At 66.6% G+C, this 56,348-nt stretch carries 51 protein-coding genes and 1 pseudogene (1 of these 52 running past the window's edge); 22 read left to right on the top strand and 30 right to left on the bottom strand.

All coding sequences use genetic code 11. The features are described 5' to 3' along the window. The 10 genes in view from phnF to phnP are tightly spaced (at most 43 nt apart) and all read left to right on the top strand, a layout consistent with a single transcriptional unit that may run on beyond the window. Positions 1-555, top strand: the 3' portion of a protein-coding gene (gene phnF, locus Q0602_RS14610; RefSeq protein WP_298844815.1) for a phosphonate metabolism transcriptional regulator PhnF. Its footprint begins 258 nt before the window's first position; only the last 555 of its 813 coding nucleotides appear in the window; its start codon lies beyond the left edge, outside the window; its stop codon occupies positions 553-555. Next, complete coding sequence (gene phnG, locus Q0602_RS14605; RefSeq protein ID WP_295035157.1) at positions 552-1,004, top strand: phosphonate C-P lyase system protein PhnG; 453 nt, start codon at positions 552-554, stop codon at positions 1,002-1,004. Before phnF ends, phnG begins: the two co-directional genes overlap by 4 nt. Before the next feature lie 43 nt (positions 1,005-1,047). Beyond that, complete coding sequence (phnH, locus tag Q0602_RS14600) at positions 1,048-1,686, top strand: phosphonate C-P lyase system protein PhnH (RefSeq protein ID WP_295035159.1); 639 nt, start codon at positions 1,048-1,050, stop codon at positions 1,684-1,686. Continuing rightward, on the top strand, positions 1,686-2,810 hold the full coding sequence (locus Q0602_RS14595; protein ID WP_298844811.1) for a carbon-phosphorus lyase complex subunit PhnI: 1,125 nt from the start codon (positions 1,686-1,688) through the stop codon (positions 2,808-2,810). Before phnH ends, Q0602_RS14595 begins: the two co-directional genes overlap by 1 nt. Position 2,811: 1 nt before the next feature. Then, positions 2,812-3,645 carry an alpha-D-ribose 1-methylphosphonate 5-phosphate C-P-lyase PhnJ gene (locus tag Q0602_RS14590; protein WP_298844808.1) on the top strand — a complete coding sequence of 278 codons (834 nt, stop codon included), beginning with the start codon at positions 2,812-2,814 and terminating at the stop codon, positions 3,643-3,645. After that, on the top strand, positions 3,642-4,526 hold the full coding sequence (locus Q0602_RS14585) for a phosphonate C-P lyase system protein PhnK (RefSeq protein WP_298844803.1): 885 nt from the start codon (positions 3,642-3,644) through the stop codon (positions 4,524-4,526). The genes Q0602_RS14590 and Q0602_RS14585 overlap by 4 nt, the downstream gene beginning before the upstream one ends. A gap of 13 nt (positions 4,527-4,539) precedes the next feature. Beyond that, complete coding sequence (gene phnL / locus Q0602_RS14580; protein WP_298844801.1) at positions 4,540-5,292, top strand: phosphonate C-P lyase system protein PhnL; 753 nt, start codon at positions 4,540-4,542, stop codon at positions 5,290-5,292. Further along, positions 5,289-6,437 (top strand): alpha-D-ribose 1-methylphosphonate 5-triphosphate diphosphatase, encoded by a 1,149-nt coding sequence (locus Q0602_RS14575; RefSeq protein ID WP_298844799.1) that lies wholly within the window; start codon positions 5,289-5,291, stop codon positions 6,435-6,437. Before phnL ends, Q0602_RS14575 begins: the two co-directional genes overlap by 4 nt. Before the next feature lie 25 nt (positions 6,438-6,462). Then, positions 6,463-7,014: a ribose 1,5-bisphosphokinase gene (gene phnN, locus Q0602_RS14570; RefSeq protein WP_298844796.1), complete on the top strand. Its 552-nt coding sequence runs from the start codon at positions 6,463-6,465 to the stop codon at positions 7,012-7,014. Then, on the top strand, positions 7,011-7,790 hold the full coding sequence (gene phnP, locus Q0602_RS14565; RefSeq protein ID WP_298844793.1) for a phosphonate metabolism protein PhnP: 780 nt from the start codon (positions 7,011-7,013) through the stop codon (positions 7,788-7,790). The genes phnN and phnP overlap by 4 nt, the downstream gene beginning before the upstream one ends. 8 nt (positions 7,791-7,798) lie before the next feature. On the opposite strand, the gene thpR is transcribed toward phnP, so the two are convergent. The 3 genes from thpR to Q0602_RS14550 form a co-directional block, all read right to left on the bottom strand. Then, complete coding sequence (gene thpR / locus Q0602_RS14560) at positions 7,799-8,329, bottom strand: RNA 2',3'-cyclic phosphodiesterase (protein ID WP_298844790.1); 531 nt, start codon at positions 8,327-8,329, stop codon at positions 7,799-7,801. A 75-nt stretch (positions 8,330-8,404) separates the two neighbouring features. Next, positions 8,405-11,587 (bottom strand): efflux RND transporter permease subunit, encoded by a 3,183-nt coding sequence (locus tag Q0602_RS14555; RefSeq protein WP_298844786.1) that lies wholly within the window; start codon positions 11,585-11,587, stop codon positions 8,405-8,407. Positions 11,588-11,690: 103 nt separating this feature from the next. Then, positions 11,691-12,872, bottom strand: a complete 1,182-nt coding sequence (locus Q0602_RS14550; protein WP_298844783.1) for an efflux RND transporter periplasmic adaptor subunit — start codon at positions 12,870-12,872, stop codon at positions 11,691-11,693. 530 nt (positions 12,873-13,402) lie between these two features. Here Q0602_RS14550 and Q0602_RS14545 point away from each other — a divergent pair. Continuing rightward, positions 13,403-14,320 carry an AraC family transcriptional regulator gene (locus Q0602_RS14545; protein WP_298844781.1) on the top strand — a complete coding sequence of 306 codons (918 nt, stop codon included), beginning with the start codon at positions 13,403-13,405 and terminating at the stop codon, positions 14,318-14,320. A 36-nt stretch (positions 14,321-14,356) separates the two neighbouring features. Here the strand turns inward: Q0602_RS14545 and Q0602_RS14540 are convergent, their stop codons facing one another. The 4 genes from Q0602_RS14540 to gmk form a co-directional block, all read right to left on the bottom strand. Beyond that, on the bottom strand, positions 14,357-14,746 hold the full coding sequence (locus Q0602_RS14540) for a RidA family protein (RefSeq protein WP_295035179.1): 390 nt from the start codon (positions 14,744-14,746) through the stop codon (positions 14,357-14,359). 267 nt (positions 14,747-15,013) lie between these two features. After that, on the bottom strand, positions 15,014-17,176 hold the full coding sequence (locus Q0602_RS14535) for a RelA/SpoT family protein (RefSeq protein WP_295035181.1): 2,163 nt from the start codon (positions 17,174-17,176) through the stop codon (positions 15,014-15,016). Between the two features lie 113 nt (positions 17,177-17,289). Further along, positions 17,290-17,547, bottom strand: a complete 258-nt coding sequence (rpoZ, locus tag Q0602_RS14530) for a DNA-directed RNA polymerase subunit omega (RefSeq protein WP_075561565.1) — start codon at positions 17,545-17,547, stop codon at positions 17,290-17,292. 150 nt (positions 17,548-17,697) lie between these two features. Next, the gene (gmk, locus tag Q0602_RS14525; protein WP_298844775.1) at positions 17,698-18,360 is read right to left on the bottom strand and encodes a guanylate kinase; all 663 of its coding nucleotides are present in this window, start codon (positions 18,358-18,360) and stop codon (positions 17,698-17,700) included. A 196-nt stretch (positions 18,361-18,556) separates the two neighbouring features. On the opposite strand from gmk, the gene Q0602_RS14520 reads away from it, so the two are divergent. Then, positions 18,557-19,765, top strand: a complete 1,209-nt coding sequence (locus Q0602_RS14520; RefSeq protein ID WP_298844772.1) for an MFS transporter — start codon at positions 18,557-18,559, stop codon at positions 19,763-19,765. Between the two features lie 67 nt (positions 19,766-19,832). Continuing rightward, entirely contained in the window at positions 19,833-20,882 is a 1,050-nt protein-coding gene (gene pyrC / locus Q0602_RS14515; protein WP_298844769.1) for a dihydroorotase, read from the top strand. 87 nt (positions 20,883-20,969) lie between these two features. On the opposite strand, the gene iolE is transcribed toward pyrC, so the two are convergent. The 7 genes from iolE to Q0602_RS14480 all read right to left on the bottom strand — a co-directional run bounded on the left by iolE (position 20,970) and on the right by Q0602_RS14480 (position 30,002). Continuing rightward, on the bottom strand, positions 20,970-21,869 hold the full coding sequence (gene iolE, locus Q0602_RS14510) for a myo-inosose-2 dehydratase (protein WP_298844766.1): 900 nt from the start codon (positions 21,867-21,869) through the stop codon (positions 20,970-20,972). 65 nt (positions 21,870-21,934) lie between these two features. Continuing rightward, on the bottom strand, positions 21,935-23,788 hold the full coding sequence (gene iolD / locus Q0602_RS14505; protein WP_298844763.1) for a 3D-(3,5/4)-trihydroxycyclohexane-1,2-dione acylhydrolase (decyclizing): 1,854 nt from the start codon (positions 23,786-23,788) through the stop codon (positions 21,935-21,937). Continuing rightward, on the bottom strand, positions 23,785-25,734 hold the full coding sequence (iolC, locus tag Q0602_RS14500) for a 5-dehydro-2-deoxygluconokinase (protein WP_298844760.1): 1,950 nt from the start codon (positions 25,732-25,734) through the stop codon (positions 23,785-23,787). Before iolC ends, iolD begins: the two co-directional genes overlap by 4 nt. A gap of 69 nt (positions 25,735-25,803) precedes the next feature. Further along, positions 25,804-26,931 carry a Gfo/Idh/MocA family oxidoreductase gene (locus tag Q0602_RS14495; RefSeq protein ID WP_298844758.1) on the bottom strand — a complete coding sequence of 376 codons (1,128 nt, stop codon included), beginning with the start codon at positions 26,929-26,931 and terminating at the stop codon, positions 25,804-25,806. 139 nt (positions 26,932-27,070) lie between these two features. Continuing rightward, the gene (locus Q0602_RS14490; RefSeq protein ID WP_298844756.1) at positions 27,071-27,901 is read right to left on the bottom strand and encodes an ATP-binding cassette domain-containing protein; all 831 of its coding nucleotides are present in this window, start codon (positions 27,899-27,901) and stop codon (positions 27,071-27,073) included. Continuing rightward, positions 27,901-29,019, bottom strand: coding sequence for an ABC transporter permease (locus tag Q0602_RS14485; RefSeq protein ID WP_298844753.1), 1,119 nt, complete (start codon positions 29,017-29,019; stop codon positions 27,901-27,903). The genes Q0602_RS14490 and Q0602_RS14485 overlap by 1 nt, the downstream gene beginning before the upstream one ends. Positions 29,020-29,063: 44 nt before the next feature. After that, on the bottom strand, positions 29,064-30,002 hold the full coding sequence (locus Q0602_RS14480) for a sugar ABC transporter substrate-binding protein (RefSeq protein WP_149435260.1): 939 nt from the start codon (positions 30,000-30,002) through the stop codon (positions 29,064-29,066). A gap of 220 nt (positions 30,003-30,222) precedes the next feature. Between Q0602_RS14480 and Q0602_RS14475 the strand changes: the two genes are divergently transcribed. The 3 genes from Q0602_RS14475 to iolB are packed head-to-tail and all read left to right on the top strand — an operon-like array spanning position 30,223 to position 32,994. Beyond that, positions 30,223-31,128 (top strand): MurR/RpiR family transcriptional regulator, encoded by a 906-nt coding sequence (locus tag Q0602_RS14475; protein WP_298844749.1) that lies wholly within the window; start codon positions 30,223-30,225, stop codon positions 31,126-31,128. A gap of 12 nt (positions 31,129-31,140) precedes the next feature. Further along, entirely contained in the window at positions 31,141-32,136 is a 996-nt protein-coding gene (iolG, locus tag Q0602_RS14470) for an inositol 2-dehydrogenase (protein ID WP_298844747.1), read from the top strand. A 54-nt stretch (positions 32,137-32,190) separates the two neighbouring features. After that, positions 32,191-32,994, top strand: coding sequence for a 5-deoxy-glucuronate isomerase (gene iolB, locus Q0602_RS14465; RefSeq protein ID WP_298844744.1), 804 nt, complete (start codon positions 32,191-32,193; stop codon positions 32,992-32,994). 186 nt (positions 32,995-33,180) lie between these two features. Here iolB and Q0602_RS14460 read toward each other — a convergent pair whose 3' ends face one another. The 4 genes from Q0602_RS14460 to Q0602_RS14445 form a co-directional block, all read right to left on the bottom strand. Beyond that, positions 33,181-35,295 carry a TonB-dependent siderophore receptor gene (locus tag Q0602_RS14460; RefSeq protein WP_298844741.1) on the bottom strand — a complete coding sequence of 705 codons (2,115 nt, stop codon included), beginning with the start codon at positions 35,293-35,295 and terminating at the stop codon, positions 33,181-33,183. Between the two features lie 60 nt (positions 35,296-35,355). Further along, positions 35,356-36,546, bottom strand: coding sequence for an ABC transporter substrate-binding protein (locus Q0602_RS14455; protein WP_298844738.1), 1,191 nt, complete (start codon positions 36,544-36,546; stop codon positions 35,356-35,358). 289 nt (positions 36,547-36,835) lie between these two features. Beyond that, positions 36,836-37,402 (bottom strand): histidine phosphatase family protein, encoded by a 567-nt coding sequence (locus tag Q0602_RS14450; RefSeq protein ID WP_298844735.1) that lies wholly within the window; start codon positions 37,400-37,402, stop codon positions 36,836-36,838. A gap of 57 nt (positions 37,403-37,459) precedes the next feature. Continuing rightward, positions 37,460-38,902 (bottom strand): aminotransferase class V-fold PLP-dependent enzyme, encoded by a 1,443-nt coding sequence (locus Q0602_RS14445; protein WP_298844732.1) that lies wholly within the window; start codon positions 38,900-38,902, stop codon positions 37,460-37,462. Positions 38,903-39,060: 158 nt separating this feature from the next. Here Q0602_RS14445 and Q0602_RS14440 point away from each other — a divergent pair, with 158 nt between their 5' ends. After that, a complete protein-coding gene (locus tag Q0602_RS14440; RefSeq protein WP_298844729.1) occupies positions 39,061-39,525 on the top strand; it encodes an Lrp/AsnC family transcriptional regulator in 465 nt (154 codons plus the stop codon). Positions 39,526-39,557: 32 nt separating this feature from the next. Here Q0602_RS14440 and Q0602_RS14435 read toward each other — a convergent pair whose 3' ends face one another. Next, the gene (locus tag Q0602_RS14435; protein ID WP_298844727.1) at positions 39,558-40,955 is read right to left on the bottom strand and encodes a PLP-dependent aminotransferase family protein; all 1,398 of its coding nucleotides are present in this window, start codon (positions 40,953-40,955) and stop codon (positions 39,558-39,560) included. Between the two features lie 126 nt (positions 40,956-41,081). Between Q0602_RS14435 and Q0602_RS14430 the strand changes: the two genes are divergently transcribed. After that, positions 41,082-41,822, top strand: a complete 741-nt coding sequence (locus tag Q0602_RS14430; protein WP_298844724.1) for an alanyl-tRNA editing protein — start codon at positions 41,082-41,084, stop codon at positions 41,820-41,822. Next, a complete protein-coding gene (locus Q0602_RS14425; RefSeq protein ID WP_298844720.1) occupies positions 41,819-42,421 on the top strand; it encodes a LysE family translocator in 603 nt (200 codons plus the stop codon). The genes Q0602_RS14430 and Q0602_RS14425 overlap by 4 nt, the downstream gene beginning before the upstream one ends. Before the next feature lie 12 nt (positions 42,422-42,433). Here the strand turns inward: Q0602_RS14425 and Q0602_RS14420 are convergent, their stop codons facing one another. Together Q0602_RS14420 and Q0602_RS14415 are read right to left on the bottom strand one after the other, a co-directional pair. Beyond that, positions 42,434-42,982 (bottom strand): DUF924 family protein, encoded by a 549-nt coding sequence (locus tag Q0602_RS14420; RefSeq protein WP_298844717.1) that lies wholly within the window; start codon positions 42,980-42,982, stop codon positions 42,434-42,436. A 101-nt stretch (positions 42,983-43,083) separates the two neighbouring features. After that, positions 43,084-44,286: an MFS transporter gene (locus Q0602_RS14415; protein ID WP_295035208.1), complete on the bottom strand. Its 1,203-nt coding sequence runs from the start codon at positions 44,284-44,286 to the stop codon at positions 43,084-43,086. A 217-nt stretch (positions 44,287-44,503) separates the two neighbouring features. On the opposite strand from Q0602_RS14415, the gene Q0602_RS14410 reads away from it, so the two are divergent. Continuing rightward, a complete protein-coding gene (locus tag Q0602_RS14410; protein ID WP_298844712.1) occupies positions 44,504-44,884 on the top strand; it encodes an RcnB family protein in 381 nt (126 codons plus the stop codon). 146 nt (positions 44,885-45,030) lie between these two features. Then, positions 45,031-45,978 (top strand): LysR family transcriptional regulator, encoded by a 948-nt coding sequence (locus Q0602_RS14405; RefSeq protein WP_298844709.1) that lies wholly within the window; start codon positions 45,031-45,033, stop codon positions 45,976-45,978. A gap of 39 nt (positions 45,979-46,017) precedes the next feature. Here Q0602_RS14405 and Q0602_RS14400 read toward each other — a convergent pair whose 3' ends face one another. From Q0602_RS14400 to Q0602_RS14370, 7 genes are all read right to left on the bottom strand, one after another. Then, positions 46,018-47,346 (bottom strand): OprD family porin, encoded by a 1,329-nt coding sequence (locus Q0602_RS14400; protein WP_298844706.1) that lies wholly within the window; start codon positions 47,344-47,346, stop codon positions 46,018-46,020. A 182-nt stretch (positions 47,347-47,528) separates the two neighbouring features. Then, positions 47,529-48,506 (bottom strand): hypothetical protein, encoded by a 978-nt coding sequence (locus tag Q0602_RS14395; protein ID WP_298844703.1) that lies wholly within the window; start codon positions 48,504-48,506, stop codon positions 47,529-47,531. 96 nt (positions 48,507-48,602) lie between these two features. Beyond that, the gene (locus tag Q0602_RS14390; RefSeq protein ID WP_298844701.1) at positions 48,603-49,976 is read right to left on the bottom strand and encodes a lyase family protein; all 1,374 of its coding nucleotides are present in this window, start codon (positions 49,974-49,976) and stop codon (positions 48,603-48,605) included. 76 nt (positions 49,977-50,052) lie between these two features. Beyond that, positions 50,053-51,444: a C4-dicarboxylate transporter DcuC gene (gene dcuC, locus Q0602_RS14385; protein ID WP_295035219.1), complete on the bottom strand. Its 1,392-nt coding sequence runs from the start codon at positions 51,442-51,444 to the stop codon at positions 50,053-50,055. A gap of 245 nt (positions 51,445-51,689) precedes the next feature. Further along, positions 51,690-52,118 carry an organic hydroperoxide resistance protein gene (locus tag Q0602_RS14380; protein WP_298844699.1) on the bottom strand — a complete coding sequence of 143 codons (429 nt, stop codon included), beginning with the start codon at positions 52,116-52,118 and terminating at the stop codon, positions 51,690-51,692. A gap of 92 nt (positions 52,119-52,210) precedes the next feature. Next, the gene (locus Q0602_RS14375; protein WP_298844697.1) at positions 52,211-52,660 is read right to left on the bottom strand and encodes a MarR family winged helix-turn-helix transcriptional regulator; all 450 of its coding nucleotides are present in this window, start codon (positions 52,658-52,660) and stop codon (positions 52,211-52,213) included. Positions 52,661-52,702: 42 nt separating this feature from the next. After that, entirely contained in the window at positions 52,703-53,659 is a 957-nt protein-coding gene (locus Q0602_RS14370; RefSeq protein WP_298844829.1) for a LysR family transcriptional regulator, read from the bottom strand. A gap of 158 nt (positions 53,660-53,817) precedes the next feature. Here Q0602_RS14370 and Q0602_RS14365 point away from each other — a divergent pair, with 158 nt between their 5' ends. Further along, on the top strand, positions 53,818-54,876 hold the full coding sequence (locus Q0602_RS14365) for an SDR family oxidoreductase (RefSeq protein WP_298844695.1): 1,059 nt from the start codon (positions 53,818-53,820) through the stop codon (positions 54,874-54,876). Between the two features lie 286 nt (positions 54,877-55,162). Here the strand turns inward: Q0602_RS14365 and Q0602_RS14360 are convergent, their stop codons facing one another. Further along, entirely contained in the window at positions 55,163-56,002 is an 840-nt protein-coding gene (locus tag Q0602_RS14360) for an inositol monophosphatase family protein (protein WP_298844692.1), read from the bottom strand. A gap of 96 nt (positions 56,003-56,098) precedes the next feature. After that, positions 56,099-56,348: pseudogene (locus tag Q0602_RS14355) on the bottom strand (cyanate transporter); the annotation flags it as partial.

Here is a 56,348-nt window from a genome sequence, read left to right as displayed (position 1 = left end):
GTGACCCAGAATCTGGCCAGCCTCGGCCTGCCCTCGAACACCTGCTGTCTCGAACAGGGGCTGGTGACGCCCCCCGAGGCCATCGCCCAGCGCTTCGGGCGCTCCGCCAGCGAGCCGCTGCTGCGGGTCGACACCGTGCGCACCGTCGACGATGCCCCGCTGATGCGACTGCGCCACTGGTTCGATCCCGAGCGGGTACCGGGCTGGCTCGAGCGCTATCGCGGCGGTTCCACCCGCGCCCTGCTGGGCCAGCATTATGGCTTGCGCCTGCATCGCCGACGGGTACGCATCGATGCCGCCGGCGCCGATCGCGACGACACCCGCTGGCTGCAGTGCCCGCTCAACGCCCCGCTGCTGGTGATGACCAGCGACAACACCGACGCCGCCGGCGTGCTGGTGGAAGTCTCCGTGGGGCGGGCGCGTGCCGACCGGCTCTCCTATCACATCGATTTCGATGACGCCGTGGGCCGGGATTTCGACGAAGCCGCTGGCCGTCATCGCGACGCCGCCGGCGACCCTTCCGATCTTTTTCCATCCGACGAGGACGACGCATGACCCACACCCCTCGAGGAGCCCGTCAGCGCTTGCTGGCGCTCTCCTCCCGTCAGCACATCGAGGCCCGCTGGGGCGCACTGGGCGCGTGGCTCGGCGATTTCCCCACGCACCGCTGCGTCCGCGGTCCGGAGACCGGCATGGCGATGCTCAAGGGGCGTACCGGCGGTACCGGCAACGCCTTCCACCTGGGCGAGATGACCCTGACCCGGGCCAGCGTCGCCCTCGACGACGGCACCGTCGGCCACGGCTGGGTGCGCGGTCGCGATCATCGCCACGCCGAACTGATCGCGCTGGCCGATGCCGTCGCCCAGCACGCCGAATGGCAGGAAGCACTCGAGACGCAGCTGCTCGCGCCGCTGGCCGAGGAACTGGCCGAGCGCCAGCGCCGTGACGCCGCCACCGCCGCCGCCACCCGCGTCGACTTCTTCACCCTCGTACGCGGCGAGTGAGTACGGGCGAATGACGATGGAGAAAGTGACGATGGACAAAGAAATGACAGTCAAGACGGAAATGACGAGGGATCTCGTCTGGCCTGGTCTGGCCGACCCCGCCCACGACAGCCAGCGCCTGTTTCGCCAGATTCTCGGCGCCATGTCCGAACCGGGCACGCTGACGACGCTGGCCGTGCCGGCACCGCCCCAGGCGGCGCCGAGTGACGCCCTTGGCGCCGCGCTGTGGGGAGTGATACTGACACTCTGCGATCTCGAGACACGCGTCTGGATCGCCGCCGACCTCGACTCGCCGCCCCTGCGCGAGGCGCTGACCTTCCACACCGGGGCGCGCATCACCGACGACCCGGCGAACGCCGATTTCGCGCTGCTGACCCATGAATCCTTCGATCCACAGACGCCGTTTGCGCTGGGCAGCGACACCTATCCCGACCGCGGCACCACGCTGCTGGTCGCCGTGGAGCGACTGGACAACGCCGGGCCCTTGAGTCTCTCCGGGCCTGGCATCGAGACCACCCGCGCACTCGACATCGGCGATTCCCCCGGCTGCCGGGCGCTGATGGATCGGCTGGCCGCCAACCGCGCCAGTTTCCCGCGGGGTTTGGACATGATCTTCGGCTGCGGCGCGCAGCTGGCGGCAGTGCCCCGCAGCACGCGCGTCGATTCTCGGGAGGTGAACTGATGTACGTTGCCGTCAAGGGAGGCGAGCAGGCCATCGCCAACGCCCACCGCTGGCTGGCCGACCGCCGTCGCGGCGATCGCGATCGCCCGGAACTCGAGGTCGCCCAGATCGGCGATCAGCTGCGCCTGGCCGTCGACCGGGTGATGAGCGAAGCCTCGCTCTATGATCCTGAACTCGCCGCGCTGGCGTTCAAGCAGGCCAGCGGCGATCTCACCGAAGCGGTGTTCCTGCTGCGGGCCTATCGCACCACGCTACCGCGACTGGCGGTCAGCGAGCCGCTCGACACCGCCCGCATGCGCATCGAACGCCGCATCAGCGCCACCTACAAGGACATTCCCGGCGGCCAGATCCTGGGCCCGACCTACGACTACACCCACCGCCTGCTCGATTTCCTCCAGCTGGCCGGCGCCGAGGTACCGCCTGCCGAGACCCGGGACGACGTGACCGACGCCGAGCCATGCCCGCAGATTCTCGAACTGCTCAACGACGAGGGGCTGGTGGAGCAGGAGATCGACGACGGCCGCGAGCCCATGGATATCACCCGCGATCCGCCGGATTACCCGATGGACCGCGCCGCTCGGCTGCAGATGCTGGCCCGTGGCGACGAGGGCTACCTGCTGGCGCTGGGTTACTCCACCCAGCGCGGCTACGGCCGCAACCACCCGTTTGCCGGCGAGATTCGCCTGGGCCAGGTGGAGGTCGAGATCCACGTCGACGAGTGGGACGAGACCATCTGCGTCGGCGAGATCGCGCTGAGCGAGTGCCAGATGATCAACCAGTTCGGCGGCTCGCGCGAGGCCGCACCGCAGTTCACGCGAGGTTACGGCCTCGCCTTCGGCCACAACGAGCGCAAGACCATGGCCATGGCGCTGGTCGACCGCGCCCTGCGCGCCGAGGAGCTGGGCGAGCCGATCATCGGCCCCGCCCAGCAGGCGGAGTTCGTGCTGGCCCACGCCGACAGCGTCGACGCCTCCGGCTTCGTCTCGCATCTGAAGCTGCCGCACTACGTCGACTTCCAGTCCGAGCTCGATCTGCTCAGACGCCTGCGCCGCGAACATGCCGCGCGTCAGGCGGAACTCGACAGCGCTCGTGATACGGCCAGCCCCCAACCGAAGGAGCGTTGATATGGACGGGTACAATTTCGCCTACCTCGACGAACAGACGAAAAGAATGATCCGCCGCGCGCTGCTCAAGGCGGTGGCGATCCCCGGCTACCAGGTGCCGTTCGGCGGCCGCGAGATGCCGATGCCCTATGGCTGGGGCACCGGTGGCGTGCAGCTCACCGCCAGCATTCTGGGCGCCGACGACATTCTCAAGGTGATCGACCAGGGCGCCGACGACACCACCAATGCGGTCAGCATCCGCCACTTCTTCCAGCGTGTCGCCGGCGTCGAGACCACCACCGCGACCACCGCGGCGGATGTGATCCAGACCCGCCACCGGATTCCCGAAACCCCGCTGCGCGCCGGCCAGATTCTGGTGTTCCAGGTGCCGATCCCCGAGCCGCTGCGCTTCATCGAACCCAGCGAGCAGGAGACCCGACTGATGCACGCGCTGGAAGAGTACGGCGTGATGCACGTCAAGCTCTACGAGGACATCGCCCGCTACGGGCATATCGCGACCACCTACGCCTATCCGGTCAAGGTGGACGGTCGCTACGTGATGGACCCGTCGCCGATCCCCAAGTTCGACAACCCCAAGCTCGACGGCAACCCGGCACTGATGCTGTTCGGCGCCGGGCGCGAGAAGCGGCTCTACGCGATCCCGCCCCATACCCGGGTCGAGAGTCTCGACTTCGAGGACCATCCGTTCGAGATCCAGCGCTGGGAGCACAGCTGCGCGCTGTGCGGCAGCGACCGCAGCTATCTCGACGAAGTGATCACCGACGACAAGGGCGGGCGGATGTTCGTCTGCTCCGATACCGACTACTGCCAGACCCGGCGGGGAGAAGTGGCATGAAGAAGCCTCGACTGACACGTCCGGTCCTGCTCGACGTTCAGGACATCACCCGCCTCTACGGCCCCGCCAAGGGCTGCGAGGCGATCGACTTTCGACTGCACGCCGGGGAGGTGCTGGGCATCGTCGGCGAATCCGGCTCCGGCAAGTCGACGCTGTTACGCGTGCTTGCCGGGCTGGAAGCGCCGGATGCCGGGCGCGTGGTCTACCGCCGGCCTTCTAACGAGCCCGAAGCCGCTCGAGCCGATGTCCACGAGCCCGAAGCCGCTCGAGCCGGAGAAGGCGTGCTGGATAAGGGAGAGTTGGAGAGGGATGAGGCCGAAATCGACCTCTACGCCATCGGCGAGGCGCGTCGCCGGGCGCTGCTGCGCCTCGAGTGGGGTCTGGTGCATCAGAATCCGCGCGACGGCCTGCGCATGGGCGTTTCCGCCGGGGCCAACATCGGCGAACGGCTCATGGCCCAGGGCCAGCGCCACTACGGCCAGCTCCGCGCCACCGGTCAGGAGTGGATGCGCCAGGTCGAGCTCGATCCCGGGCGCATCGACGATGCCCCGCGCACCTTTTCCGGCGGCATGCAGCAGCGCCTGCAGATCGCCCGCACCCTGGTCACCCGGCCGCGGCTGGTGTTCATGGACGAGCCCACCGGTGGGTTGGACGTCTCGGTCCAGGCGCGGCTGCTGGACATGCTGCGCACGCTGGTGAGAAGCCTCGGCCTCTCGGTGGTGCTGGTGACCCACGATCTCGCCGTGGCGCGTCTGCTCGCCCACCGGCTGATGGTGATGCGCCGCGGTCAGGTGGTGGAGACCGGCCTCACCGATCAGATTCTCGACGACCCGCAGCACGAATATACGCAGCTGCTGGTTTCTTCTGTCCTGACGCCCTGAGGGAGGAATTTCAATGCATTCCATGACGAACGCTCGACCTCGCCTCACGGTGAGCGGGTTGCACAAGCAGTTTCTGCTCCACGGCCAGGGCGGGCTCGAGATCGACGTGATGCGCGATCTCTCGCTGACGCTGCACGCCGGCGAATGCCTGGTCCTGGCCGGGCGCAGCGGTATCGGCAAGAGCACGCTGTTGAAGATGCTTTACGGCGACTACCGCATCGATCAGGGGCGGATCCGGCTGCATTTCGACGACGGCGAACTCGACCTCGAGACACTGCCGGCCTACGCCTGGCACGGCCTGCGCCGCGACGTGATCGGCTATGTCAGCCAGTTTCTGCGGGTGGTGCCGCGGGTCGCCGCCGTCGACGTGGTGATGGAGCCGCTGCTGGCGCGTGGCGCCGACGAAGCCGAGTCGCGCCAGCGGGCCGAGACGCTGCTGGCCCGGCTCAACCTGCCCGAGCGGCTGTGGCGACTGCCGCCCGGCACCTTCTCCGGCGGCGAGCAGCAGCGCGTCAATATCGCCCGCGGCTTCATCGGCGAGCATCCGCTGCTGCTGCTGGACGAGCCCACCGCATCGCTGGACGCCGCCAATCGCGACGTGGTGATCGCGCTGATCCATGAGGCCAAGGCGCGCGGTACCGCCATGCTCGGCATCTTTCACGACGAGGACGTGCGCGAGCGCGTCGCCGACCGCCTGATGCCACTGGATGGCAGCCTGGGCAGCCCAGCCGCCACCAGCCAGTCCTTCCGGGAGAGCCTGTCATGAGCGCACAGGAACAGATTCTGACCCACGCCAGATTGGTGCTCGACGACGAGACGATCGACGGCACCCTGGTGATCCGCGATGGCCGGATCGCCGCCATCGATCACGGTGCGAGCCAGACAGCGGGCGCCATCGACTGCGAGGGCGACCTTGTGCTGCCGGGGCTGGTCGAGCTGCACACCGACAACATGGAGAAGTACTTCCAGCCGCGGCCCAAGGTCGAGTGGCCGAGTCTCCAGGCCGCGCTGGCCCATGATGCCCAGATGGCGGCCAGCGGCATCACCACCGTGTTCGATGCGGTCTCGGTGGGCGATGTCGACGAGCAGAGCATGCGTCACGGCGCACTCGACGAGATGTGCCATGCCCTGTCGCGGATCGCTCGCGACGGTCTGGCGCGGGTCGATCATCGCCTTCACCTGCGCTGCGAGGTGAGCCACCCCAACACGCTGGCGCGGTTCGAAGAGCTGTCGTCATCACCGCTGCTGGGGCTGGTGTCGCTGATGGATCACGCTCCCGGACAGCGCCAATTCGCCAGCCTCGAGGCGTATCGCGTCTACTATCAGGGCAAGTACAAGCTCGACGACGCGGCAATGAATGCCTTCATGGCATCCCAGATCGACAACAGTCAGCGCTACAGCGCCGAGCATCGTCGCGCCATTGCCGCGATCTGTCGCGAGCGCGGTCTGGCGATCGCCAGCCACGACGACGCCACCGTCGAGCATGTCGCCGAAAGTCATGAGTACGGCACCCGGGTCGCGGAGTTTCCCACCACCCGCGAAGCGGCCGAGGCCTCCCACCGGGCCGGCATGGCGGTGATGATGGGCGCGCCCAACGTGGTTCGCGGCGGCTCCCACTCCGGCAATATCGCCGCCGCCGAGCTGGTCGAACTGGGTGTGCTAGATATCCTGTCGTCGGATTACTACCCGGCGGCGCTGCTCGACGCCGTATTCCGGGTTGCAGCGATGGAGAACGACTACGCCTTGCCCCGTGCCGTTGCCACCGCGACCCGCATACCGGCCGAAGCGGTAGGGCTCGGCGATCGCGGGCGGTTGGTGCCGGGGCTGCGCGCCGATCTATTGCGGGTGCGGCTGATCGACGATCATCCCATCCTGAGACGAGTGTGGACCGCCGGTCAGCAGGTTCATTGATGGCGTATTTTCCGAGAGGTCCGAGATGTCGCGTCTGATCTACGTCATGGGCGCCAGCGGCGTCGGCAAGGACAGCCTGCTGCGCGAGCTGGCACGGCGTCGCCCGGACGCGCTGGTGGCGCATCGCTATATCACCCGGGCCAGCAGCGGGGCGGAGAACTGTATCGAACTCTCCCGCGAGGCATTCCACTGGCGCCGCGAGCGGGGGCTGTTCTGCCTTTCTTGGCGCGCGCACGGGCTCGACTACGGCGTCGGCATCGAGATCGAGACGTGGCTGACGGCGGGGCACACGGTGGTGATCAACGGCAGCCGCCGCGCGCTGGTCAAGGCGCACGAGCGATTCGGCGAATCGCTGTTGCCGGTGTTAGTGGTGGCGGACGCCGAGGTGCTGCGCCGGCGTCTGAACGCTCGCGGACGCGAGACGCCGGCCGAGATCGAGGCGCGGCTGGCGCGAAGCTGCGAGGAGGAGGCGCTTTCCGGGGTCGCACGCATCGATAACGGCGGCGAGCTGGCGGAGGGCGTGAAGGCGCTCGAAGCCTGGCTCGATGCCGCACCCGTATCGGACGATCCGGCGTGAAGCTGCGCTTCGCCGGCACCGGCGACAGCGCCCAGGTGCCTTGTTTCGGCTGCGACTGCCCGGCGTGCCAGCGCGCGCGGCTGCTGAGCAACCACCGCCGCGAGCCCTGCGCCGGCGAGATCGAGCTCGATGGGGAGCTGATCCTGATCGACGCCGGGCGCATGGATCTGGCCGCCCGCTGCGAGCGTCAGCGCCCGGCAGCGATTCTGCTCACGCACTATCATGCCGATCATGTGCAGGGGCTTCTGCATCTGCGCTGGGGGCGGGGCGAATCGATTCCGGTCCATGGTCCGAAAGATCCTCAAGGCTGCGCCGACCTGCACAGGAACCCCGGCATTCTCGACTTCCAGCCCGGCCTCAAGCCGTTTCGGCCTCTGGTGCTGGGCCGGCTCGAGGTCACGCCGCTGCCGCTCAATCACAGCAAGCCGACGCTGGGCTATGCGATCGAAGACGGCGTCAATCGGGTCGCCTGGCTGTGCGATACCGTGGGCCTGCCCGGCGCCACCGAGCGCTTCCTGACCCAATGGCAGCCTCACGGCGTGGTGATCGACGCCACTCATCCCGACGCTTATGACTCCCCGAATCCGGAGTCTCGCGCCGCGCCCCGCAATCACAACAACGTCGCCATGGCGCTGGAGATCATCGAACGTCTAGGCCCTTCTCGGGCCTGGCTGACCCATATCAGTCACGAGCTGGATGCCGACTTCATGGCGACTTCCCGAATCCTGCCGGCAGGCGTCGAGATGGCTTGTGACAACCTGGAGATTCCGTTCTGAACGCAGGTTCAAGGAGCGCTACCACCGCCAGCCAGCGTTCGATAGTGCGAGCCGCCGCCGCCGAGCTGCGATTCCACCAGGGCCAGATGGTCGAAACGCCAGCGGATCCGGGTGGACAGCCGTGAAACCGTGGCCGCGTGGTCGGCCTGGCGAACCAGGCTGACGTGCGGGGTGAATTCACGTTGCGGTGAGGTAAAACCGTGACGGCCCAGCGCCCGCCAGAGTTCGGCGTTGAGCGTCGTGAGTTCGGCATTGGGTGTCCGGCTGCCGGCCCAGACGATGCGGGGCTGGGGGAAATGGCCGAGTCGATCCAGCGTCCACTCGCCGTCTAGCGTCGGCCACGCTCGGGTCAGATCGACGAGCGCCTCCAGCCGCGAGGCATCGACGCCGCCCAGAAACGCCAGCGTGATATGCATGTTCTCCGCCGGCAGCGGATAACCGCCGCATTGCGGTGCCAGGCGTTCAGCTTCCGCAGCGAGAGCCCGACGACTGGCGTCGTCGGGCCACAGGGCGAAGAAGAGTCGGCGCGGAACGGTCACGATGTCGGCTCCCGGTGGCGTTGCCAGCAGGGTGACGCATCAGCCCTTCCTTGCCAACGGGTTGGCGGCTCCCGATCAGGCAGGATCGCTGTGCGGCCGGTGATCCTCGCCTTCCATCGTCGAGCCGTGATCCTGGCTGAGCGGACCGGCCAGCTTGCGCAGCGCCACGTAGAAGACTGGCGTCAGGAACAGGCCGAACAGGGTCACGCCGAGCATCCCGGCGAACACCGCGATGCCCAGGGCCTGGCGTACTTCGGCGCCGGCGCCGTGTCCCAGCGCCAGCGGTATCACCGCGGCGGTGAAGGTGATCGAGGTCATGATGATCGGGCGCAGCCGCAGCCGACAGGCTTCCAGTGCCGCTTCCACCACGCTGCGACCCTGGAACTCGAGCTCGCGGGCGAATTCGACGATCAGGATGGCGTTCTTGCAGGCCAGCCCGATCAGCACCACCAGCCCCACCTGGACGAAGACGTTGGTATCGCCGCCGGAGATCCTGACGCCGACCAGCGCCGACAGCAGACACATCGGCACGATCAGGATCACCGCCAGCGGCAACGTCCAGCTCTCGTAGAGCGCGGCCAGCACCAGGAACACCAGCAGCACCGCCAGCGGGAACACCACCAGCGCGGCATTGCCCTGGGTGAACTGCTGATAACTCAAATCGGTCCATTCGAAGTCGATGCCATCTGGCAGCACGCGCTCGCCGATATCGGACAGAACGCTCATCGCCTGAGGCGAGGAGAGCACCCGAGGATCGGCTTCGCCGGCCAGATCCGCCGCCGGGTAGCCGTTGAAGCGCAGCACCGGATCGGGGCCGAAGCTCTGGTGGATATCGATCATCGAGCCGATCGGCACCATCTCGCCCTGGGCGTTGCGGGTGCGCAGCCGGGCGATATCCTCGACGCTGTCGCGATAGGGGGCGTCGGCCTGGGCGATCACCTGCCAGGTACGGCCGAAATTGTTGAAATCGTTGACGTAAGTGGAGCCAAGATAGGTCTGCAGGGTATCGAACAGGTCGCTCACCGCCACGCCCTGGGTCTTCGCCTTGAGTCGGTCCACCTCGGCGTCGAGCTGGGGCACGTTGGCCTGGTAGCTGGTGATCGGATAGCTCATCCCCGGCGTCTGCACCACCGCGCCCTGGAAGGCGGTCACCGCCTCCTGCAGCGGGCCGTAGCCGAGGCCGCCGCGATCCTCGATGAACAGCTGATAGCCGGAGCCGTTGCCGAGACCCAGGATCGGCGGCGGCATGAACGAGAACGCGATGCCGTCCTTGAGACCGCTGATCTTGCCGGCGATCTCGGCGTTGATCTCCGCCGCGGTGCGGGTGCGCTGATCGAAGGGCTTCAGGGTCAAAAACGCCAGCCCGGTGTTGGCGGTGTTGGTGAACTGCAGCGCGTTGAGGCCGGGGAACGAGATGGCGTGTTCGACGCCGTCGGTCTCCATGGCGATATCCACCACCTGGCGCAGCAGGTCATCGGTACGATCCAGCGAGGCGCCCTCCGGCAGCTTCACGCCGGCGATCAGGTACATCTTGTCCTGGACCGGGATGAACCCCGGCGGCACCAGCTTGAACAGATAGCCGGTAGTGCCGAGCAGGACCAGGTAGACCACGAATACCGCGCCACGCCGGCGCAGGCTGCCCGAGACCACGCCCTGGTAGCGATTGGAGCTGGCGTTGAAGAAGCGGTTGAACGGCCGGAACAGCCAGCCGAACAGGAAGTCGATCACCCGGGTCAGACGATCCCTGGGCGCGTCGTGGGGCTTGAGCAGCATCGCCGCCAGGGCCGGTGACAAGGTCAGCGAGTTGATCGTCGAGATCACCGTCGAGATGGCGATGGTCACCGCGAACTGGCGGTAGAACTGGCCGGTCACCCCGGAGAGGAACGCCATCGGCACGAACACCGCGCACAGCACCAGGCCGATGGCGACGATCGGCCCGGACACCTCGCGCATCGCCTGGTGAGCGGCGGCCCGCGGTGCCAGCCCCTGGCCGATGTTGCGCTCCACGTTCTCCACCACCACGATGGCGTCGTCGACGACGATGCCGATGGCGAGGACCAGCCCGAACAGGGTCAGGGTGTTGATCGAATATCCCAGCAGCAACAGCACCGCGAAGGTACCCACCACCGAGACCGGCACCGCCAGCAGCGGAATCAGCGAGGCGCGCCAGGTCTGCAGGAACAGCGTCACCACCAGCACCACCAGCAGTATCGCCTCCAGCAGGGTCTGGATCACCGAGCGGATCGAGTCGGTGACGAACAGGGTGGTGTCGTAGACGGTGCGATACTCCACCCCCGGCGGGAACTGGGTGGCCAGCTCGTCCATGGTTCGGATCACCTGGTCGCGGATCTGCAGGGCGTTGGCGCCGGGCGACTGGAAGATGCCGATCGCCACCGCATCCTTGCCGTCGAGGCTGGCGCGCAGGGTGTAGTCGCCCGCGCCCATCTCGAGCCGAGCGACATCGCGAAGCCGCAGGACTTCGCCATCCTCGCCGACGTTGAGCACGATGTTGCCGAACTCCTGCTCGGTGGACAGGCGGCCCTTGGCGTTGATCAGGGTGAGGAAGTCGCTGTGGGGCATCGGCTCGGCGCCGATCTGGCCGGCGGAGACCTGGACGTTCTGTTCGCGCATGGCGTCGACCACGTCGCCGGCGGTGAGGCCGTGGGAAGCGATGCGATCGGGGTCCAGCCAGGCGCGCATGGCGTAATCGCCGCCGCCGAACAGCTGCGCCTCGCCGACGCCGGAGATCTTCGCCAGCTGGTCGCGCACGTGCAGGCGGGCGTAGTTGCGCAGGTAGAGGGTATCGTAGCTGTCATCCGGCGAGACCAGGTGCACCACCATCAGGAAGGTGGGGGACTGCTTCTGGGTGGTCACGCCCTGTCGCCTCACCGCTTCCGGCAACCGCGCCAGCGCCTGGCTGACCCGGTTCTGGACGCGCACGGTGGCCTGTTCGGGATCCGTCCCGGGCTGGAAGGTGATGGTCATCTGCAAGACGCCATCGGAGCCGGCCACGGACTTGTAGTACATCATGTCCTCGACGCCGGTGATCGCCTCCTCCAGCGGCGTCGCCACGGTTTCCGCGATCTCCTTGGGGTTGGCACCCGGGTAGGTGGTGCGCACCAGCACCGAGGGCGGCACCACCTCCGGGTACTCGCCGATCGGCAGATTGGGGATGGAGATCACCCCCACCGCGAAGATGACGATGGAGAGCACCGCCGCGAAGATCGGCCGGTCGACGAAAAAGCGGGAAAAATTCATGACAGAGGCTCCTGGGCGGCGGGGACGATGCCCGCCGCGTCTTGTCATTCAGAGGAGAGAAGGGCTTCAGGAAGCGTTGGGTGGATCGCCGTGCGGCGCCGCCTCAGGATCGAGTGGCAACAGCGTTGCCCACGCCCGCCTCGCGCATGGCGATCGGGTTGGGCGTGACCGGCATGCCGGGGGCGAACACCTTCTGGGTACCGTTGACGATCACTCGCTCACCGGCCTTCAGCCCGTCGCGGATCACCACCAGCTCTCCCACCTCGCGGCCGAGCTCCACCTGACGGGGCGTCACCGTGTTGTCGTCGCCGACCACGTAGACGAAGCGACGGTTCTGATTGGCGAGCACTGCCTTGCGGTTGATCAGCATCGCCTCGCTGAGGTTGGCGACGGGCATCTCCACCCGCGCGAACTGGCCGGGCCTGAAGGCGCCATCCGGGTTGGGCAGGACGGCGCGATAGCGCAGGGTGCCGGTGTCGGCGTTGATCTGGTTGTCGACGAAATCCAGCTGTCCCTGGTGGGGGAAGCCCGTCTCGCCGGTCAGGCCGATATGTAGCGTCATGGTCTCGCCCCGGGCCAGCAGCGTCTGCGCTCCCAGTGCTTCGGATTCGTTGCTGTCGAAGTAGACGTACAAGGGATCCACCGACACCAGCGTGGTCAGCACCGACTGGTCGGCGCTGGCGAGATTGCCCTTGGTGACCATGGCTCGCCCGGTGCGACCCGTTACCGGCGCGGTGACCCGGGTGTACTGCAGTTCCAGTTCGGCACTGGTCAGCGCGGCCTCGGCCTCGGCTTCCTGCGCCCGGGCATTGAGCGCCGCCGCCTTGCGCTGGTCGTACTGCTCCCGGGAGATGGCCTGTCGGCCGATCAGGGTGTTGGCCCGGCCGGCTTCCACCTCGGCGAGTTGACGCTGGCTGCGTGCCTGCGCCAGTGATGCCTTGGCGGCCTGGACACGAGCCTCGTAGGGGCGGGGATCGATACGGAACAGCAGGTCGCCGGCCTCGACCAGCTCTCCTTCCTCGAAGGCCACCTCGTCGATATAGCCGCTCACCCGTGGCCGGACCTGCACGGTCTGCGGCGAGGCCACGCGGCCGGTAAAGGTCTCCCGCAGGGTGACCGGTTCCACCAGCACCGCTGCCACGTCGACTTCCGGCGGCGGCGGCGCACTGGCGGAGTCTGCCTCGCCATGGGCATCGCAGCCGGCCAGCAGCGCGATGACGAGCAGTACCCCCAGGCCGCGAGTCAGACCCGTTTTCGACGGACGCTTCTGGTCGGACTTGTTCATTGCTGGGCTCCCTTGTTTCGTTCCCGATCATCGATCCCTTGCCACATCGCCCACGGCGATCGCCCTGGCGGGCGACGTCGAGCCGGTGTCGAGGGTTGGCGACCGACGACGCCGAGAGAGGCCGTCGATCAACCGATGAAGACGAGGAGAGCGGTGCCGGTCGATACGCGCCGCCTCTCGCAAGACGGCGAGTGCCGACATGGGATCATGGATCGCCAATGTACGGTTTCGCCGCGAGCGGGCGTTATCGATTTCCTCCGCGTTGATTGCCTGATCCTGTCAATATCGCTATTTCATGATGAAAGACACTCATTGCTTCTGCAGGCCATCGCGGATCTTTGGGCTAGCTTGCCCGTTCCTTCAAAGGTCTTGCCCAATCCTGCATAAGTCGCCAAATCGTCATAAAAGCCCCGTTATGACGGCATATACTCACGATTCATCCAAGATCGGGAATTTGCGATCCATGAGGGGGTGGAAACGTGAGTGTCGTACAACCTGTTTTCCAAACGCTAGATGACGAACTCGCCCAATTGGCGAAAACTCTAGCCCGTCAGATTCAGAAGTGGGCGCCGGAAGAGGGTCTGACGCCGACATCGGTGCCAGGGCTGGAGCTGGTGCGCGCCAACTCGTCGCTCACCAATTGTATCGGCTCGACGGTCTACGACCCTTCGCTCTGCCTGATCGCGCAGGGGAACAAGACGGTATGGCTGGGGGATCGGGAGATCGATTATGGACCGCTGAGCTGTATGGTGTCGGCGGTGCATCTGCCGGTACTGGGCAAGGTGACCAAAGCCTCGGCGGAAAGGCCCTACCTGGGTCTGAAGCTCGCCGTCGACGCCCAGGAGATTACCGCTCTGGTGCTGGAGCTGGGTGAAGGACTGGGTGAGATGGAGACGCGGGAGTGTGCCGAGACGGCTTGCGGCCTGAGTCGCGTGCAGGCCGAGAAGGGGCTGGTGGAAGCCATGCTGCGGCTGGTGAACCTGCTCGATTCACCCCAGGACATTCGCATTCTCGCACCGCTGGTGCGGCGCGAGATCTTCTACCGTGCGCTGATCGGCGAGATCGGCCTGCACATGCGCAAGTTCGCGGTGGCCGACACCCAGACCCATCGCATCTCGAAGGTGATCGCGGCACTCAAGGATCGCTTCACCGAGCCGCTGCGCGTTCGCGAGCTGGCGGAGATGGTGAACATGAGCGAGTCGTCGCTGTTCCACAGCTTCAAGCAGGTCACCCGGATGTCGCCGGTGCAGTTCCAGAAAAAGCTGCGACTCCACGAAGCACGCAGGTTGATGCTGACCGAAGGGATGGAGGCGGCCACCGCCAGTTTCCGCGTGGGATACGGCAGTCCATCCCACTTCAGCCGCGAGTACAGCCGCCTGTTCGGGGTGCCGCCCCGCACCGACGTGAGCAAGCTGCGCGGCGAGCTGCCGCAGACTGCTCGCGCCTGATCGCTCGCCCAGGTCGGCGCTGATCGAGTCGCGGACTCAGTCGCCGATGACCATGACCGCTTCGGCCTCGACCTGGCTGCCCTTGGGAAGCTGCCTGACGCCCACCGCAGCACGAGCCGGGAACGGCGACTGGAAGAACTCCTCCATCACCTTGTTGACCACGGCGAAGTTGTCGAGGTCGGTCAGGTAGAGGTTGAGCTTGACGATGTCCTGTAGCGAGCCGGCAGCTTCCTGGCACACGGCGGCCAGGTTGGTGAAGACCTGGCGCGCCTGGGCTTCGAACTCCTGGGAGACCAGCTCCATGGTCTTGGGATCGAGCGGAATCTGACCCGAGAGATAGACGGTGTTGCCCGACTTGATCGCCTGGGAATAGGGGCCGATGGCGGCCGGGGCGTTGTCGGTATTGATAACGGCTTTGTTGCTCATGGCGTACCCTCCAGCATCATATAAATGTCTGCGTGCTTCCGGTTGACTCGAAACCTGCGGTTTCTCGCCCCTTCGGGGCCGTCCTTCGGACGTTCTCTCCGCTTCGCTTCGAGTCTGTGCTCCGTGCGTTTCATCCCGCTCGCCGATTTACTCAGCGTTACTTACATCCAAACCGCTTTTCGGCGGTTTTGCTGTTCATGGCCGGGGCCATAACGAAAAAAACGTCGCCCCGCCGTGATTGGCCACGGCGGGGCAACGATCCTGCAATTAGTTTCGGGCGCGAACGATGCGGCCGATATGGTTCAGATTGCGCAGGCGCTTGATGATGCGCGCCAGATGAACGCGCCCCTTGACCAGAATGGTCAGGTTGACGATCGAGAGCCTGGCGTCGCGCTCCTCGATCCCGATGCGCTCGATATTGGCGTCGGCATCGGTGATCAGGCTGGCCAGTTCGGCGATCAGGCCGCGCCGGGTCTCGACCTCGATCCGCAGCGGTACCGGGAAATCCTGATCGATCTGCTTCGACCAGGTCAACGAGACCAGCTTGTCGGGATCGTCGCGCAACTCGTCGAGGTTACCACATTCGTGACGGTGGACGACGATCCCCTTGCCGATGGACAGATGGCCGATGACCGGATCCCCCGGTAGCGGGTGGCAGCAGCGGGCGAAGCTGATCGCCATGCTCTCGGAGCCGTTGATCACGATCGGACCGTTGTGCGGGGAATCCCCCAGCAGCCGCTCCAGGGAGCCATCGCCCGCTCCGGCGTCCACATCCGTGGTGAGCTCCTTCGCGACCAGGCGTCGCGCCGTGGCATGCGCCAGGCGGGTGCCGAGGCCGATGGTCTCGAGCAGATCGTCCTCGGTCTTGAGATCCAGCTCGTCCAGCAGTGCCGAGAGTCGCTCCGGCGGCAGCTTGTCCAGGCTGGTCTCGAAGCTGCCCAGCGCCCGGTTGAGCAGGCGGCGTCCCAGCTGGATCGCCTCGCTGCGCTGCTGGCTCTTCAGCGCATGGCGAATCGCCGAGCGCGCCTTGGCGGTGATCACGAAATTGAGCCAGGCGAGATTGGGGCGCGCGCCGGGGGCGGTGATGATCTCGAGCGTCTGGCCGCTCTCCAGCGGCGTCGACAGCGGCGCGAGATGACGATCGATGCGGCAGGCGATGCAGCTGTTGCCGATGTCGGTGTGCACGCTGTAGGCGAAGTCGACCGCCGTGGCCCCTTGCGGCAACTCCATGATGTCGCCTTTGGGGGTGAAGATGTAGACATCGTCCGGGAAAAGGTCGTTCTTGACGTGCTCGATGAACTCCAGCGAATCGCCGGCATGACGCTGCATCTCGAGCAGGCCGCGGACCCACTCGCGGGCACGGGCATGGCTGCCGGCGGCAATCGGGCGTTCGGTCTGGCCGGCCTTGTAGAGCCAGTGGGCGGCGATGCCGTTGTTGGCCATCGCCTCCATCTCGCGGGTGCGGATCTGCACCTCGATCGGCATGCCGCTGGGGCCGAACAGGGTGGTGTGCAGACTCTGGTAGCCGTTGGCCTTGGGGATCGCGATGTAGTCCTTGAAGCGCCCCGGTACCGGCTTGTAGAGGTTGTGCACCGCGCCCAGCACGCGATAGCAGTTGTCGACGCTGTCGGTGATGATGCGGAAACCGAACACGTCCATGATCTCGGCAAACGGTTTGCGCTGGTCGTGCATCTTGCGGTAGATCGACAGCAGGTGCTTCTGGCGTCCCACCACGCTGCCGGTCAGGTCGTCCTCGTCGAGGCGGCGCTGCAGGCTGGTCTGGATCTGGCGCATGGTCGAGCGGCGGTTGCCGCGGGCGCTGGCCACCGCGCGCTTGATGCGCTCGGACCGCATCGGGTGGATCGCCTGGAACGACAGATCCTCGAGCTCGACGCGAATGGTGTTGATCCCCAAGCGTCCGGCGATGCGGGCATAGATTTCCAGGGTTTCGCGGGCGATGCGGCGCTTCTTGTCCGGGCGCAGCGCACCCAGCGTGCGCATGTTGTGCAGGCGGTCGGCGAGCTTGACGATGATCACTCGGATATCCCGGGACATCGCCATCACCATCTTCTGGAAATTCTCGGCCTGGGCGACCGCCTTGTCCTCGAAGGTGATCTGGGTCAGCTTCGAGACGCCGTCGACCAGTTCCGCCACGGCCTCGCCGAACTGCGCTTCCAGCGCTTCCCGGGAGACGCTGGTGTCTTCGATGACATCGTGCAGCATGGCGGCCATCAGGCTCTGATGGTCCATGTGCATGTTGGCGAGGATATTGGCGACGGCGAGCGGATGGGTGACGTAGGGCTCGCCGGAGCGGCGCTGCTGGCCGTCGTGGGCCTGTTCGGCATAGTAGAAGGCGCGTTTGACCTGCTGAATCTCGTCGTCGGGGAGATAGCCGCCGAGGCGATCGGCCAGGTCATCGATGGTGAACATGCGGCGCGCCTATTTTTTCGTTAACGACCCGTTTTTCATTGTCCGTCCGGCAACCGGCTCCATGGGGATCACGCCAACGGTCCGGTAGCCCTCGGTCATGCCAGGAGGCTGGCTCAGATGTCGTATTCCTGGGTCGGCTCGGGGCGCGGGCGCGGCGGCGCGGCTTCGACCGGCTCGTCGAGAATACTGTCGCCGATCTGGCCGGTGGCGATTTCGCGCAGTGCCATGACGGTCGGCTTGTCGTTTTCCCACGGCAGCAGCGCATCGCGGGAGCCGCGCGCGAGCTGGCGGGCGCGTTGGGACGAGATCATTACCAGCTTGAAACGGTTCTCGATGTGGTCCAGACAATCTTCGACGGTCACTCGTGCCATGAGGGTAGCCCTGCCAGAAATGGGTGAACGCGCCCCGGATTGCGGGGTCTGCGGGACCGAGCAGTCTACTGGAGTCGCGCGTTGTCTGACAAGAGTCCTCAACGCGTGGCAAGAGCGCGCAACGACCGGCAGCAGCCCGCCGGTGGCGGTTCAGTCGAGGCCGTTCAGCAGCTCGTCGAGCAGCGTCGCATGACGTGCCCGCATCTTGTCGAGGCGCGACCGGCGTGCATGAACGATGCACTCGAGCTCGGTCAGGGCGTGCTCGAAAGTGTCGTTGATGATGACATGCCCGTACTCGTCGTAATGCGACATCTCGCTGACCGCGTCACGCATGCGCCGTTCGATCACTGCCTCGTCGTCGGTGCCCCGCCCGGAAAGCCGCTCGCGCAGCGCTTCCCGCGACGGTGGCAGGATGAAGATCGACTCCGCGTCCGGTGCCTGCTCGCGAACCTGCCGGGCGCCCTGCCAGTCGATTTCCAGAATCACGTCTTCGCCCACGGCAAGGCGCTTCTCGACCTCGACCCGCGAGGTGCCGTAGTGGCGGTCGAAGACCCAGGCGTGCTCGAAGAATTCACCGCGCTCGACCATCGCCTCGAACCCGGGCTGATCGACGAAGTGGTAGTTGACGCCGTCCTGCTCGCCGGGGCGCATCGCCCGCGTGGTATGGGAAACCGAGACGCCGATGCCCGCGTTGCGCTGGAGCAGGGCGCGGACCAGGCTGGTCTTGCCGGCACCGGAGGGTGCGGAAATGATGTAGAGCGTGCCGACTGCCGGCGCGGCGTTGGCGTGCGGTGCGGAAGTACTTTGCGACATGGCGAGACGGCCGTGAGGAAGTGCGTGAAGCGGCTCAGTATGCCATGAATCGAAGCGATTGGGGCGGCCCGGCGCGTCGGGTCGTGCGCTAGAATGGTGGCGGACCGCGAGTTTCGCCCGGCGTCGGGTTCGCGATCTCGCCGGCGCTCGAGATCGCACGACGACGCCCAACCCGATTCATCTCCGAAGGAATTCCATGGCCTCTTCACAGCATGCCGCGACCGGCAGCCCGGTCGCCTTCATCGGTGCCGCGTTCGCCTTCTTGCTTACCATGATCGGCACCACCATGCCGACGCCGCTCTATCCGATCTATCAGCAGCAGTTCGGCTTCTCCCAGCTGACGATCACGATCATCTTCGCGGTCTACGCCGCCGGCGTGATGGGCGCGCTGCTGCTGACCGGACGCTGGTCGGATCAGTTGGGGCGGCGTCCGATGCTGTTCGCTGGTCTGGCCGCCTCGGCGTTGAGCGACGTGGTGTTCTGGCATGCCGGCGGTCTCGGCATGATCCTGACCGGCCGCGTGCTGTCCGGTATCTCGGCCGGCATCTTCACCGGTACCGCCACCGTCGCGGTGATGGAGCTGGTGCCCGACGCCTGGAAGCGGATCGGCCCGCTGGTTGCCACCGCGGCCAACATGGGCGGGCTGGGGTTGGGGCCGATGCTCGCCGGGGTGCTGGCGGTGGCGTTCCCGATGCCGTTGATCCTTCCCTACGTCGTCCACCTGGCCCTGGTCCTGCTGGCCGTGCTCTGCCTCTGGCGGGCGCCCGAGACGGTGGATCGACCGGCGCGGATACGGCTGAGCGTGCAGCGGCTCGGCGTGCCCGAAGGGGTCCGCAGCGTTTTCGTCCCCGCGGCGATTGCCGCTTTTGCCGGCTTCATGGTGTGCGGTTTTGCGACCTCGGTGACGCCGGCCTTTCTCGGCAGGGAACTTGACCATCACAACCCGGCGCTGATCGGCTTCGTGGCCGGGCTGCTCTTCATCGCCTCCACCCTGGGGCAGATGGTGCAGGACAAGTTGCCCGAGGCCCGGCGTCTGCCGATCGGCTGCGGCGTCTTGCTGATCGGCGTGCTGTTGATCGCCTGGGGCATCGGCGCGAAGACGTTGACGGGGTTCATCGCCGGCCCTGTCGTCGCCGGCATCGGCCAAGGCATCGCCTTCCGTGCCGGGTTGGGCGCCATCGCGGCGGCAAGCCCGGCGGAGCACAAGGCATCGGTGGTCTCGACCTTCTTCGTGGTGGCCTACATCGCCATCTCGCTGCCGGTGATCGGCATCGGCGTGGTGGCTTCCGTCATCAGCCTCCAACTGACCGGGCTGCTGTTCGCGCTGCTGGTGGCACTGCTCTGCTGCGTGGCGCTGGCCATGCTGCTGCGGCCGTCGCGTCAGGGTGAATCGTCGGACGCCTGATCAGCCTGAGCGACAGGCTCTGGTATCATGAGCGCCGATTCGTTCCACCGACTGCCAGGAGTTCCCGATGACTGCTTCGCCCGACACGCTTCGCATCCGCCGCCCCGACGACTGGCACCTGCATCTGCGTGACGGCGAGGTGCTCGAGACGGTGCTGCCCTATACCAGCCGCACGTTTGCCCGCGCCATCGTGATGCCCAATCTGGTGCCGCCGGTGACCACGATCGAGGCGGCCAGCGCCTACCGCGAGCGGATCGTGGCGGCGACTCCCGCCGGCCACGACTTCACCCCGCTGATGACCTGCTATCTCAATGAGAGCGTCTCCCGCGAGACGCTGGAGCGCGGCCACGCCGACGGCCTGTTCACCGCCGCCAAGCTCTACCCGGCCAACGCCACCACCAACTCCCAGCACGGCGTCAAGCGCATCACCGACGTCTACCCGCTGCTGGAAGTGATGCAGCGGATCGGCATGCCGCTGCTGGTGCATGGCGAAGTGACGCGTGGCGAGATCGATATCTTCGATCGCGAGAAGCACTTCATCGACGAGGTGATGACCGACATTCGCCGCCAGTTCCCGGCGCTCAAGGTGGTGTTCGAGCACATCACCACCCGGGACGCCGCCCAGTTCGTGCTGGAAGGCGACGAATTCCTGGGCGCCACGCTGACCCCCCAGCATCTGGCCCAGAACCGCAACGACATGCTGGTCGGCGGCATTCGCCCGCATCTCTACTGCCTGCCGATCCTGAAGCGCCAGGAGCATCAGCAGGCGCTGCGCCAGGCCGTTGCCAGCGGTCACCCGCGCTTCTTCCTGGGTACCGATTCCGCCCCCCACGTCACCGCCGCCAAGGAGACCGCCTGTGGCTGCGCCGGGGTGTTCAACGCCGAAGCGGCGCTCTCGGTCTATGCCGACGTGTTCGAGCAGGAAGGCGCGCTCCAGCACTTCGAAGCGTTCTGTTCCGAGAACGGCCCCCGTTTCTACGGCCTGCCGCTCAACGAAAGTCATGTCACCCTGACGCGCCAGCCGACACCGGTCGCCGAATCGGTGGGCGAAGGCGACAATACCTTCGTGCCCTACAAGGCCGGCGAATCGCTGAGCTGGTCGGTGGCACGGGATTGAAAGCGTGAAAAGCGGATCGCCAAACAAGGGTATACATGGCAAAACCTCGATGTGGCTGATGGAAGGAGCGAGGTGCGGTGACAGCGTTCAGGTGTCGATGGTGAATCCGGCATCCCGCGCCAACTGGTGCAGGTTGCGATAGCCCAGGCGGGCGTAGGTCAGCGGATGCGCCACTTCCGGGTCCTGCTCGGCCTCGACCACCAGCCAGCCCGCGTAACCGGCTTCGCGCAGATGGGTCAGGGTGGGTAGGAAATCGACGTCCCCGTCGCCGGGTACGGTGAACAGGCCGTCTAGCACGCCGTCGAGGAAGCTCTTGTCGCGGTTGCGGACGTCGTCGAGGACCACCCGGCGCACGTCCTTGCAGTGGACATGGTGGATGCGCCCGGCGTAGCGGCGGGCCACCGCCAGCGGATCGCCACCGGCACCATACAAATGACCCAGGTCGAGCAGCAGCCCCACCGACTCGGGTGTGTTGTCGAGTAGCCGTTCGACCTCTGCCTGGCTCTCGACCAGGGTGCCCAGGTGGTGGTGATAGACCAGTTGCATGCCCTGGGCGGCGAGATAGTCGCCGACTTCGGCCAGCCCCTGGCACAACCGCTGCCACTCCGACTCGTCGAGCAGCGGGCGCTGCGACAGCGGGCGCGAGGCATCACCGTGGATGCAGCGGGTCACTTCACAGTAGACCATCACCGATGCGCCACCGGCCCTGAGCAGGGCGAGATGGTCCTGCAGCGCCTCGATCTCTGCCTGGGGACCGCGCTCCAGGATGCGGCTGGAGTACCAGCCGGAGACCAGCGCCAACTCGTGGGCGCCCAGAGCGGCGTTCAGCGCCTCGGGCGCGCGCGGGAACTTCTGGCCCAGTTCGAAGCCGGCGAAGCCCGCCTCGCGCCCCTCGCGCAGGCAGGTCTCGAGCGGGGTATCCCCGCCCAGGCTGGGCAGGTCGTCGTTGGTCCAGGTCAGCGGGTTGATGCCTAAACGTACGCTCATGGTGAACTCCATGTCGTTCGGCCCGTCGCCTGTGGCGGGCCGAAGGGTCGATGTCGAAACGGCGCTCAGCGGTTGTGCCACTGGCGCGTCTTGTGTTCCTCGTAGCGGTGGCGGGCCTCGCCCACCTCCTCGCGTGCGGAGACCTCGGCGACGGCCACGTCCCACCACGCGCCGCCTTCCTCGGTGGTCGCCAGCGGATCGGTGTCCAGCGCGATCACGTAGCTGATCGGCGAGGCCTTGGCCCGCGTCAGCGCCGCCTCCAGTTCGGGAATGCCGGAGACCGTCTCCGAGCGGGCGCCGAGGGCCGCGGCATGGGCGGCGAAGTCGATCCTTGGGGCGCCTTCGGCGGTGCCGAGGCAGTCGTCGAGCAGGTTATTGAAGCCGGGGCCGCCGCAGGCCTGCTGCAGACGATGGATGCAGCCGAAGCCGCGGTTGTCGAGCACCACGGCGATGATCTTGTGGCCTAGCATTACAGAGGTCGCGATCTCCGAATTGAGCATCAGGTAGGCGCCGTCGCCGACCATCACGAAGACGTTGGACGCGGGACTGGCCATCTTGGTGCCGATCCCGCCGGCCAGCTCGTAGCCCATGCAGGAGTAGCCGTACTCCAGGTGATAGCCGCGAGGGTGGCGGGTGCGCCACAGCTTGTGCAGTTCGCCGGGCAGGCCACCGGCGGCGGCGACCACGATGTCGCGCTCGCCGGCGGCGCGGTTGACGGCACCGATCACCTCGGCGTCGCTGGGCAGGTCCGTACCGCGATCGCGCGTCGCGAGCTCGACGCTGCGGTTCCAGGCCTTGCGCAGGTGGGCGGCGCGTTCGATCCAGGCCGGCGCCGGCTGCCAGTCGTCGAGCCCTTCGGCGAGGGCCGGCAGGGTCAACGCGGCATCGCCGACCACCGCCTGGCCGTGATGCTTGATCGCGTCGAAGGCGGCGACATTGAGGCTGACCAGCCGCGCCCGGGGCGAGATCAGCGCCCGCGAGCCGGAAGTGAAATCGCCCAGCCGCGTGCCCACGGCGAGGATCAGGTCGGCCTCCTCGGCCAGCGCATTGGCGGCGGCGGAACCGGTGACGCCGATGCTGCCCAGGTTGTGGGCGTGATCCCACGGTAGCGCCCCCTTGCCGGCCTGGGTCTCGCCCACCGGCAGCCGGTAGCGTTCGACCAGCGCGGCCAGGGCGTCGCGGGCGCCGGCATAGTGGACGCCGCCACCGGCGATCACCAGCGGCTGGCGAGCCTCGCGGAGCAGAGCGATGGCACTGGCCAGTTCGTCGGCATCGGCGGCCTGGCGCCGGGGCCGGTGCACCTTCTCGACAAACAGTCGTCGGGGGAAGTCGTAGGCCATGGTCTGCACGTCCTGGGGCAGCGCCAGCGTCACCGGGCCGCACTCGACGGGGTCGGTGAGCACGCGCAGCGCCTGGGGCAGCGCGGTCAGCAACTGCTCGGGCCGGGTGATGCGGTCGAAGAAGCGGCTGACCGGCTTGAAGCAGTCGTTGCTGGTCAGGGTGTGGTCGTGGAAGTTCTCGACCTGCTGCAGCACCGGATCCGGCAACCGGGTGGCGAAGGTGTCGCCGGGCAGGAACAGCACCGGCAGGCGGTTGACGTGAGCCACGGCACAGGCGGTGACCATGTTGGTCGAGCCGGGGCCGGCGGAGGCGGTGCAGACCATCATCCGACGTCGCTCCAGGGTCTTGGTGTAGGCGATGGCGGCGTGGGCCATCGCCTGCTCGTTGTGGGCGCGGTAGGTCGGCAACTGCTCGCGGGCCTGGTAGAGCGCCTCGCCCAGCCCGGCCACGTTGCCGTGGCCGAAGATCGCCCAGCAGCCGGCGAACAGCGGCAAAATCTCGCCATCCAGCTCTACCTTCTGGGCATTCAGATAACGCACCACGGCCTGGGCCATGGTCAGTCTGAGGCTGTCGCTCATGACACACTCTCCTTTTCGGGCCGAGCGGCACGCAGGCGCCTCCAGGTCCGGATCAGTTCGGCGTAGTTGCTCGCCACCCGCTCGATCAGCCCGGCATCGTCGATGTCGCCGGCCAGCCACGCCCGGCTGGCGGCGGAGAACAGGGTGCGGCCGACGGTGAAGCCCTTGCACCAGTCATGATGGGCGGCGGTGGAAAAGCCGTGCTTCATCGCTTCCATGGGCGCGTCGAGGCCCAGCAGCACCACCCCGCGGCAGTGCGGATCCTGGCTCTCTATCACCGTGCTGACGGCTTCCCAGGCGGAGGCCGACATCGACGGTAGCTTCCACCAGTCGGGGCGGATACCGAGGTGGTAGAAGCGCATCAGCGAGCGCGCCAGGGCGCTGTCGTCGGGAGTGTCCCGGGCGGGCGGGATGATCTCTATCAGCAGCTCCAGCTCGAACGCGCAGGCTGCCTGGTAGAGCTGGCGCAGGCGGGCTTCCTGGTCGAGGCGCAGGGCCAGTGGATCGTCCGGGTGGTAGAACACCAGGCACTTGATGATGTGCTCGCGCGGCCAGTGGCGAAGACGCATGCCGAGATCGTCGCCGTGCTGGAAGCGCAACGGGCGCGAGCCGGCCAGCTCCACCGGGCGACCGATCCACCAGCCGCGTCCGCTGGCGTCGTTGAGCGCGTCCTGGCCCAGCACGTCGTCGACCAGAATCGCCGGCGCTGTCAGGCCAGTGCGGCTGGCACCCTCCGCCGCGGCTTGCACCAGCAGGCGCTTGAGATGCGGCAGTCGTGCCGGGTCGGCATGCGCCTCGCGGGCCATGTCGAACAGCTGGCGGCGGTGATCGAAGGCCAGGCCGCAGACTTCGGGCCAGTCTTGCGGGGTACGGGTGGTGGCGCGATGCAGGTGGTTGAGCCGTTCGTCGCGGTCGGGCCGGACCAGGGTGTCGCGGCGTCCGAGATAGTCGAACAGCTCGGCCTCGGTCGGCATCGCCGGGGCGCAGCCGTGGCGCGAGACCACCAGCGCGCCGCAGGCGTTGGCGTAGGTGGCACTGGTGGCCCACGACTCGCCGCGCAGCCAGCCCCGCAGCAGCCCGCTCATGAAGGCGTCGCCGGCACCCAGCACGTTGAGCACCTCGACTTCGACGCCTTCGACCAGGATGCCGTCCTCGAGGCGCTCGGGAATCTCGCCCTCGAACACCACGCAGCCCTGGGCGCCGAGCTTGCACACCAGGGTCGCGGGGCTGATCGCGCGCACCGCACGCAGCGCCTCGAGGGTCCCGGTGCTGCCGCCGGCGATATGGAACTCCTCCTCGGTGCCCACGATCAGGTCGAAATCGCCCAGCCACTGCTGCAAGTGACGACTGACCTCGGCGTCGGCGACGAAGCGCGTCTCGCCGTCGCCGGGCGAGGTCAGACCCCACAGCACCGGGCGGTAGTCGATGTCGAGCACCCGCTTGACACCGTGGGCGGCGGCGGCATCGAGCGCCTTGCGGCAGGCGCGCTGGGTGGTCTCGGTGGAGAGGTGGGTGCCGGTAATCGCGAGTGCCCTGGCGCGGGCGATGAACGCCGGGTCGATCGCGCCGGCGTCGATGGCCATGTCGGCGCAGTCGCGGCGATAGAACAGCAGCGGAAAGCTGTCGCGATCCTTGAGCGCCAGCAGCACCAGCCCGGTATGGCGCTCGGGGTCGGTCTGCAGGGCACTGACGTCGACCCCGGCGCGCACCAGCTCCTCGCGCACGAAATTGCCCATCTGCTCGTTGCCGACACGGGAGAGCATGGCCGACTTCAGACCCAGGCGGGCGGTGCCGTAGGCCATGTTGCCCGAGCTTCCGCCAAGGTAGCGGGAGAAGCGGGAGACGTCCTCGAGACGACTGCCGAGCTGCTCCGAATAGAGATCCACCGCTACGCGGCCTAGGCAGATCAGGTCCAGGGAGCGAGGTTTCCTGAGTGAATCCTGCATGGCGTGTCTCCACGTCGTTTGTCATCGAGTGCCGCCGAGCCTCGTGCGGCGACGAAATAAAGCGATGTATCAGTCGATCCCGATCCAGCAGCGCTCCCGATGCGAGCGCTCGATCGCGTCGATCAGGCGATTGATATGGCAGGCCTGGCGAAAATCGGGATAGAGCTCGCGCTGGTCGAGAATGCCCTCGATCAGGTCGCGGACCTCGATGATCTTCTGGTCGTTGTAGCCCAGACCGTGGCCGGGGGCCGGGCTGAATGCGGCGTAGTCGGTGTGCTCGGGGCCGATCAGCAGGGTAGAGAAGCCGCGCCGGCCCTTGGGCCCTTCGTGGCGGTAGAGCTGCAACTCGTTCATGCGCTCCTGGTCGAACACCAGCGCGCCGTGGGTACCGGTGACACAGTAGGCCAGGCCCATCTTGCGTCCGCTGGCGATGCGCGAGGTCTCGATGTTGCCCATCAGCCCCTGGGAGAAACGCAGCATCGCCTGGGCCTGGTCGTCATTCTCGACCTCGCCCATGCCGCTGCCATCCGGCAGCGGGCGCTGGCGGATCAGCGTCTGCAGGTCGCCGCAGACCGTGGTGATCGACTGCCCGGTCAGGTACTCGGCCATGTTGAGAATGTGGGAGCCGACGTCGCCCAGCGCGCCGCTTCCCGCGGTATCGCGTCGCGTGCGCCAGTTGTGGGGCAATTCGGGGTCGGCCAGATAGTCCTCGTTGTGGCGCCCACGGAAGTGCACCAGCTCGCCGATCTCGCCGCTGGCGATGATCTCGCGGGCCAGCTGGGTGGCCGGGTTGCGGATGTAGTTGAAGCCCACCAACGTTTTTACGCCGGCGCGCTCGGCGGCCTCGGTCATGCGCTCGGCGGAGGCGGTGGTCAACGCCAGTGGTTTTTCCGAATAGACGTGTTTGCCCGCGGCGATGGCGGCCAGGGCCATCGACTCATGGAGAAAGTTGGGGGCGCAGATATCGACCACATCGATGGCGGGGTCGGCGACCAGCTCGCGCCAGTCGCCGGTGGCGCGGGCGAAGCCGAGTTCAGCCGCCTTGCTCGCTGCCAGGGCGGCGTCGGTCTCGGCCAGCAGGTCGCAGACCGGCAGCGCCGGCAGGGTGAACACCCGTGGGGCGGCGTGCAAGGCGATGGCGTGGGCCTTGCCCATGTAGCCGGTGCCGATCAAACCGATGTTGAGTGTCTGTTGCATGGCGTGGTTCCTGGATGGAAGCGGATGCATCGACGCGGTGGATGAGCTGCCCGCAAGGGCTCGGGAGCGCGGCGGTCGCATCTCGCGACGAAGGGGCTGGCATCGGCTGACACCACTACCGCGGCCGTGGGTAAAAGCGTCAGGAGACGGCAGCACGGGATGCGGTCGGGCTCTCCGCCGGCGTGCGCTGAAACTCGGCCAGCTCGGCATCCAGGCTCTCCAGCTCGGCGCCGCCGGCCATCATGTTGAGCACCTCCTCGCGGCTGATCTCCGACTTGCGGAAATAGCCCAGGCTGGTACCTCGCTTGAGCAGGGTGAAGGCGTCGGCCACCGGGTAGGCGTGGTGGACGTTGTGGGTGATGAAGATCACCGCCAGTCCGTCGTTGCGCGCCTTGGCGATATAGCGCAGCACCACCGAGGCCTGCTTGACCCCCAGCGCCGAGGTGGGTTCGTCGAGGATCAGCACCTTGGCGCCGAAGTAGACCGCCCGCGCGATCGCCACGCACTGGCGCTCGCCGCCGGAGAGCGTGCCCACCGGCTGGCTGGGGTCGCGCACGTCGATGCCGATCCTGGCCATCTCCTCCATGGCGATGCGGTCGGCCTGCTTCCAGTCGATGCGCTTGAGCGGTCCCCAGCCCACGGTCGGTTCCCGGCCCATGAAAAAGTTCCGGGTGATCGACATCAGCGGGATCATCGCCAGGTCCTGGAATACCGTGGCGATGCCGCTATCCAGAGCGTAGGCCGGCGACTTGAAGCGCACCGGTTCGCCGGAGACCCGCATCTCGCCCGAGGTGGGCTTGTGGACCCCGGAGAGCGTCTTGATCAGGGTCGACTTGCCGGCGCCGTTGTCGCCCAGCAGGCACATCACCTCGCCGGCGTGGACGTGCAGCGAGACGTCGTTGAGGGCAATGACGTTGCCGAAATGCTTGCTGACGTGGCGCATTTCGATCATCGGGACGGTGTCGTTCATCAGCGAGCCTCCATCATCTTCTTGCGCACAAAGTTGTTGAACAGCACCGCGATCAACAACATGACGCCGAGGAACACCTTGAACCAGTCGGTATTGACGCCGGTATAGAAGATGCCCATCTGCACCATGCCGAAGATCAGCGCGCCGAGGGCGGCGCCGACCGCCGACCCGTAGCCGCCGGTGAGCAGGGCGCCGCCGATGACCACTGCGATGATCGCCTCCAGCTCCTTGAGCATGCCGCGGATGGTATCGGCGGAGCCGGTGTCCATGACCTGCAGGCTGGCGAAGACGGTGGCCGAGAGCGCGGTGAAGATGAACAGCGATATCTTGACGCGGTGAACCGGCACCCCGGAGTTGCGCGCGGCGTTGGCATCCCCGCCGCTGGCGAAGATCCAGTTGCCATAAGGCGTGAACAGCAGCACCCAGGTAGCCAAGGCGGTCAGCCCCAGCCACCAGACGATCGACACCGGGATGCCGGTCACCATCGGATTGCCGGCGAAGTTGGTGGCGATCCAGCCGTGGCTGGCCATCCATGCGAACAACCCGGTGGCGACCTCGCCGGAAAAGAGCGTCGCCAGCCAGTCGTGGGGAATATGATTCTGAATGCCGCCGATCTGGGTGCGTCCGGTAAGCAGGCGGCAGCCGCCGATGGCCAGCCCGCGCAGGATGAACAGGAAGGCGAGGGTGACGATGAACGAAGGTAGGCCGGTGCGGTTGACCAGATAGCCGTTGCACCATCCGACCAGAACCGCACAGGCGAACGCCAGCAGCAGCGCCGCCCACAGCGGCCAGCCGTACTGCACGGTGGGAATCGCGATGATGATGCCGGCCAGCCCGATCATCGAGCCGATGGAGAGGTCGAACTCGCCGCCGATCATCAGCAGGGCGGCGGCGGTGGCCAGAATGCCCAACTGGGCGGAAACCTCCAGGAAGTTCATGATCCCGGCGGGCGTGAACATGCCGGTGCCGCTGGCGGCGACGATGAAGAAGGCGAGCACCAGCACGGTGCCGGCGATGGCGCCCAGTTCCGGGCGCCGCATGATCTTCTTCCAGGTCGCGACGGCGGCGATGCGCTCGTCCTCCCGGGTAGCGTCTTTGGCTGCGGGGGTTGCTGTCATGGCAGTGATCTCCTGCGATTCGCGATGGCGGGGCGGGCCGGAAACTAGCGAATGCCCTTCTTGCTAAGTTCCATCACTTGTGCCGCGTTCTGCTTGGTGACGAAGCCGGGACCCGTTGCCACGTCGCCGGCCGGCATCAGGCCGTTCTGGGCGTACTGCTCGAGGAAGATCACCGGCAGGTAGCCCTGCAGGTACTGCTGCTGGTCGATGGCGAAATCCAGCCCGCCCTGCTGAAGCGCCAGCAGGATGCCGGGGGAGAGGTCGAACGTGCCCAGCGTGAATTGATCGGTGACGCCCTCGTCGCGCATGGCCTGGATCATCGGCTCCGCCGAGATCGGACCCAGCGTGAGGATGCCTTTGATATCCCGATGCTGATTGAGATAGGCAATGATGGCGTTGCGGATTTCGGTGGGGTCGTAGGAGGTCGCGAGCTGATCAGCGTTGCCGTCGAAGCCGTCGATGAAGCCGTCGCAGCGCTGATCGAGGCCCTGGTTGCCCTGTTCGTGGTTGATGCACAAGCCTTTCTCGACGCCCATCTCGCGCATCCGCTCGGCGGCAGCCTTGCCGGCCTCGTATTCGCTCTGACCGATGTGGAGCAGAGCGCCGTATTTGGCCGCCGCGTCTCCCCCCGAGTTGATGGTGATGACCGGGATGCCCCTGTCGGAGGCGTTTTGCACCACTTTTCCGAGGGCGTTCTCGTCGGTGAAGGAGATGATCAGACCGTCGGGATCGGAGGCGATGGCGGCCTGGGCCAGCTGCTGCATCTGGGCCATGTCGAAGGTCGAGGGAGAGCGGTATTCGAGCGTGTCGCCCATCTGCTTGGCTGCTTGCTCGGCCCCATTCTTGACCACGGTCCAGAACGGATCCGACGGCACCCCATGGGTGACCATGACGAAGCGATGATTGGCGGCGCTGGCCAGGGCCGAGGTCGTCAGGCAGGCGGCGGCGAGCGTGATGGCGAGAAGGCGTTTGTGAGATCGCATGGTGGATCCTCTTTATCGTTGTCTTCCGGATAGCGGGTGACGTGACACTCGGCTCAGCCCGCGCCAAAGAATATAAATTTCATTTTCCCCGCAATACAAATCATTTGTTCTATACTTTGGTATGAATGGAATTTTTATTCCAAAATCTCTAAGCTTGCTTCCATTGCTGCCCGATCCTGAAACGGGGTCGCAAGCCGTGCTTTTTACAAGGGTTTTTCTCATGCCTATTCAGGATTTCGAGGCACTCGAAAGCCAGATCACTGAAGCGTATGCCTCGCTCAGCCGCCGGCTGCAGCAGACGGCGAGATTCCTGCTCGATAATCCTCAGGAGGTCGCGTTCGCGACCGTCGCCAAACTGGCGGATCAGGCTGGCGTCACTCCCTCGACGCTGATCCGCTTCGCCAACAGCTTCGGTTTCACCGGATTTTCGGAGATGCAGGAGCTGTTTCGTGCGCGTCTGGTCAATGAGCTGCCCAATTACGCGGAGCGTATCCGCGCCGTGCGCGCGGCCACTGGGGAAACCCCGGACAGCACCCAGCTGCTGTGGGAGTTCGCCGAGGCCAACCGGCATGCGCTGGAAGGTCTTCCGAGTCGCATCGATCCCGACGACCTGGAGCGCGCGCTGGACATTCTCGAGCACGCGGAGATCGTTCATGCCATCGGCGCGCGGCGCAGTTTCGTGGTGGCCAGTTATGTCACCTACGCGCTGCACCACATCGACAAGCGAGCAGTCCTGATCGATGGCCTGGGTGGTATGCACGGCGAACAGGTCAAGGCGATCGGTGCCCGTGATGCGCTGCTGGTGGTGAGCTTTTCACCCTATGCCGAGGAGACCCGGCAGGCAGCCAGCAGTGCGGGCGAGCGCAACATTCCGCTGGTCGTGATCACCGATTCGAGCCTTAGCCCGCTGGCACGCCTGGCTGACGTGGGGCTGGTGGTGCAAGAGGCCGAGGTCAAGAGCTTTCGCGGGCTGAGCGCATCACTGTGCCTGGCCCAGGCCTTGGCGATCGCACTGGGGGTGCGTCAGGACCGAGCTACGGAGTCCGCAGGCTCGGGATCGACCACGTCCGGACCGGTGGGTGTCATATCCGATGATGGGTCGGGCCGACGAGGCTCACGAGATTAAAGGAGATAGCCTATGAGACTGGCGCTGATCGGTGCCGGGCGGATCGGCAAGGTACATGCCGCCGCCATCGCCGCACACCCCGAGATCGTCCTGGCCGGGGTGTGCGACCACGACCCGGCGGCAGCCCGGCGACTGGCCGAAACCCACGACAGCCAGGTGCTGGCGGTGGATGCGGTGTTCGACGATGCCGAGATCGACGCCGTGCTGATCGCCTCCAGCACGCCCACCCACGCCGACTACCTCGAGTGCGCGGCGCGGGCCGGCAAGGCGATCCTGTGCGAGAAGCCGATCGCCCTCGACCTGACCCGCACGCGGGAAGCGCTGGCGGTGCTGGCGGCGCACCCGGTGACCTGCGCCCTGGGCTTCAACCGCCGCCACGACCCCCAGTTCGCCGCGCTCAAGCAGGCCATCGTCGAGGGGCGCATCGGCCAGTTGGAGACGCTGACCCTGATCAGTCGCGATCCGTCGCCGCCGCCGGCGGAGTACGTCGACGCTTCCGGCGGCCTGTTCCGCGACATGACCATCCACGACTTCGACATGGCACGCTGGCTGCTCGACGAGCCGATCCACGCCATTCATGCCGAGGGCGCCTGCCTGATCGACCTGGCGATCGGTGCGGCCGGCGATATCGACACCGCGATGATCACGCTCGTCACCGCCAGCGGCCGGCTGTGCCATATCGACAATTCGCGCCGCGCCAGCTACGGCTACGACCAGCGCATTGAGGCGTTTGGCAGTCTCGGCATGCTCCAGGCACAGAACGAGACCGAGACTCGCCTTCGCTTCGCCGGTGCGGCGGGCCAGGTCGAGGAGAATCCGCAGCCCTTCTTCCTCGAGCGTTACGCCCGTGCCTATCGGCGCGAGCTGGATGATTTCGTTGCCAGCTGGCGCGAAGGCCGATCACCGCTGGCGGGCGCCGAGGACGGCCTGCAGGCGCTCCGCCTGGCCAGCGCCGCGGATCTCTCGCGCCGCGAGGGCCGCCGCGTGGCGCTGAGCGAGATCGACTAGCCCGCTATCCATGCGGCGTCGCCCGGTGCCGCCTTGTGAACAGGAGGAATCTGGATGGAATCGCTTCGCATACGGCCTCATGCGGCCGACGATCAGGGGTGCGTGCTCGACGTCACGCCCCGATCCGCCGGCTGGGAGTACGTCGGTTTTCGCGTGCACCGCCTGTCGGTCGGACAGTGCCTGGAGGCGCACACCGACGATCGCGAGCACTGCCTGGTGCTGCTGAGTGGCCGTGCCACGGTCGCCAGCGGGGAGCAGCGCTGGGACAACATCGGCGAGCGCATGAGCGTGTTCGAACGGGTCCCGCCCCACGCCGTCTACCTGCCCGATGGCGTCGGCTACCGGGTAGAGGCCCTGACCGATCTGGAACTGGCGGTGTGCAGCGCGCCGGGGCACGGCGGACACCCCGCTCGCCTGATCGCGCCCGGGCAGATCCGGCGCAGCACCCGCGGCGAGGGCAGCAACGTGCGCCACGTCCACGATATCCTGCCGGAGACGGAACCCGCCGACAGCCTGCTGGTGGTGGAGGTCTATACGCCGGCCGGCAACTGGTCGAGCTATCCGCCCCACAAGCACGACATCGACGACCTCCCGCGGGAGTCGCGGCTGGAGGAGACCTACTACCATCGTATCGACCCGCCCCAGGGCTATGCCGTGCATCGCGTCTACACCGACGACCGCTCGCTGGACGAGACCATGGCGGTAGAGAACGGCGACTGCGTCCTGGTGCCGCGGGGCTATCACCCGGTGGGCGCGGCCCACGGCTACCAGCTCTACTACCTCAATGTCATGGCCGGCCCGCGACGGGTGTGGAAGTTCCACAATGATCCCGACCATGAGTGGATGCTTGGCCAGTGAGGTAGTGTCGATCATTTTGAAACCCGCGAACTCGGGCTGTCATTCCGGCGGTGCGCATAAATTCGCCGGGAGCGAATTTGAACGGCCCCAGGCCGGCCTTCGGTGACCGCCAGGGATGGCGGTCATAGCGCAGCGAATAGCCGGAGTGCAGAGCCCACGTAGGCATTCGGGCGGTGATTTATCACACTAGAACGACACGCTGGCCTGCAGCGTGACTTCCAATGGTTCGCCGACCACCACCCGGGTGTCGCCGCCGCTGGAGGGGTAGTAGGTGGTATCGAACAGGTTCTTCACGTTCAGCTGCAAATGGGTGTTGTCGCCCAGCCAGCGGTTGTCCCAGGCGACGAAGGCGTCCGCCACGGTATAGTCGTCGAGGCTGAAGCTGTTGTCGCTGTCACCCTCGCGGCTGCCGACGTAGCGCACTCCGCCGCCGACTCGCCAGCGGCCGTAGTCGGGATTCACCCCCAGTTCTCGTGCCAGCAACACCGAAGCGGTATGACGCGCCACGTTGGGCAGCTCGTTGCCTTCGGTGCCGCCATCCGCATCGTCGAGCACTTCGGCGTCGGTATAGGCGTAGTTGGCGAGGATCGACAGCCGGTCGGCCACCTCTCCCTGCAGCGAAAGTTCGACTCCCTTCGAGCCGCTCTTGCCCACCGCCCGCGACACGCCGTTGTCGCTGACGACGACGTTCTCCTTGGTGATCTCGAAGTAGGCCAGCGACGCCTGCAGCCGGTCGCCGAGGAAACGTTGCTTGATCCCGGTTTCCCAGCCATGACCCTCTTCCGGATCGAAGCTTTGGCCGGTGTCGGTATCCGGCTCGTTGGGCACGAACGACTCGCTGTAGCTGGCGTAGAGCGAAGTCTGCGGCGTCAGCTTGTAGAGCAGGCTGGCGTGGGGCAGAAAGATATTGTCCTGGGTGTCGGTCTCGACCACGAACGGCCGGCCCTGGCCGCCATACTGTTCGGTATGCTGATAACGCCCACCCAGGCCGAGAATCCAGCGTTCACCCAGATGGAGGTTGTCGTCGACGTAGGCGCCGGTGGTGTCGATCTCGTCGAGGCGATGACTGGTGCTGTCGAGATAGGTGGCGCCGTCCAGGGTCAGGTCGCCGCGGTTCGGATCGTAGATCGAGATCGTGTCGGTGGCGCCGCGATAACGGTCGGCGAGATAGTCGCGGCGGCGCTCGTGATCGATGCCGACGGTCATCTCGTGGCGAGTGCCGGCGAGTTCGACGTCGCCCAGCAGCTCGGCGGCGGTATAGATCACCCGGCGATCGAAGCCGTGATTGGCGTCGGCGCGACGCCTGGCGGTGCCATCCTCGGCAACGCTCAATACTCGCGGCTGGCCATCGTCGTACTGCCGCCGGTTCCAGCCGTAGGTCAGGCGGCTGGTCCAGGCGCTGTTCAGATCCTGCTCCCAGCGGGCGGTGAACGACTGATCGTGGCCGGTCACCCGCGACCAGTTCTCGTCGAACCGGCGCTTGCGCGGCACGTCGACGGGATCGCCGTCGACGAAGGCGGTGCCGCGATCCAGGGTCAGGTCGTAATCGCGATATTCGTAGGCGAACCACAGCCGGGTGTCGTCGTCCTCCCAGCTCAGCGAGGGCGCCACCACCGTCTGGCGGTTGCTGCCGAAGTCGCGCCAGTACTCCTCGTCCTGCTGGCCGACGATGAACCGGAACGCCGCGCCGCTGTCGCCCAGCGGCCCGGTGACGTCGACGCTGGCATCGCCGCCGCCGAAAGAGGTGCCCTTGCCACTGATGGTGCGCTGCCACTCGTACTGCGGCTTCTTGCTGACGACGTTGATCACTCCGCCGGGCTCCTGGATGCCGTAACGAAACGAGCTGGGGCCCTTGAGCACTTCGATGCGCTCGGTGGTGAACAGCGGAAAGGTGTTGCGCGGCTGGCGGATGCCGTCGCGCAGGGTCGAACCGTCGCTGTTGCTGCCGAAGCCACGCTTGATGAAGCCCGCCTCGGTGCCGCCCATGGTATTGCCCTGGGTGATGCCGTTGACGTAGCCCATGGCGTCGGTCAACGAATCGGCACCGATGTCGTCGAGCATCCGGGTGCCGATCTGGTCCACCGTGCGCGCCTGGCTCAGGAAGTCGGTGGCGCGACCGGTGACCATGCTGGTGGGGCCCGGGCGATAGGTGTCGTCGACCGGAGCCGCCGATGCCGCCTTGACGACCAGCGGGTCGAGGGCCGTGGCGCCGGTCTCGGCGGCCTGCGCCGCGGGGAGGTGCAGCACGGCCATCGCCAGCGCCATCGGCGAGTACTGGCAAAGTCTGGAGGTGATACGCATGACAGGGGTTCCCGGGATGATCTCGTTATCGCGGGTCTCGAGACCCGTCGTTGGTGTTGTCTATCTATCGTTGGTGTTGTCGTTCCGAGGCGGGTCGCCGGCGTAGGTCGCCTGGAAAGTACCGCTGGCATCGATCGGCATGAACCGGCCATAGAGCGAGTCCAGGGTCTCTTCGGGGTCGAGCGCCGCGCACTGGCGGGGATGGAGCCAGCTGGCAATGGCCTGCAGCGCCACCACCGAAAACGGCCCCTGGTGGTAGCCGTGCCAGAGCGCATGGAAGCCGCCGTCGTTGACCGCCGACAGCGCCGGCCACCCCGGGCGACGGGCCAGGACATCGGCCATGTCGCGCTGGGTATCGCTCGCATCGACGCCGAAGCCGGCGCGAATCGAGCCGCCCTTCGGCCACTGCGCGGCAGTGGCGATGATGACGTCGGGGTCGCGGGAAAGAATGGTTTCCGGATTGAGCACGTTCTCGGTGCCAGAGCTCATGCCGGCGGCGATGTTGTCGCCCCGGGCGTACGCCACCAGGTCGGCGAGGCCCGAGTCGAAGTTGCTGCGGCAGCAATCGACCTTGAGCCCGGGGGCGATATCGATCAGCACGCGGGGTCGACGGGTGACGGCAGCGAGACAGTCGTCGACTGCGGCCTGCTCGGTCTCGAGCTGCTGGATCATCGCATCGGCGCGAGGCTCGGCACCCAGGGCGCGGCCCAGCAGCCGCAACGAAGGGACGCTCTCCTCCAGTGGGTGTTCGCGGAAGTCGATGAACAGGATCGGGATCCGTAGTGCGTCCAGCTGTGCCAGCAGCGGCGAGGTCTGCAGCTCGCGGTAGCGCGAGGCATCGGCGACGATCAGGTCCGGGCCGAGGGTGACCAGGGCTTCGGCGCTGGGCATGGCGTTGTTGGCCGTTCCCAGCGTCGGCAGCTCGGAGAGGGCGGGAAAGGCCGCCTCGAACCGGGACTGGGCCACCGGATCGAAGCTCTCGAGCGAACCGCGCCAGCCGCTCATGCGCGCGACGGGATCGGGCAGCAGCGCGGCGAGGGCGAACAGGTGGCGCGGGTTGTCGAGGAAGATGCGCCGCGGCGGCGCCCGCAGCGTGAGCTCGCGGCCAGCCAGGTCGGTCAAGGTGACGGGGAAGCGGGGTGTCGCGCCAGGGTCGGTGCTCTCCGACGCCATTGCGGTCATCGACCACAGCAGCGCTGAACCGATCCCGATGATGGCCAGGCCAAGACGGCTGGCGAAAAAGGCAAGCATCGTTTTTCTTCTATTTGATTAAAGATAATCATTATCATTGTTATTCGTGACACGGTCAACGCGGCGCTAGGGTTTGTAAGAAAAGTCGGCGAGCGAAGGCAAGACAAGGCAAAAATCGGCGAAAGAGGACCGGGCTGGCGCTCCAGTTTACGGGGTGTAAATGAGCATCTTGACCGGGCTGGCGCACCAGCCGATTTTTAACGCCGTATTGCCGAGCGCAGACAGTTTTCGTATAGAGCCTAGCCGCCAGGCCACGCTGGCCGACGCGTCGGGGAACTCGGAAAGATGGCTAAGGCATCGAATCCAGGTGAGCCCTGTCGAAGGGGGCGATCGTCCAGTCCTTGCCACCCGTGGGAGCGATCCACAGCGGAATCGCGTTGGCCGAGCGTGGCCCGGCCGGGCTGCCCTGGGTCAACCCGCGTACGGCGCGCACCAGCCCGGAGTGGCCGACGATCAGCGGCGTGTCGGCTTCCTCGAGCAGGGCGTTGAGGGTGGTGGCGATGCGTTCGACGAACGTCTCCCAGGATTCGCCGCCCGGCGGCGTACTCATGTAGGGAATGGTATCGGGGATCGGCTGGCCCTCCAGCTCGCCCCAGTGGCGCTCCATCAATCCATCGACGACACGATCCGGCGCGCGACCCAGCGCCAGTTCGGCGGTGCGGTAGGCGCGCTGCAAGGGGCTGGAAGCCACCAGCGACCAGTCGATGTCGCCCAGTAGTGCCCGCGCGCGTCGCGCCTCCTCCTCTCCCCGCGGGGTCAGCGCCACGTCGTGCTGGCCACCGATGCGGCGTTCGAGATTGCGGGTGCTCTGGCCATGACGCAGGAAGACGAAGGGGCGGCGAATCAAGGTGGGCATGGCGATGGGCTCCAGCGCATCAGCAAAGCGACCATCTTACCCGGCCCGGTGCGGCTGTCATCCCCCGGCGGTGTCGACCTGGAAGCGTGCGGTGGCCGGATCGGCGCGGTAGTGACGGGCCCAGGCCGGTGCCTCCCGCGCCAGAGTCAGCACGCCGTCGAGAATGCGCGCCACCTGGGCGTCGTCGTGCAGAACGTTCAGGCTCAGCCGTATCCAGCCGGGCTTCTCCAGCTCGTGGCCCTGCCCCAGCCGCTCGACCAGCGCTCCGGAAGCCGCGGCGTCGATGCCGAGCAGGCGGTGGGCGTAGGGGCCGGCGCAGGCGCAGCCGCCGCGAGCCTGGATACCGTGGACGTCGGACAGCATGCGGGTGAAGAGCTGATGATGGATCCGGTTGCCGGCATCGTCGCGCACTCGAAAGGAGAAGATCGGCAGTGCCGGCACGTCCTGGCGACCGAGCAGTTCCAGCCGCGGCTCGTCGGCCCAGCAGGCGAGCGCGCGTCGGCGCAGCTCGGCATCGCGCCGGGCGATCTCGGGCAGCCCGATGGCCGCCTTGACCAGCAGCGCCAGCGCGGCGCGAATGTCGCCGACCACATTGGGGGTGCCGCTCTCTTCGCGGGCTTCGAGACGGCTGCTGTAGTGGTGTGTCCAGGGCGAGACGAAGCTGACCGTGCCGCCGCCGGGCAGCGACGGTGTGCGGCGGTGAACGAGCGTGTCGCGGACCACCATGACGCCGGACGCCCCAGGTCCGCCGACGAACTTGTGCGGCGAGAAGACGATGGCGTCCTTGCGGCAGTCCGGCGCGGGCGCCATGTCCATCGTCAGGTAGGGGCCGCCGCCGGCATAGTCCCACACCGCCAGGGCGCCGCGCCGCTTGAGGCGCCGGGTGATGTCGTCGACGTCGCTGACGATCCCGGTGACGTTGGAGGCGGCCGAGAAGGCGCCCACGATCAGATCGCTGCCGTTGACGGTATCCAGCGCCCGCTCCAGCGCCACGGTGTCCGGCCCCCCGGCCTCGCCCTCGGGAATCTCCACCAGCACGGCGCCGCTCTCCCGCCACGGCAGGAGGTTGGAGTGATGCTCGTAGGGGCCGACCAGCACGCTGACCCGCTCGCCACACCGCACGCGGGCGGCGATATCGAGCAGCGCCACGATCCGGTTGATACCGGCGGTGGCGCCGCTGCCGCTGAACACCACGTGGCAATCCTCGGCGTTGAGCTCCCGCGCGATCAGCGTCCGCGCCTCCTGGCGCAGCCGGGTCATGGTCTGCCCGCAGTGCGAAGCTTCGGTGTGCGAGTTGGCGTAGAACGGCAGGATCTCTTCACTGATGAAGCGCTCGACCTGGCGCAGTGCACGGCCGGAGGCGACATAATCGGCGTAGAGCAGCCGCCGTTCACCGAAGGGGGTGACGAACGGCATGTCGTTGCCGATCAGACCTTCCCGCAGCCGGGTCAGCAGATCCGGTCCGGACAGGGAGCGGCGAAAATCGGCGAGCGTCGTCATGGCGGCACCTTGGTGTGGGAAGAGGAGGATGTGGAAAGAGGAGGATGTGGAAAGGGGAGCGCGAGCCTCCAGCGCGTCCGGCTATGATATCCCGACGCGGACGGGTAAATTTCTCGATATGACCTGGGAATCAATCATTACGTGAGTGTTTTGACACCATGAGCAACGCCAAATTGGATCATTTCAACCTCGCTATCCTGCGTACGCTGCAGCAGCGTCCCGGACTCTCCCAGCGCGAGCTGGCGGAGCGGGTCAATCTCTCCCAGAACGCTTGCTGGCGGCGGATCAGACAGCTCGAGGAGGCGGGCGTGATCGAGGCGCGGCGGCTGGTGCTGAGCCGTCAGGCGCTGGGATTCGGGCTGGTGGTGTTCTCCATGATTCGCACCCGCAGCCACTCGCGGACCTGGCTGGCGGCGTTCCGCGAACATGTGCTGGGGATTCCCGAAGTGATCGACTTCTATCGTATCGGCGGCGACTACGACTACATGCTCAAGATCGTGACGCGGGACATCGGTGCCTTCGATCTGATCTACCAGCGCCTGATCGACGGTTTCGAGATCGACACCGTGACCTCCTACTTCGCCATGGAGGCGCTGGCGGAGAGCCGCCCGCTGCCGGTGTGACGATGACTCACGACCGGGCTGCGGTCAGCGTTTCAAACCGTCTGCCACAGCATCGGATCCGGATCACCGAGTGTCGTGGCGATGATCCGCAGGGCGTGTTCCAGCGCTTCGCGGCTCTCCGCGGCGCTGATGCAGACACGGATCGCCTGGGGCGCGCTGACGCTGCCGAGGCAGAAGCTTTCGGCCGTGCTGACGTTGACCCCTTGCGCCTGGAGCTGGCTCACCACATGGCTGGTACGCAGCTCGCCCGGTAGCGGCAGCCACAGATAGAATCCGCCGCGATGCCCACGCGGGGAGAACTCGCCCAGCCTTTCCATCGCGCGGTCAAAGCGCCACTCCAGCTCTTCGCGCTGCCATTGCAGCAGTGCATCGGCGTCGCCGCTCTCGATCCAGCGGCAGACCAGCGAGGCCATCAGCGGCGGTGGCATCCAGCTCTGCGCCCGCAGCGCCGCCGTCAATCGCCCCTGCAGCGCCGGAGGCGCGCGCATGGCGCCGACGCGCAGGCCGCCGCCGAGGAGCTTGGCGACCGAGAACAGCGTCACCGTGCACTCGGGGGCCAGTCGATAGAGCGGTGTCACCGGTTCGTCATCGAGCTGGGGGTGGATGTCATCCTCGATCAGCCAGAACTGCCGCTCCCGGGCCAGGGCGACCAGGGCATGACGGCGCGTCTCGCTCAGCCTCGCAGTGGTGGGGTTATGGCAGTCCGGCATCAGGTAGAGCGCGCGGAACGGCTGCTGTTCGAAAGCGCGAGCCAGCGCATCGATGTCGATGCCTTCCTGGTCGTGGGCGATCGCCACGCTCTTGAGCGAGAGTTGCTGCAGGCCGCTGATCAGGCCCGGATAGGTCAGGCGCTCGGCTGCCAGCCGTTCGCCGGGCGACAACAGGGCGCTCAGGCTCAGGAAGATGCCATGCATGCCGCCCTGATTGATCAACAGCTCATCCGCCGGGACGGCGCGGCCCAGCGTTGCCAGCCAACCCGAGATCACCTCTCGCTGCCACTCCTGGCCGGCCTCCGGTTGATAGTCGATAGCCGCCCGCAACAGCGCCGGATCGTGCTGAATCGAGCGCATCGCATTGGCCAGCGATGCCTCGCGTTGCGGGTGGGGCGGCGGCAGCGACAGGCTGAGATCGACGACGCCGCTGTCCGGCGCGGCGCGGCGGACATGATCGAAAGCCGGGTGGGGCGCCCCCGTGTCGCGCACATAGGTACCGCTGCCGACACGTGCGGTGACGACCCCGCGCTGTTCGGCGAGCGCATAGGCCCGGGTGATCGTACCGACGGTGACGCCGAGGGCGTCCGCCAGGCGTCGTTGCGGTGGCAGCTTGGCGCCCGCCGGCAGTTCGCCGCTGGCAGCGGCGGCGGCGATGGCATCGGCCAGTTCGCGATAGCGCGAGCCTTGGCCGGGTAGGAGGGGTTTCCAGATTGTCATGGTGACAAAAATCGAGTTGACCAGGAGATTACGCGGTTTATGCTCGAATTGTTCGGCCTGCGGGCCGCAAAGTCAATAGAATTGTACCCATGCGATTTTGAGAAACGATTCTCCGAGAGGTTTCCGATGTCTACTGCCCTGACGTTCCGCGAACTGCCTTACGCCCGCGAAAGCCTGGCGACCGTGCTGTCAACGACAGGGGCAATTGGCGAAGACGGCGTGGTGGTGACGGATGCCACGCTGTTCTACCCCCACGGTGGCGGACAGCCGGGGGACCGGGGCGTGTTCATCACCGCCGATGGCCGCACCTTGACGGTTCATGACACGCGCAAGGGCGCCAACGGGCAGGTCCATCACCTGCTCGACCCGAACCATGGGCTGGAGGCAGGGCAGAGCGTCACCCAGCAGATCGACTGGGCGCGGCGCTACGCCCACATGCGCATGCACACCGCGCTGCATCTGCTGTCCGTCGTCGTTCCCCATGGCGTCACCGGCGGCAGCATCGGTGCCGATCGTGGCCGGCTCGATTTCGATCTCGGCGAGGCCAGCTTCGACAAGGAGGAGCTGAGCGAGCGGCTCAATGCGCTGATCGCAGCCGACTATCCGGTGACCAGCGAGTGGATCAGCGAAGCCGAGCTCGACGCCCGGCCCGAACTGGTGAAGACGATGTCGGTGGCACCGCCACGCGGCGCTGGCGAGATCCGGATGGTCCGCATCGGCGACGTCGACTATCAACCCTGCGGCGGCACACACGTCGCCTCCACCGCCGAGGTCGGCCCGGTCCAGGTCGCCAGCATCAAGAATCGCGGCGCGCGCAATCGCCGCTTCACCCTGACCTGGGCGGAAGCGCCGGGCGGTGGCCAATGACCTCGCTGGCCTGGTGGTTCTCGGTGGCGCTGTTCTCGATCTCGATGACCGGCACGCCCGGCCCCAACAACGTGATGTTGACCGCCTCCGGCGCGCTCTACGGCTATCGCCGCACGCTGCCGCACATCTTCGGCATCATGGCGGGCTGTTTCGTGCTGTTCATGGCGGTGGCGTTGGGGTTGGGCGTGCTGTTCGAGCGCTTTCCGGTGGTTCAGCAGGCGCTCAAGATCATCGGCGCCATCTACCTGCTCTACCTGGCTTGGAAGATCGCCACAGCGCCACCACCGGACCTGGCTGCCAGGGAGGGCGCACGACCGCTGACCGCATGGCAGGCGGCGGTGTTCCAGTTCGTCAATCCCAAGGCGTGGGTCATGGGTATCGCGCTGATCGCCGGGTTCATGCCGCACCAGGGATCACTGATCGTGAACGCGACCGTGCTATCGCTGTTCATGGAGTTCGTCGGATTTTTCTGCATCTCGTGCTGGGCCGGCTTCGGCATGGCGATCGGCAGGTTGTTGAAGACGCCACGAGCGTGGCGCATCTTCAACGGCGTGATGGGGCTGGCGACGGCAGCCTGCGTGGGCTTCATCCTAAGCTAGCACGATGCGCAGCTAGAACGACGAGCCCGGCTGACGCAGGAACTCGATCTCCTCCGGTGTCGATTTTCGCCCCAGGATCGCGTTGCGGTGCGGATAGCGGCCGAAGCGTTCGATGATCTCGCGGTGGCGATGCTCGAAGCGGACCTGCTCCTCCATCCCGGGCTGGTCGAACAGTCCGGTCGCCCGGTCGTGGATCGCCAGCGACTCGCTGTGCATGAACGGCATGTAGACGAAGATCCGCTGCGGCGTGGGCAATCTGGCGTCATCGCCGGCGGCGATCGTCTCCTGCGCCAGCGCGAGGGCCAGCGGGTCCTGGGCGAAGGCGGCCGGGGTGTCGCGATGAACGTTGCGCGAGAACTGGTCGAGCACCAGGATCTCCGCCAGCCGACCGGGAGGCGTCTCGCGCCACCGCCAGCATTCGCAATGCGCGGCGGCGGCCAGCGTCTCGCCGAATCGCTCGGCGATGGCGCGATCCAGCTCCGTGTCCTTGCGGAACCAGTCCCTGGGAGTCAGCGCCTCGAACCAGAAGTCGAGAACCTGTTGCGGCGTGGCGATCGTCATCGAGTCGGCCTCCGGGCCAGCGGATGGGGCATCGAGTCCGGCAGCTTATCGCACTGCGGCCCTGGCGCCATAGATGACGAGCCGCGGGGGGCGTACGGAGATCAGGCTGGCACCAGGGCCCGGTCGCGCCGACGGATCTGCCAGGCGAAGCCGAAGCCGACCGGCAGCACCGCGACGGCGGCGAGGGCCAGGGTCGGCGTGGTACCGGACAGCGCGATGATGCCGCCGCCGACCGCAGTGCCCAGCGACTGCCCGGTGAAGAAGGCGGTGGCGAACAGCGACACCGCCGCGCCGCGCCGCTCCGGCGCCATCTGGGTGGCGGTGGTCTGCAGCGTGTTGTGGAGCATGTAGAAGCCCAGCCCGAACAGGTAGCAGCCGATGACGCCGACACCGGGCGTCGGCTTCAGGCAGATGGCGGCCAGCGCGATCGCGATCAGCACGCAGCCCAGCTGGCACAGCCCGCTTTCGCCGAGTCTCGGCACCAGTCGCCGTGCCAGCAGCGCGAAACTCAAGCCCCCGAGCGCGAACACCGCCAGGATCAGCCCGGCCTCGGTCAGCGGCAGCCCGCCGACGACATGCAGGTGACTGGCGACGAAGGCGAAACCGCAGAACACGGCGGCGCCCTCGCAGAACACCGCGATCAGTACCACCCTCGGCCAGGACTTCTGCAACACGTAGCGCAGGCTCACGCCGAGGGACTCCGGCTTGCGCCCCTGGGGCCGCTCGTGACGTCCGGCGCGGTACCACAGCAGCCCGCTGGCGGCGGCGAACAGCAGGGTGTAGACCAGAAACGGCCACTGCCACCAATCCTGCTCCGCAGCCAGCCCACCGAATGTCTGGCCGCAGGCCAAACCACAGATCTGCCCGATCAGAAAGCGTGCCAGCACCGCCTGGCGCTGCTCGTAGGGGACGTTGTCGCCGATCCACGCCATCGCCAGCGGGATGACCGCGGCGCACCCCACGCCCGCCAGCATGCGTGCCGCGATCAGCGTCGCCAGCGTACCCGACAGCGCGCACAGCAGGCTGGCCACGGCGGCGAGCAGGGAGAACAGCGAGATCACGCGCAGCTTGCCGTAACGGTCGCCGCTGGGCCCCAGCACCAACTGCAGGCAGCCGTAGACGATGGCGAAGGCGGTGATGGCCCAGGAGGCGGCGCTCAGGGTGGTGGTATAGACCTCGGCGAGGCGCGGCAGCATCGGATCGAGGATACGCTGGGTGGCGGAGGCGCAGAAGGCGGTCATCGCCAGCAGAATGATCGTGGGCCAGGGCGTAGGCGCTGCGGATTGGGAGGCGGTCGCTGACACGGGCGGCAAGTCCGGGTGAAGGATGGGATGGAAGGATCAGGGTCCTGCGATATTAGCATGCTAAGTGAGATCTGCCGCAGTTTGCACGCAGGCTCTCCCGAACGGCGCCGTCGGCGCCGGGCGGTCAGGCAGAATGCACAATTCGTGAACACTGTTTTCTTATTGGCGTTTCATGCTGGATCCATCTTGCCATCGACGGCAATGAGAGGAGAGTTCCATGAAACACCGCGTCGTCACCATCGGCGTCCTGATCGCCGCGCTGGGCACCGCCGGGATCGCCCAGGCCGATCCAGGGCATGGCCACGGAAAAGGGCATGGCCCTCACGGCAAAGGCCCTCACGGCCACGACCATCACGGCCATGATCATCACGATCGACATGGCGGGGGCCATGACGACTATCGAGACCATCGCGGCTGGCACGAGGGCGGCCATCTCGCCGACCGCTACTACCGCGACGATCGCTACTGGGTGCGCGACTGGCACGCGCGGCATCTGCGGGAACCGCCGCGAGGGCACCGCTGGCTGAACATCGACGGCGACTACGTGCTGGCTGCCGTCGCCACCGGCGTGATCACGGCGATCGTACTGAATCGTTGATCACGGCGATCGTCCTGGAGTGCTGACCGTCGGCGGGGGCGGCGCCTTGGCTCCCGGCATAGGCGGCCTGCCACCAAAGCGGCAGTGTCTCTTTCCCGGCTTCTGGTAGGCTCTTCGCTCCGATGGCCTGGCAGAGTCGACTTCCCATGAATCTCAAGGCGCTCCGACTGTTTCGATTGACCGTCCTGCGCGGTTCGCTGTCGGCGGCGGCGCAGGCGGCCAACCTGAGCCAGCCCGCCGCCAGCCGGTTGATCGCCTCGCTGGAGGCGGAGCTCAAGCTGACACTGTTCGAGCGGACCCACCAGCGACTGTTGCTGACGCTGGAAGGCGAGCGCTTCTATCGCGAAGCCGAGCACATTCTCAACGCCGTCGAGGAGATCCCCACCATCGCCGGCGAGATTCGCCAGCAGACGGTCGAGAGCCTGCGCATCATCACCTCCGCCCCCATCGGCGCCACGCTGCTGCCGGCGGCGGTCGCCCGCCTTCGCGAGTGCTGCCGCGAGCTCAACTGCAAGATCGATATCGGCAGTCGCTTCGACGTCGAGCGCCAGGTGGGATCGCGCCGTTACAACATCGGACTGCTCTCGCTGCCGGTGGAGAACGCCATCGTCGAGCTGGCGGTGGAGCCGCTGCTGCAGGCGACCACCCAGGTGCTGATGCCGGCGAACCATCCACTGGCAACCCTTGATCGGGTGCCGGTCGAGGCGCTGCTGGAGTCGCCCTTCGTCACGCTCAAGCCGCAGCAGATCTGGCGTCAGCGGCTGGACCGGCTGTTCGAGGAAATCGGGCGAAGACCCCGGATCGCGCTGGAGGTCGGCTCGACGCAGCTGGTGCCACGCTTCGTCGAGGCCGGCTTCGGGTTGGGGCTGCTCGACCTGGCCTGCTGCGGTGCCACCGCCGGATCGGGCGTAGCGGCGGGCGGCACGGTAATGCGGCCGGTCACGCCCGCCACCGAGCTGACCTACGCCTGCATCCTCCCCCCGGCGGGGCAGCGCCCCATCGCACGGCGCTTCATCGACGCCTTGCGCGAGACGCTGGAGGCGCGCGGCCGGCAAGACCGCGCGTTCCGTGACGGTGTCACGCTGCTCTCCTGAAGCGGACAGCGCCGCCTGGCGGTGACGGGGTCGGCCGTACTAGAGCTTCAGCGTATAGCCGAGCAGGATGCGGTTCTCGTTGACGTCGCGGGTGAAGTTGGCGCGGCGTGAGGCGTTGCGCCAGCGCAGCGACAATCCTTCGAGCATGCCGCCCTGGACGATGTATTCGATGTCGACATCCCGTTCCCACTCCCGCGCCTCGCCGTCGAAGCCGTTGACGCTGGCCTGGTCGCCCATGGCATAGCGAACCATGAAGGTCAGTCCGGGCAGGCCGAGATCGCTGAAGTCGTAGTCGTAGCGGGCGTGCCAGACCCGCTCTCCGGTCTCGGTGAAGTTGCTGATCTGGTACTGGGAAAACAGGTAGACGTTGGTACCGCTCAGGTAGGTGAAGGGGGTGTCGCCGAACTGGGACTGATAGCCACCACTGAAGGTGTGTCCGTCCAGCCGATAGCGCAGCCGCGTGCTGACGGCGCGGTTGTCCACCTCGCCGGCCTCGGCGGCGCCCTGTTCGCTGGCGTCGAAGTAGCGTATGTCGGCACCCAGCCGACCCGAACCCAGATCGATGCCGTCGCTCAGCCCCACGTAGTGCTGGCGATAGATGTCTTCCAGCTGCGCGTAGTGATAGCCGAGGCGGGCGCGCTTGCCGAGATGATACTCCCCGCCGACGAACTGGAAGCGGGTGCTGGTGGCCCTGCCGTAGGCGCCGCTCTTGCGATTCAGCGCCATCGGCTCGTGCTCGGTCTCGTCGCGCTGTCGAGTGCGGTTGAGCTGGCCCGCCGTCAGCTCCAGCCCGTCGATGTCGGTGGAGGTGATCTGGGTGCCGAGGAACGACTGCGTGAACAGCCGGCTGGAATTGGGACGTAGCGACGGCAGACGCGGCTCGAGATAGCCGTAGCGCAAGATGCTCTCACCGGCGCGGATCTTGGCGGTGGCGCCGAACTTGGTGTAGTCGTCCTCGGCGCGGCCGTCGTCGTCGATCTCGAGCAGGCCGGTGCCGGAACGGGACGGGCTCGAGTCGAGTTTCACGCCCAGCATGCTGATGGTGTCGACGCCGAAGCCGACCGGGCCTTCGGTGAAGCCGGAGTCGGCCCGGAACAGAAAGCCCTGCGCCCACTCTTCGCGCTTGTTGTTGTCCCGGTCGCCCTCGAGGTAGTCGCGGGTGATGAAGTAGTTCTTGAACTCCAGCGAGGCGGTGCTGTCCGCCAGGAAGTCGGCTTGGACCGGGGCGGCGAGCGCCAGGGTCAATGCCAAAGTGCAGGTGCCCGCGAGAGGCGTCGCTATCGACGGAAGCGTTGTCGTCGAAAGGGCCGGGAGCGCGCGTGCGAGTCGGGGTCGCCGGATCGTAGTGCGGTGGCATGGCGTGGTCATGATGAACTCCTGTTCGTTTTTCATGTTGTGGGGAGCTTCTGGAAATTGTCGGGAGCTGCTGGCGCGGCCGCTCACGGCTCGACGCTGGCCATCGAGCGGACGCAGGTTTCCTGCCTCGCCCGCTGAGCGGACGAGGGGCAGTGATCGAAAGGGCGAAAGGCGAGTCTCGAAAAGAGGGAAGCCTAGTGAGGCGCGCTCTCCGGCGCTGTCTCCGGGGTCACGACATCGAAGGCGCCATCGCGCTCGAAGGCGGCGAACTGCTCGGCGGCGAAGGGAGCGATGCCGGCGTTGTCGTGACCGACGTCGGGCACGGTCTGGAACGCCCAGTGGAAGTCGAAGCCGTAGCGGTTTGCCTTCTGCTCGGCGGTCTTGTAGTAGACCCAGGCGCGCTCGACCCGGTTGTTGCCCTGGGCCATGGCCTGGTAGCTGCGGCGCAGGTACTTGTGCCAGGGATCGGTGTCCTCGGCGCCGACGGTCACCAGCAGATTGAGCCCGGCAAGCTGGCGCTGGGCATCACGGTCGACCTCGACCGGTGCGTCCTTGAGTCCGTAGGGCCATTCGTTGTCGGTGTCGGGCAGCGTCCACCAGCCCGCCGCCGAACAGATCGCCGCCTGGACCCGCGACTGCGGCGCGAAGGTCAGCATGCGGTGCACGAACTGGCAGCCTGCACTGTGGCCGAACAGGTAGTAGCGCTGGCGCTCGGTCTGGCCGGACTGCTCGAGATCGGTGAAGAGGCCGTCGATGACGTTGTAGGACCACGCCTCGGGCGGATTGAGCCGGCCGTCGGCACTGACCAGGTTGCCCAGGTTGTAGCCGGCGACGCCGGGGTAGTCCTGCTTGGAGAAGCGCGGCACCACGATGGTGAAGCCGTACTCGTCGGCGGCGTCGATCCAGGCGTCGCGATAATCCTCGGCGTTGCGCTTGAGGCCGGTCAGCACGAACACGATCGGCGTCTTGGCGTCGGCCCCTTCGGGGACGTAACTGGCCACCTCGATCCGGCGCTGGCTCTCCGGCAGGGTGAGGGTCGACTCATGGCTGCCCGTGGCCAGGGTCTGCGAAGTATTTGACACCTGAGAGGTCTGCGAGTGCGCCAGCGGCGACAGGGCGATGCTGCCCAGCGCGAGCATGAGGCGAAGAGAGCGTCTTGGTGTTATTGGCATGATCCTTCCTCTTTTTCTTGTCGATGCGTTCTTGTCGATGCGGCGTTGTGCCACCGAGGCGTTCGGCATCGGTGGGGTGGTTCTCATTCCGCGCTGTCAGCGCTCCGATGCAGGTGTTGCCCTGAGTTCCCGAGTCAGGCGCCCGGCGAGGTCGCGAGCGGAGGCCGCCATCGCCAGCGCGATCTGGCGGCTCCGGCCGGTGTAGTGCTCGGGGAGCAGAGCTTGCTCGAGCGTGGCGCGGTCGCCGTAGTGGCGGCGCACGGTGTCGTCGTCGAACAGCGCCTCGGCAAAGGTGCGAGCCCCGTCGCGACTGGCGACGATGGCCTCATGAACGAGATCGTGGGCGCGCTGGCGGCCGATCTCGTCGCTCAGTTCGAGCATGATGTGCTCGGACATCAGCGGCGCGGCGTTGGCCATCAGGATCTCGCGCATCCGCTCGGGATGGGGCTCCAGCCGGGTCAGCAGCGTGCGCTGGGTGGCGGCGACGCGATAGGCGAGCGCCCCGGCCTGGTCGAGCAGCCTGTAGAGGCGAAAATTGCACGACGCATCGCCCTCGTGGGAGGGGCGGGCGGTCTCCAGCGCCGGCGCCACCAAGCCGCGCAGCTCGCCGGCCTCGGCCAGCAGGTTAACGGCGTACTTGGGGTTGAACTTGTGCGGCATGGTGCTGCTGCCGACCACCTCCTCGCCCTGGTTCTCGCTGACCTCCTCGAGCTCGTTGGCCATCAGCGTGTAGAGCTCCTGGCCGAGACGCTCGCAGCCGGCGGCGTAGAGTCCCAGCGTGGTGATGTACTCGACCAGGCCATCGACGGCGGCGCGGGAGTGAACCCGCGACACGCCGAGGCCGAGCCGGGCGGCCAGCGCCTGCGCCAGTGCCTGCCCCTCGTCGCCGTAGCTGTGCATGGCGCCGCTGGCGCCGCCGAAGGTGAGCACGAAGGCGCGGGATTCCACCGCCTCCAGCCGCTCGACGTTGCGCTCCAGCTCCTCGATCCAGCCGGCGACCTTGTAGCCGAAGGTGATCGGCAGGGCGTGGCGGCGGTTGGTGCGCGAGACGCACGGCCACTCGGCGCCGCGCTCGGCGAGATCCGCCAGGCACTGGAGCTGTGCGGCGAGCTGCGCCTTGAGCCAGCGGTGCGAGCGCTCGAGCTGCAGCATCTTGCCAGTGAGGATGATGTTCTGGGTGGTGGCGCCGAGATGGACATAGCCGCCGGCGTCGCCCTCGCAGCGTTCGGCCAGCGCTCGCACCAGCGACATCACCGGCGACATCGTGCGCTCGATATCGGCGGCCAGCGCCTCGCGATCGAGCTGGTCGAGGGTCGCGCAGCGCTCGATCTCCGCGGCGGCGGCGGCAGGGATCATGCCCCGCTCGGCCTGGGTCAGGGCTAGCGCACGCTCGACCTCCAGCCACGCCTGCCAGGTGGCGTCGCGGGAAAAGAGGTGATCGGTCGAATCGGGAAGCTGAGCAGTATTCATGGTCGGTTCTCGCCAAAGGTGTGCAGAGTCGGTCGACGTCGCAGGTTCAGGCCATCGGTTGGCGGAAGATCGCGGCTCATTTCACACCGACGAACAGCGCGGTATAGACGAACAGCACGATCAACCCGCCGATCAGCGGGATCGCGGTGCGCTTGACGATATCGATGGGCGAGCAGCCGGCGGCCTCGCTGACGGCGATGATCACCCCGGAAACCGGTGACAGCGAGCGCGCGATCCCGGCGGTGAACTGCAGCGGCAGCAACAACGCTACCGGGCCGGCAGCGGTGGCGGCGGCGACGTTGGGCGCCAGTCCGGCGAAGGAGAAGAACGCCGCGTTGCCGGAGCCGGTGAGAATCGCGGTCACCGCCACCAGCAGACAGGTGACCAGGGTCATCCCGAACAGGCCGAAGCCCGCGCCCTGGGCCGCGCCGATCATGAAGTCGATGGCACCGATGGCGGTGAGACCGGCGGCGAAGAACTCGGCGCAGATGATCAGCGAGATGATCGAGGAGAACATCTGGCCCATGCCCTGGAAGAAGGTCATGAAGCCCTTGAACACCGCCTGCAGCTCACGACGCTTGCGCACCATCTCGCAGAACAGGCCCAGCACGGCGCCGATGATCATCGCGGTCACCACGCCGATCTCGATCTGATGGATCAGCAGCTTGCTGAAGACCAGGATCAGCGTCAGCGGCAGGATCGGCAGCAGCGCATAGAAGCCGGGCACGCGCTGGGCCTCCGACTCGCCATCGGCGACTGCATGGGCGGTGGGATCGGGGTCGACAATATGGCCGCTGCGGCGATCGAAATACTTGGCGCTGAAGTAGGTCAGCACGCAGATCACCGGCACGATGAACAGCGATGCGGGAATCTGGTACTGGGCGAAGTAGATCGCCACGTCCATGTTGGCGGTATGCGCCGCCAGGTTGGCGGTGCCGGAGGCCGGCCCCAGGTCGAGCACTGAGGTCATCCCGATCATTGCCGCGGCGGAGGCCTTGCTGACGCCGAGGCGCACCAGGGTGGGATAGAGCGTGACCAGCAGCAGCATGGCCAGCCCCGCCGCGCTGGGGATGAAGATATTGAGCACCTGGCCCACCGCATAGCCGAGCGCCAGCACCAGATAGGGCGCACGCATCCGGGCCAGCGGCCGGGTGCCGATATTGACCATCGCCTGGGTGGCGCCGATATGGTCCATGTACTTGGCGAAGCCGCCGGCGGCCATGATGATCAACCCCAGCCCGGCCAGGCGGTAGGACATGATCTGGTGGATGAACTCGAAGATATCGAAGCCGGCCCAGCCGCTGGTCTCGGTCTCCTTGAACAGGATCGACTGGGCGGGGAAGAACAGCGCCGTGGTGACGAACAGCGCCAGACCGGCCAGCAGCAGCACGGTCTGCGGTTGGTATTTCTTGATGACCAGCGTGCCGGCGAACGCCGTCACCGCCATGGCTATGAGAAACGCGACCATGATCGAATCCCTTGATTGTTGGAGTCGACACGGTAGTCAGCGCCGGCGGCGCGAGACCATTGCGTTGTTGCTATGCCCGCATCGCGTTTTTGCATGTTTTTATAAGCTACTGATTATAAGTTGTTTTCTGGATAGTCGTGGCGCCTCGGCGATGGCCGCTACGACCAAAGCACGACACCCCGGGCCCCCTCTTCAGGGGGCTGGGGTGTCCGGACTGGGCGAGCGTCGACGCTGCCGACGCCGGCTTACACCTCGACGTTTAGCGTCACGTCGATATTGCCACGGGTGGCATTGGAGTAAGGGCAGACCTGATGCGCCTTCTCCACCAGCGCTTCGGCCTGTGCCCGATCCATGCCCGGCAGCTTCACCGTCAGCGTGGCTTCGATGCCGAAAGCGTCGCCCTTGGGGCCGATGCCGACTTCGCCCTGGATCCGGGTGTCGTCAGGCAGCTTGGCCTTCTCTTTCGAGGCGACCAGCTTCAGCGCGCCGATGAAGCAGGCGGAGTAGCCAGCCGCGAACAGCTGCTCCGGGTTGGTGCCGTCACCGCCGGCGCCGCCCAGCTCCTTGGGTGTCGACAGCTTGAAGTCGATGGCTCCGTCGGCGGCGGTGGCACGGCCGTCGCGGCCACCAGTGACAGTTGCTTCGGCGCGGTAGAGGACTTTATCGAGTGACATGGTGAATCTCCTTTCGGGTTTATGATCGTGGTCGATTAAATCGTGCACGATCTATTGGGGTAAAAATTGTCTTCGCCAATCGTGCGAGCGCTTCACTGGCCGTCGAGTCGCTGGCGCAGCCCATGCAGAGCATCGCGCAGTTCGGCGGCTTCCTCGGGCGTGCACTGGGCCGCGCAGCCGACGGCATGGGGGATCGCCTTGGCCTGCTCGCGCAGCGAACGGCCCTTCTCGGTCAACGCGATCTCCACCTGGCGTTCATCCTGGCGTGAGCGCTGCCGGGTGATGAGCGCCGCCGCTTCCAGCCGTTTCAACAGCGGTGTCAGCGTGGCCGAATCCAGGTACAGCTGTTCGCCGATCTCCGATACCGTCTGCCGGTCCCGCTGCCACAGCACCAGCATGGTCAGGTACTGGGGATAGGTCAGATCGAGCTCGCGCAGCAGGCCGCGGTAAAGCTTGTTCATCGCCAGTTGGGTCGAATAGAGCGCGAAGCAGAGCTGCGATTCCAGGGCCAGCGTGTCGTCGGTCTCGTTGCGTGTCGTCATGGGGTCAATCTATATCGCGTACGATTCAATCGCTAATTAGGTTTATCTATGGTCACTCGAGATGCCGCCTATTCGTTCACGCCACCGATCCCAGGCCGGCTGTGGCTCTAGCGATTCCAGCAGATAGTCGAGAAACGCGCGCACCTTGCGCGTTCGCAGGCGGCGTTCGGTGGTCAGCACGTGGATATCGCGGCGGCCGGGCATGACTTCGCCGCGCCAAGCGTCCAAGAGAGGAACCAGATCCCCCTTCGACAGCGCATCGCCGATCAGCCAGGTGGGGAACAGCACCAGTCCCTGGCCCAGCAGCGCGGCGCGCAGCAGGCTCTCGGCGTCGTTGCTGTAGAGATTGCCGCTGACCTCGAACGGCGTCGAACCGCTCTGCTCCGGCGCCTGGAAATACCAGCGCTGGCGGCCCATCTCGCCCTGGTAGAGCAGGCAGTTGTGATCGGCCAGCGCCTCGGGCGTCCGCGGCTCGCCGTGCGCTTCGAGATAGCTCGGGGCCGCGGCGACCACGTAGTTCATCGGCGCCAGCCGCCGCGCCACCAGCGAGGAGTCGGCCAGGTCGCCGACGCGGAACGTGATGTCCTGACCCTCGCGCACCGGATCGATGACCTGGTCGCTCAGCTGCAGTTCGGCGGTGATGCCTGAATGTTGGCGCTGGAAAGCATGCAGCAGCGGCACGATCTGGCGCTGGCCGAAAGCGACCGGCGCATTGATCCGCAGTACGCCGCTGGGCTCGGCGTCGGGATAGGCCAGCGCTTCGTTGGCGAGATCGAGTCGCTCCAGGATCTCGCGGACCTCCTCGTAGTAACGCCAGCCCGCCTCGGTGAGCGCGACCGCGCGGGTATGCCGGTAGAGCAGCGGCTGGCCGAGCGCCTCTTCCAGCCCGCGAATCTGGCGCGATATCGAGGAGACCGCGCGGTGGAAGTGGTGCGCGGCGGCGGTGAAGCTACCGGTGGCCGCAACGCGTTCGAAGACGCGCAGGGCGTTGAGATCCAGCGAATTGACGTTCACGGTTCTGAAATTCCTGGAGTTGCGTTCAGCACAATAAAGATTTGCGATGCTTTCGATTGTAGCAACGATCAGGCGCTACCAGACTGCGTTCATCGATCCGGCGCAATCCGGATCTTCCCGAACTTGGAAGGAGGTCATCGATCATGCGTAAAGGCACTGCACTCGTCGTCGGCGCCACCGGTATCACCGGCGGCAACCTGGCATCTTATCTGGTGGCCAGCGGCTGGACCGTCTACGGTCTGTCACGTCGCGCTACCGAGCAGAGCGGCGTGATTCCCGTCGCCGCCGATCTGCTGGACAGGCCCGCCACCGAGCAGGCCCTGGCCGGGCTGCCGATCACCCACGTCTTCTACTGCACCTGGATTCGCCGCGACAACGAGCGCGCCAACGTCGAAGCCAACAGCCAGATGATGCGCAATCTGTTCGAAGCGCTCGACAGCGACAAGCTCGATCACGCCTCTCTGGTCACCGGCACCAAGCAGTATCTGGGCTCGTTCGAGGCCTACGGCAGCGGACGTACCGAAACGCCGTTCCGCGAATCCGAGCCGCGGGTGCCGGGCGACAACTTCTACTACGCGCTGGAGGACGTGCTGTTCGAAGCCGCCGAGCGCCACGGCTTTACCTGGAACGTGCACCGCCCGCATACCGTGATCGGCTACGCCCGCGGCAACGCCATGAACATGGGCACGACGATCGCCGTCTACGCCTCGATCTGCCAGGCGACCGGCCAGCCGTTCGTGTTCCCCGGCTCCCGGACCCAGTGGAACGCGCTCACCGACATGACCGACGCGCTGGTGCTGGCGCGGCAGATGGAGTGGGCGGCGACCACGCCGGGCGCGGCCAACCAGGCCTTCAACACCGTCAATGGCGATGTGTTCCGCTGGCGCCGGATGTGGCGCGAGATCGGCGAGTATTTTGGCTTGGACGTGCCGGAGTGCCCGGAGACGCCGCAGCCGCTGGAATCGCAGATGGCCGGTGCGGAATCGACCTGGCGCGAGATCGCCGAAAAGCACGATCTGGTCGAATCGGATGTCGCCAAGCTGGCCTCCTGGTGGCACACCGACGCCGACCTCGGCCGCGACCAGGAGTGCGTCAACGACACCACCAAGTCCCGCGACTTCGGCTTCGATCACTTCCGCGAAACGCGAGCGGCCTTCTTCGATCTGTTCGATCGTCTGCGCGCCGAGAAGATCATTCCCTGATCGATCTGGCTGATCGGTTTGTCCCGATTGGCTGCAGAAAAGAAAACCGGCGCCTTCTCGGCGCCGGTTTTCGTCGTCTTGGTGGTCAATGATGATGGCCAGTGCCCTGCGTAAAAAGTCGACGAGCGAAGGCCAGGCAAGGCAAAAATTGGCGAAAACGCGGAGTTTACGGGGTGTAAATGAGCATGTGACTCGCTCCGCTCGCCCTCCGGGCCGTCCTTCGGACGTTCTGAACGTTGTTCAGTGAGCCAATTTTTAACGCCGCATGGGCGAGCGCAGGCACTTTTTAGCCCAGAAAGCTGAACTTCTCGCGCAGCTGCTCCCAACGCGCCCGCGAGCTGGCCGCCAGCACCGTGCCCTGGTGAATCGTCGGTTGGTAGGGCGTGCCGTCGAGCAGCGCCGAATAGCCGCCGGCTTCGGCGTGGATCATCAGCCCCGCGGCGTGATCCCACGGCATCAGCTTGCCGGTTAGCATGAAGTCGACGAAGCCGAACGCCATGGTGCGATATTCGTGGCAGGCGCAGCCGAAGGCCATCATGCGCTGGAAGTCGGGGAAGGTCGCCGCCAGCTGATACTGCTGCGGTTTGGCGAACAGCCGGATCGAGGTGGAGCCGACCATCTCGTCGAAGTTGTCGGTACTCGACACCTGCAGCCGGCGCTGCGTGCCGTCGGGGCGGCCGAACCAGGCGCCCTCGCCGTGGCGCGCGACGATCCAGTCGTCCGCCAGCGGATCGTAGAGCAGGCCGAAGATCGTCTCGCCGAAGCTGGTGGCGGCCAGGATCACGCCGAACTGGTTGAGCCCGCGGGCGAAGTTCCAGGTGCCATCGACCGGGTCGATGATCAGGGCCAGCTCGGCGCCGGCGATATCGTCGAGATTGGCGCTGCCGTCGGCCACTGCCTCCTCGCCGATCACCGTCGCCTCCGGCAGCAGCTCGCGAATCGCCGCCGTCATCATCCGCTCCGCACCCTGGTCGGCATCGGTCACCAGGTCGTCCGGCGCACTCTTCGAGCGGATCGCGTCCTCGGAGAGATTGCGAAAGCGCGGCACGATTTCGGTCTTGGCGGCATCGCGCACGATCTCGATCAGACGCTGCTGTTGCTCGAGGCTGATGGCTCTGGCTGGCATGCGAGTCTCCTGGGTCGTTGGTCTCGTTCCTAGGGTAACCGATTCCGCCGCCCAGGTTCGTCGGCGTGTGCCGGTCCGCGCCGTCAGTCCACGTCGTCAATCCACACCCTGGGTCGAGGCCACCTGGCGATCGCGGCCGGCACCCAAGGCCATGACCAGCGCGCCCAGCGCAATCGCGCTCACCAGAATGCCCACCACGTTCCAGCCGCCGCTCCAGTCGTGCAGCACGCCCACCAGCAGCGGCCCCATCGCCGCCAGGGTATAGCCGATGCCCTGGGCCATCGCCGAGAGGCTGGCGGCGGTGGTGGCGTCCGGCGCGCGCAGCGCCAGCAGGGTCAACGCCATG

The organism is uncultured Salinicola sp., from assembly GCF_937921195.1.
Taxonomy (GTDB): domain Bacteria; phylum Pseudomonadota; class Gammaproteobacteria; order Pseudomonadales; family Halomonadaceae; genus Salinicola.
The sequence above is the reverse complement of the archived record's forward strand: the minus strand, read 5'-3'. Positions and strand labels throughout refer to the sequence as shown.

Excerpts from the sequence above, each read along its gene's own strand:
- phnG (WP_295035157.1), top strand. The coding sequence starts at position 552 with ATGACCCACACCCCTCGAGGAGCCCGTCAGCGCTTGCTGGCGCTCTCC.
- phnH (WP_295035159.1), top strand. The coding sequence starts at position 1,048 with ATGACAGTCAAGACGGAAATGACGAGGGATCTCGTCTGGCCTGGTCTG.
- Q0602_RS14595 (WP_298844811.1), top strand. The coding sequence starts at position 1,686 with ATGTACGTTGCCGTCAAGGGAGGCGAGCAGGCCATCGCCAACGCCCAC.
- Q0602_RS14590 (WP_298844808.1), top strand. The coding sequence starts at position 2,812 with ATGGACGGGTACAATTTCGCCTACCTCGACGAACAGACGAAAAGAATG.
- Q0602_RS14585 (WP_298844803.1), top strand. The coding sequence starts at position 3,642 with ATGAAGAAGCCTCGACTGACACGTCCGGTCCTGCTCGACGTTCAGGAC.
- phnL (WP_298844801.1), top strand. The coding sequence starts at position 4,540 with ATGCATTCCATGACGAACGCTCGACCTCGCCTCACGGTGAGCGGGTTG.
- Q0602_RS14575 (WP_298844799.1), top strand. The coding sequence starts at position 5,289 with ATGAGCGCACAGGAACAGATTCTGACCCACGCCAGATTGGTGCTCGAC.
- phnN (WP_298844796.1), top strand. The coding sequence starts at position 6,463 with ATGTCGCGTCTGATCTACGTCATGGGCGCCAGCGGCGTCGGCAAGGAC.
- Q0602_RS14555 (WP_298844786.1), bottom strand. The coding sequence starts at position 11,587 with ATGAATTTTTCCCGCTTTTTCGTCGACCGGCCGATCTTCGCGGCGGTG.
- Q0602_RS14550 (WP_298844783.1), bottom strand. The coding sequence starts at position 12,872 with ATGAACAAGTCCGACCAGAAGCGTCCGTCGAAAACGGGTCTGACTCGC.
- Q0602_RS14540 (WP_295035179.1), bottom strand. The coding sequence starts at position 14,746 with ATGAGCAACAAAGCCGTTATCAATACCGACAACGCCCCGGCCGCCATC.
- Q0602_RS14535 (WP_295035181.1), bottom strand. The coding sequence starts at position 17,176 with ATGTTCACCATCGATGACCTGGCCGATCGCCTCGGCGGCTATCTCCCC.
- rpoZ (WP_075561565.1), bottom strand. The coding sequence starts at position 17,547 with ATGGCACGAGTGACCGTCGAAGATTGTCTGGACCACATCGAGAACCGT.
- gmk (WP_298844775.1), bottom strand. The coding sequence starts at position 18,360 with ATGTCGCAAAGTACTTCCGCACCGCACGCCAACGCCGCGCCGGCAGTC.
- Q0602_RS14520 (WP_298844772.1), top strand. The coding sequence starts at position 18,557 with ATGGCCTCTTCACAGCATGCCGCGACCGGCAGCCCGGTCGCCTTCATC.
- pyrC (WP_298844769.1), top strand. The coding sequence starts at position 19,833 with ATGACTGCTTCGCCCGACACGCTTCGCATCCGCCGCCCCGACGACTGG.
- iolE (WP_298844766.1), bottom strand. The coding sequence starts at position 21,869 with ATGAGCGTACGTTTAGGCATCAACCCGCTGACCTGGACCAACGACGAC.
- iolD (WP_298844763.1), bottom strand. The coding sequence starts at position 23,788 with ATGAGCGACAGCCTCAGACTGACCATGGCCCAGGCCGTGGTGCGTTAT.
- iolC (WP_298844760.1), bottom strand. The coding sequence starts at position 25,734 with ATGCAGGATTCACTCAGGAAACCTCGCTCCCTGGACCTGATCTGCCTA.
- Q0602_RS14495 (WP_298844758.1), bottom strand. The coding sequence starts at position 26,931 with ATGCAACAGACACTCAACATCGGTTTGATCGGCACCGGCTACATGGGC.
- Q0602_RS14490 (WP_298844756.1), bottom strand. The coding sequence starts at position 27,901 with ATGAACGACACCGTCCCGATGATCGAAATGCGCCACGTCAGCAAGCAT.
- Q0602_RS14485 (WP_298844753.1), bottom strand. The coding sequence starts at position 29,019 with ATGACAGCAACCCCCGCAGCCAAAGACGCTACCCGGGAGGACGAGCGC.
- Q0602_RS14480 (WP_149435260.1), bottom strand. The coding sequence starts at position 30,002 with ATGCGATCTCACAAACGCCTTCTCGCCATCACGCTCGCCGCCGCCTGC.
- Q0602_RS14475 (WP_298844749.1), top strand. The coding sequence starts at position 30,223 with ATGCCTATTCAGGATTTCGAGGCACTCGAAAGCCAGATCACTGAAGCG.
- iolG (WP_298844747.1), top strand. The coding sequence starts at position 31,141 with ATGAGACTGGCGCTGATCGGTGCCGGGCGGATCGGCAAGGTACATGCC.
- iolB (WP_298844744.1), top strand. The coding sequence starts at position 32,191 with ATGGAATCGCTTCGCATACGGCCTCATGCGGCCGACGATCAGGGGTGC.
- Q0602_RS14460 (WP_298844741.1), bottom strand. The coding sequence starts at position 35,295 with ATGCGTATCACCTCCAGACTTTGCCAGTACTCGCCGATGGCGCTGGCG.
- Q0602_RS14455 (WP_298844738.1), bottom strand. The coding sequence starts at position 36,546 with ATGCTTGCCTTTTTCGCCAGCCGTCTTGGCCTGGCCATCATCGGGATC.
- Q0602_RS14450 (WP_298844735.1), bottom strand. The coding sequence starts at position 37,402 with ATGCCCACCTTGATTCGCCGCCCCTTCGTCTTCCTGCGTCATGGCCAG.
- Q0602_RS14445 (WP_298844732.1), bottom strand. The coding sequence starts at position 38,902 with ATGACGACGCTCGCCGATTTTCGCCGCTCCCTGTCCGGACCGGATCTG.
- Q0602_RS14440 (WP_298844729.1), top strand. The coding sequence starts at position 39,061 with ATGAGCAACGCCAAATTGGATCATTTCAACCTCGCTATCCTGCGTACG.
- Q0602_RS14435 (WP_298844727.1), bottom strand. The coding sequence starts at position 40,955 with ATGACAATCTGGAAACCCCTCCTACCCGGCCAAGGCTCGCGCTATCGC.
- Q0602_RS14430 (WP_298844724.1), top strand. The coding sequence starts at position 41,082 with ATGTCTACTGCCCTGACGTTCCGCGAACTGCCTTACGCCCGCGAAAGC.
- Q0602_RS14425 (WP_298844720.1), top strand. The coding sequence starts at position 41,819 with ATGACCTCGCTGGCCTGGTGGTTCTCGGTGGCGCTGTTCTCGATCTCG.
- Q0602_RS14420 (WP_298844717.1), bottom strand. The coding sequence starts at position 42,982 with ATGACGATCGCCACGCCGCAACAGGTTCTCGACTTCTGGTTCGAGGCG.
- Q0602_RS14410 (WP_298844712.1), top strand. The coding sequence starts at position 44,504 with ATGAAACACCGCGTCGTCACCATCGGCGTCCTGATCGCCGCGCTGGGC.
- Q0602_RS14405 (WP_298844709.1), top strand. The coding sequence starts at position 45,031 with ATGAATCTCAAGGCGCTCCGACTGTTTCGATTGACCGTCCTGCGCGGT.
- Q0602_RS14400 (WP_298844706.1), bottom strand. The coding sequence starts at position 47,346 with ATGACCACGCCATGCCACCGCACTACGATCCGGCGACCCCGACTCGCA.
- Q0602_RS14395 (WP_298844703.1), bottom strand. The coding sequence starts at position 48,506 with ATGCCAATAACACCAAGACGCTCTCTTCGCCTCATGCTCGCGCTGGGC.
- Q0602_RS14390 (WP_298844701.1), bottom strand. The coding sequence starts at position 49,976 with ATGAATACTGCTCAGCTTCCCGATTCGACCGATCACCTCTTTTCCCGC.
- dcuC (WP_295035219.1), bottom strand. The coding sequence starts at position 51,444 with ATGGTCGCGTTTCTCATAGCCATGGCGGTGACGGCGTTCGCCGGCACG.
- Q0602_RS14380 (WP_298844699.1), bottom strand. The coding sequence starts at position 52,118 with ATGTCACTCGATAAAGTCCTCTACCGCGCCGAAGCAACTGTCACTGGT.
- Q0602_RS14375 (WP_298844697.1), bottom strand. The coding sequence starts at position 52,660 with ATGACGACACGCAACGAGACCGACGACACGCTGGCCCTGGAATCGCAG.
- Q0602_RS14365 (WP_298844695.1), top strand. The coding sequence starts at position 53,818 with ATGCGTAAAGGCACTGCACTCGTCGTCGGCGCCACCGGTATCACCGGC.
- Q0602_RS14360 (WP_298844692.1), bottom strand. The coding sequence starts at position 56,002 with ATGCCAGCCAGAGCCATCAGCCTCGAGCAACAGCAGCGTCTGATCGAG.